Annotated in this window: 52 protein-coding genes and 1 tRNA gene (2 of these 53 running past the window's edge); 31 read left to right on the forward strand and 22 right to left on the reverse strand. The window is 32.5% G+C overall.

Annotated elements, in window-relative coordinates; all coding sequences use genetic code 11:
• On the forward strand, positions 1 to 618 hold the final stretch of the coding sequence (locus OZP09_RS17665) for a pyridoxal-phosphate dependent enzyme (protein WP_281309746.1). Its footprint begins 744 nt before the window's first position; 618 of the gene's 1,362 nt are visible here — the last part of the coding sequence; the start codon falls outside the window, past its left edge; the stop codon is at positions 616 to 618.
• Positions 619 to 672: 54 nt separating this feature from the next.
• Here OZP09_RS17665 and OZP09_RS17670 read toward each other — a convergent pair whose 3' ends face one another.
• The 7 genes from OZP09_RS17670 to OZP09_RS17700 all read right to left on the reverse strand — a co-directional run bounded on the left by OZP09_RS17670 (position 673) and on the right by OZP09_RS17700 (position 8,206).
• The gene (locus OZP09_RS17670) at positions 673 to 879 is read right to left on the reverse strand and encodes a hypothetical protein (protein WP_269234990.1); all 207 of its coding nucleotides are present in this window, start codon (positions 877 to 879) and stop codon (positions 673 to 675) included.
• 187 nt (positions 880 to 1,066) lie between these two features.
• Positions 1,067 to 2,287, reverse strand: a complete 1,221-nt coding sequence (locus tag OZP09_RS17675; RefSeq protein WP_281309747.1) for a DUF763 domain-containing protein — start codon at positions 2,285 to 2,287, stop codon at positions 1,067 to 1,069.
• Between the two features lie 81 nt (positions 2,288 to 2,368).
• Complete coding sequence (locus OZP09_RS17680; RefSeq protein WP_269234992.1) at positions 2,369 to 3,802, reverse strand: glycosyltransferase family 2 protein; 1,434 nt, start codon at positions 3,800 to 3,802, stop codon at positions 2,369 to 2,371.
• Positions 3,799 to 4,635 (reverse strand): hypothetical protein, encoded by an 837-nt coding sequence (locus tag OZP09_RS17685; RefSeq protein WP_269234993.1) that lies wholly within the window; start codon positions 4,633 to 4,635, stop codon positions 3,799 to 3,801. The genes OZP09_RS17680 and OZP09_RS17685 overlap by 4 nt, the downstream gene beginning before the upstream one ends.
• Before the next feature lie 10 nt (positions 4,636 to 4,645).
• Entirely contained in the window at positions 4,646 to 5,011 is a 366-nt protein-coding gene (locus OZP09_RS17690) for a response regulator transcription factor (protein ID WP_281309748.1), read from the reverse strand.
• A gap of 81 nt (positions 5,012 to 5,092) precedes the next feature.
• Positions 5,093 to 7,081 (reverse strand): GAF domain-containing hybrid sensor histidine kinase/response regulator, encoded by a 1,989-nt coding sequence (locus OZP09_RS17695; RefSeq protein WP_269234994.1) that lies wholly within the window; start codon positions 7,079 to 7,081, stop codon positions 5,093 to 5,095.
• Positions 7,082 to 7,843: 762 nt separating this feature from the next.
• A complete protein-coding gene (locus OZP09_RS17700) occupies positions 7,844 to 8,206 on the reverse strand; it encodes a winged helix-turn-helix transcriptional regulator (RefSeq protein WP_269234995.1) in 363 nt (120 codons plus the stop codon).
• Between the two features lie 126 nt (positions 8,207 to 8,332).
• Between OZP09_RS17700 and OZP09_RS17705 the strand changes: the two genes are divergently transcribed.
• The 3 genes from OZP09_RS17705 (at position 8,333) to OZP09_RS17715 (ending at position 11,026) form a co-directional block, all read left to right on the forward strand.
• Positions 8,333 to 8,782, forward strand: coding sequence for a nuclear transport factor 2 family protein (locus OZP09_RS17705; RefSeq protein WP_269234996.1), 450 nt, complete (start codon positions 8,333 to 8,335; stop codon positions 8,780 to 8,782).
• Positions 8,783 to 9,147: 365 nt separating this feature from the next.
• On the forward strand, positions 9,148 to 10,677 hold the full coding sequence (locus tag OZP09_RS17710) for a MauE/DoxX family redox-associated membrane protein (RefSeq protein WP_269234997.1): 1,530 nt from the start codon (positions 9,148 to 9,150) through the stop codon (positions 10,675 to 10,677).
• Positions 10,678 to 10,735: 58 nt separating this feature from the next.
• Complete coding sequence (locus tag OZP09_RS17715) at positions 10,736 to 11,026, forward strand: hypothetical protein (RefSeq protein WP_269234998.1); 291 nt, start codon at positions 10,736 to 10,738, stop codon at positions 11,024 to 11,026.
• Positions 11,027 to 11,088: 62 nt separating this feature from the next.
• On the opposite strand, the gene OZP09_RS17720 is transcribed toward OZP09_RS17715, so the two are convergent.
• From OZP09_RS17720 to OZP09_RS17745, 7 genes are read right to left on the reverse strand one after another with little or no spacing between them, the layout of a single operon-like run.
• The gene (locus OZP09_RS17720; RefSeq protein WP_281309749.1) at positions 11,089 to 13,713 is read right to left on the reverse strand and encodes a S9 family peptidase; all 2,625 of its coding nucleotides are present in this window, start codon (positions 13,711 to 13,713) and stop codon (positions 11,089 to 11,091) included.
• Between the two features lie 28 nt (positions 13,714 to 13,741).
• Positions 13,742 to 15,133 (reverse strand): RagB/SusD family nutrient uptake outer membrane protein, encoded by a 1,392-nt coding sequence (locus OZP09_RS17725; RefSeq protein WP_269235000.1) that lies wholly within the window; start codon positions 15,131 to 15,133, stop codon positions 13,742 to 13,744.
• A gap of 10 nt (positions 15,134 to 15,143) precedes the next feature.
• Complete coding sequence (locus OZP09_RS17730; RefSeq protein ID WP_281309750.1) at positions 15,144 to 17,060, reverse strand: TonB-dependent receptor domain-containing protein; 1,917 nt, start codon at positions 17,058 to 17,060, stop codon at positions 15,144 to 15,146.
• A gap of 24 nt (positions 17,061 to 17,084) precedes the next feature.
• The gene (locus OZP09_RS22690) at positions 17,085 to 17,300 is read right to left on the reverse strand and encodes an IS3 family transposase (protein WP_432419431.1); all 216 of its coding nucleotides are present in this window, start codon (positions 17,298 to 17,300) and stop codon (positions 17,085 to 17,087) included.
• Positions 17,261 to 17,917, reverse strand: coding sequence for an IS3 family transposase (locus OZP09_RS17735; protein WP_281309427.1), 657 nt, complete (start codon positions 17,915 to 17,917; stop codon positions 17,261 to 17,263). The genes OZP09_RS22690 and OZP09_RS17735 overlap by 40 nt, the downstream gene beginning before the upstream one ends.
• Positions 17,917 to 18,444, reverse strand: a complete 528-nt coding sequence (locus OZP09_RS17740) for a helix-turn-helix domain-containing protein (RefSeq protein WP_269235004.1) — start codon at positions 18,442 to 18,444, stop codon at positions 17,917 to 17,919. Before OZP09_RS17740 ends, OZP09_RS17735 begins: the two co-directional genes overlap by 1 nt.
• Positions 18,441 to 19,604: a TonB-dependent receptor plug domain-containing protein gene (locus OZP09_RS17745; RefSeq protein WP_349293608.1), complete on the reverse strand. Its 1,164-nt coding sequence runs from the start codon at positions 19,602 to 19,604 to the stop codon at positions 18,441 to 18,443. The genes OZP09_RS17740 and OZP09_RS17745 overlap by 4 nt, the downstream gene beginning before the upstream one ends.
• A 523-nt stretch (positions 19,605 to 20,127) precedes the next feature.
• On the opposite strand from OZP09_RS17745, the gene OZP09_RS17750 reads away from it, so the two are divergent.
• From OZP09_RS17750 to OZP09_RS17840, 19 genes are all read left to right on the forward strand, one after another.
• Positions 20,128 to 20,385 (forward strand): helix-turn-helix domain-containing protein, encoded by a 258-nt coding sequence (locus OZP09_RS17750; protein ID WP_269235005.1) that lies wholly within the window; start codon positions 20,128 to 20,130, stop codon positions 20,383 to 20,385.
• A 303-nt stretch (positions 20,386 to 20,688) separates the two neighbouring features.
• Positions 20,689 to 21,696: an AAA family ATPase gene (locus OZP09_RS17755; protein WP_269235006.1), complete on the forward strand. Its 1,008-nt coding sequence runs from the start codon at positions 20,689 to 20,691 to the stop codon at positions 21,694 to 21,696.
• A gap of 5 nt (positions 21,697 to 21,701) precedes the next feature.
• Complete coding sequence (locus OZP09_RS17760; RefSeq protein WP_269235007.1) at positions 21,702 to 22,931, forward strand: putative phage abortive infection protein; 1,230 nt, start codon at positions 21,702 to 21,704, stop codon at positions 22,929 to 22,931.
• 31 nt (positions 22,932 to 22,962) lie between these two features.
• On the forward strand, positions 22,963 to 23,751 hold the full coding sequence (locus tag OZP09_RS17765; protein ID WP_269235008.1) for a GIY-YIG nuclease family protein: 789 nt from the start codon (positions 22,963 to 22,965) through the stop codon (positions 23,749 to 23,751).
• Between the two features lie 118 nt (positions 23,752 to 23,869).
• Positions 23,870 to 25,003, forward strand: coding sequence for an HNH endonuclease signature motif containing protein (locus OZP09_RS17770; protein ID WP_281309751.1), 1,134 nt, complete (start codon positions 23,870 to 23,872; stop codon positions 25,001 to 25,003).
• A gap of 319 nt (positions 25,004 to 25,322) precedes the next feature.
• The gene (locus OZP09_RS17775) at positions 25,323 to 26,243 is read left to right on the forward strand and encodes a restriction endonuclease (protein ID WP_269235011.1); all 921 of its coding nucleotides are present in this window, start codon (positions 25,323 to 25,325) and stop codon (positions 26,241 to 26,243) included.
• A 229-nt stretch (positions 26,244 to 26,472) separates the two neighbouring features.
• Positions 26,473 to 27,240, forward strand: coding sequence for a hypothetical protein (locus OZP09_RS17780; protein WP_269235012.1), 768 nt, complete (start codon positions 26,473 to 26,475; stop codon positions 27,238 to 27,240).
• Between the two features lie 274 nt (positions 27,241 to 27,514).
• A complete protein-coding gene (locus OZP09_RS17785; protein ID WP_269235013.1) occupies positions 27,515 to 27,811 on the forward strand; it encodes a DUF6922 domain-containing protein in 297 nt (98 codons plus the stop codon).
• Positions 27,808 to 28,569: a nucleotidyl transferase AbiEii/AbiGii toxin family protein gene (locus OZP09_RS17790; RefSeq protein WP_269235014.1), complete on the forward strand. Its 762-nt coding sequence runs from the start codon at positions 27,808 to 27,810 to the stop codon at positions 28,567 to 28,569. Before OZP09_RS17785 ends, OZP09_RS17790 begins: the two co-directional genes overlap by 4 nt.
• A gap of 471 nt (positions 28,570 to 29,040) precedes the next feature.
• Complete coding sequence (locus tag OZP09_RS17795; protein ID WP_269235015.1) at positions 29,041 to 29,628, forward strand: hypothetical protein; 588 nt, start codon at positions 29,041 to 29,043, stop codon at positions 29,626 to 29,628.
• A 376-nt stretch (positions 29,629 to 30,004) separates the two neighbouring features.
• A complete protein-coding gene (locus OZP09_RS17800; RefSeq protein WP_170227628.1) occupies positions 30,005 to 30,151 on the forward strand; it encodes a hypothetical protein in 147 nt (48 codons plus the stop codon).
• Positions 30,135 to 30,629, forward strand: coding sequence for a DUF6169 family protein (locus OZP09_RS17805; RefSeq protein WP_269235016.1), 495 nt, complete (start codon positions 30,135 to 30,137; stop codon positions 30,627 to 30,629). Before OZP09_RS17800 ends, OZP09_RS17805 begins: the two co-directional genes overlap by 17 nt.
• Positions 30,630 to 31,608: 979 nt before the next feature.
• Complete coding sequence (locus OZP09_RS17810) at positions 31,609 to 32,661, forward strand: DUF6236 family protein (RefSeq protein WP_269235017.1); 1,053 nt, start codon at positions 31,609 to 31,611, stop codon at positions 32,659 to 32,661.
• Between the two features lie 349 nt (positions 32,662 to 33,010).
• Positions 33,011 to 35,683 carry a UvrD-helicase domain-containing protein gene (locus OZP09_RS17815; protein ID WP_281309752.1) on the forward strand — a complete coding sequence of 891 codons (2,673 nt, stop codon included), beginning with the start codon at positions 33,011 to 33,013 and terminating at the stop codon, positions 35,681 to 35,683.
• A gap of 267 nt (positions 35,684 to 35,950) precedes the next feature.
• Complete coding sequence (locus OZP09_RS17820) at positions 35,951 to 36,082, forward strand: hypothetical protein (protein WP_269235020.1); 132 nt, start codon at positions 35,951 to 35,953, stop codon at positions 36,080 to 36,082.
• A gap of 332 nt (positions 36,083 to 36,414) precedes the next feature.
• Complete coding sequence (locus OZP09_RS17825; protein ID WP_269235021.1) at positions 36,415 to 37,185, forward strand: trypsin-like serine peptidase; 771 nt, start codon at positions 36,415 to 36,417, stop codon at positions 37,183 to 37,185.
• A gap of 5 nt (positions 37,186 to 37,190) precedes the next feature.
• Positions 37,191 to 38,129 (forward strand): hypothetical protein, encoded by a 939-nt coding sequence (locus OZP09_RS17830; RefSeq protein ID WP_269235022.1) that lies wholly within the window; start codon positions 37,191 to 37,193, stop codon positions 38,127 to 38,129.
• 570 nt (positions 38,130 to 38,699) lie between these two features.
• Positions 38,700 to 39,635 (forward strand): hypothetical protein, encoded by a 936-nt coding sequence (locus OZP09_RS17835; protein WP_269235023.1) that lies wholly within the window; start codon positions 38,700 to 38,702, stop codon positions 39,633 to 39,635.
• A gap of 78 nt (positions 39,636 to 39,713) precedes the next feature.
• Positions 39,714 to 40,739 carry a PH domain-containing protein gene (locus tag OZP09_RS17840; RefSeq protein WP_269235024.1) on the forward strand — a complete coding sequence of 342 codons (1,026 nt, stop codon included), beginning with the start codon at positions 39,714 to 39,716 and terminating at the stop codon, positions 40,737 to 40,739.
• A 186-nt stretch (positions 40,740 to 40,925) separates the two neighbouring features.
• Here the strand turns inward: OZP09_RS17840 and OZP09_RS17845 are convergent, their stop codons facing one another.
• From OZP09_RS17845 to OZP09_RS17860, 4 genes are all read right to left on the reverse strand, one after another.
• Positions 40,926 to 41,774, reverse strand: coding sequence for a hypothetical protein (locus tag OZP09_RS17845; protein ID WP_281309753.1), 849 nt, complete (start codon positions 41,772 to 41,774; stop codon positions 40,926 to 40,928).
• A gap of 283 nt (positions 41,775 to 42,057) precedes the next feature.
• Positions 42,058 to 44,658, reverse strand: a complete 2,601-nt coding sequence (locus OZP09_RS17850) for a hypothetical protein (RefSeq protein WP_281309754.1) — start codon at positions 44,656 to 44,658, stop codon at positions 42,058 to 42,060.
• Between the two features lie 4 nt (positions 44,659 to 44,662).
• Entirely contained in the window at positions 44,663 to 45,430 is a 768-nt protein-coding gene (locus tag OZP09_RS17855; RefSeq protein WP_269235029.1) for a hypothetical protein, read from the reverse strand.
• A gap of 436 nt (positions 45,431 to 45,866) precedes the next feature.
• A complete protein-coding gene (locus OZP09_RS17860) occupies positions 45,867 to 46,868 on the reverse strand; it encodes a transposase (protein WP_269235030.1) in 1,002 nt (333 codons plus the stop codon).
• Between the two features lie 350 nt (positions 46,869 to 47,218).
• Here OZP09_RS17860 and OZP09_RS17865 point away from each other — a divergent pair, with 350 nt between their 5' ends.
• From OZP09_RS17865 to OZP09_RS17900, 8 genes are all read left to right on the forward strand, one after another.
• On the forward strand, positions 47,219 to 48,073 hold the full coding sequence (locus tag OZP09_RS17865) for a hypothetical protein (RefSeq protein WP_269235031.1): 855 nt from the start codon (positions 47,219 to 47,221) through the stop codon (positions 48,071 to 48,073).
• 460 nt (positions 48,074 to 48,533) lie between these two features.
• Positions 48,534 to 49,745 carry a hypothetical protein gene (locus tag OZP09_RS17870; RefSeq protein WP_269235032.1) on the forward strand — a complete coding sequence of 404 codons (1,212 nt, stop codon included), beginning with the start codon at positions 48,534 to 48,536 and terminating at the stop codon, positions 49,743 to 49,745.
• Between the two features lie 47 nt (positions 49,746 to 49,792).
• The gene (locus OZP09_RS17875; protein WP_281309755.1) at positions 49,793 to 50,152 is read left to right on the forward strand and encodes a PAAR-like protein; all 360 of its coding nucleotides are present in this window, start codon (positions 49,793 to 49,795) and stop codon (positions 50,150 to 50,152) included.
• Between the two features lie 47 nt (positions 50,153 to 50,199).
• On the forward strand, positions 50,200 to 50,667 hold the full coding sequence (locus tag OZP09_RS17880) for a DUF4280 domain-containing protein (protein ID WP_269235034.1): 468 nt from the start codon (positions 50,200 to 50,202) through the stop codon (positions 50,665 to 50,667).
• Positions 50,668 to 50,672: 5 nt separating this feature from the next.
• Positions 50,673 to 53,246, forward strand: a complete 2,574-nt coding sequence (locus tag OZP09_RS17885) for a hypothetical protein (RefSeq protein ID WP_281309756.1) — start codon at positions 50,673 to 50,675, stop codon at positions 53,244 to 53,246.
• A gap of 68 nt (positions 53,247 to 53,314) precedes the next feature.
• Complete coding sequence (locus OZP09_RS17890; protein WP_281309757.1) at positions 53,315 to 54,154, forward strand: hypothetical protein; 840 nt, start codon at positions 53,315 to 53,317, stop codon at positions 54,152 to 54,154.
• Between the two features lie 15 nt (positions 54,155 to 54,169).
• Entirely contained in the window at positions 54,170 to 54,724 is a 555-nt protein-coding gene (locus OZP09_RS17895; protein ID WP_281309758.1) for a hypothetical protein, read from the forward strand.
• A 369-nt stretch (positions 54,725 to 55,093) separates the two neighbouring features.
• Positions 55,094 to 55,267: an IS630 transposase-related protein gene (locus OZP09_RS17900; protein ID WP_269235038.1), complete on the forward strand. Its 174-nt coding sequence runs from the start codon at positions 55,094 to 55,096 to the stop codon at positions 55,265 to 55,267.
• A gap of 548 nt (positions 55,268 to 55,815) precedes the next feature.
• Here OZP09_RS17900 and OZP09_RS17910 read toward each other — a convergent pair.
• The 4 genes from OZP09_RS17910 to OZP09_RS17925 form a co-directional block, all read right to left on the reverse strand.
• Positions 55,816 to 55,900 (reverse strand) — tRNA-Ser (locus OZP09_RS17910).
• Positions 55,901 to 56,051: 151 nt separating this feature from the next.
• Positions 56,052 to 56,450: an acyl-CoA thioesterase gene (locus OZP09_RS17915; RefSeq protein WP_223683064.1), complete on the reverse strand. Its 399-nt coding sequence runs from the start codon at positions 56,448 to 56,450 to the stop codon at positions 56,052 to 56,054.
• Position 56,451: 1 nt separating this feature from the next.
• Positions 56,452 to 57,582 (reverse strand): 3,4-dihydroxy-2-butanone-4-phosphate synthase, encoded by a 1,131-nt coding sequence (gene ribB, locus OZP09_RS17920; protein ID WP_269235040.1) that lies wholly within the window; start codon positions 57,580 to 57,582, stop codon positions 56,452 to 56,454.
• Between the two features lie 2 nt (positions 57,583 to 57,584).
• Positions 57,585 to 57,671: the final stretch of an LptF/LptG family permease gene (locus OZP09_RS17925; protein WP_281309759.1), read on the reverse strand. It continues 1,368 nt past the right edge of the window; only the last 87 of its 1,455 coding nucleotides appear in the window; its start codon lies off the right edge, out of view — the gene reads right to left on this strand; its stop codon occupies positions 57,585 to 57,587.

The raw sequence follows: 57,671 nt of genomic DNA on the forward strand, positions 1-57,671 counted from the left end.
GATGGTTTTACAAAAGTAACAGATAAGGATGCAGCGGTTTATACCAGAAAACTTGCATTAGAAGAAGCGATATTTGTTGGAAATTCAGCAGGAGCCTGTATAAAAGGATTACTGCAGTTAAAAGAACATTTCAAACCTGATGATGTTGTAGTGGTATTATTTCACGACTCGGGAAGCCGTTATGTAGGTAAAATGTTTAATGATGACTGGATGCGGGAACGTGGTTTTCTGGATGAAAATGTAACAAAAGCAGAAGATGTGATCAAAGATCATATTGACAAAGAATTGATTGTTGTTCGTACAGAAGAATTGGTTTCGCACGCTATTGAGCGTATGCGTAAATATAAAATTTCACAAATTCCTGTAGTTGATATTAACGGATTCGTGGGTTCGGTTGATGAAACAGACCTGTTCAGAAGTTATGTTGCCGACAAAAATGTTGCCGAAAAACCGATTAAAGAAGTAATGGGGAAACCTTTTCCGATTGTGAAATTAGGTACTTCAATTGAAGAAGTTTCAAAGCTGTTTACAAAGGAAAATGATGCTGTTTTGGTAGATTTAGGAAATGGAAATCATCATATTATTACGAAATACGATATTATAGGGGCTATAAAATAAAACAGTCTTTCCGGAAATTATAAAGGCATACATTCAAAACATGTATGCCTTTTTTTAATTATTGCTTTTTTCTTCATAATAATCAGAAACGGTATGGTTCGAATTATCTTTTTTTGAAGTTCTGTTTGGACGATCGTTTATAAATTCTTCAACTGTTTGTATGTTTTTATTTTTCTCTGATTGCTTTTGTAAATAAAGATTTTCTATTGTGTCTTTTTCAGGACAATTATCATTATCCGGATCATAATTTTTTTCGACCATGACTTTTAATTTTAATTATTTTTGGCTGAATTCTTAAAAGCTTCTTTAGCCATTTAAGTTGAAACTATTCTGTTAATAATGTAAAATTAAATGGATCAGTAGGCTCTTTTTTTATAAGATTGAAATCTGTATTTATATAATTATGAGACTAATATTAAAATGGTTGTAAAAGTTTTTATCCTTGGGACTAAAATAATTCCAGTTGGTTATTTGGATTAACAGGTTTTTTTTTAGGAGGTTTAGCATCGCCGAAAACAGTTTTTCCGCCATATTTATATGATTCATTCCGCTCTTTTTGAAGCAGTGCATCAAAGTTAGAGTTGGGTGTAAAACTTTCCTCAGCCTTTCTGGAAATTTCTGATAATTTCTGTATGGCATTTATTTTATCGCTGTTTCCAATTTTAGCACGGTTTATTGCTTTTTGTAAAGTGTCAATTGTTTCGTCATAAATTTTGACAGGAACAGGAAAAGGATGACCATCTTTTCCACCGTGTGCAAATGAAAATCGGGCAGGGTCTTGAAATCTGGTCGGGGTTCCGTAAATTACTTCGCTTACTAATGCTAATGACTGAAGAGCTCTTGGCCCCATACCTTTTAAAAGTAAAAGTTCCTCAAAATCTTCCGGATGATTCTCATGGGTTGCCCATAACATTGCTCCGAGTCTTTTCATATTGACATTTTCCATTCTGACATCATGATGTGCGGGCATTTTAAGATGTTGCATTTCTTTCATGATTTTTGTCGGGGATTCTTTCGAAAGTTCTAAAATTCCTTCTCTTGATTTTTCAGCATTTTGTGCCGTAAGATTTAAAATCGATCCCTGATTTTCGCCATATATAAAAGTGTGCGGCTCATTGATAAAAGACTTCAGGTCTTGCGAATGCCAGTGATATCTTCTTGCAGTTTTAGAGTCAGGATTCATCCCTTGCTGAATAACAGCCCATTGTCCTTTATTGTCAACAATAAAATTATGCTGGTACAATTGAAATCCGTCCTGAATGGCCGTATTGTCAACTTTTGCGGTTAGTTTGCTGCAATTTGCCAGGTTATTGCCATCAAGCCCTGTTTTTTCACCTACAAATAAAAGTTCTTTGGGGGTGAGCATAGAATGTTTGCCTTTACCACCGCAGATATAAATGCCCAGTTCTTTTGAATGTGGATTTACAGATTTTTTTAAGGCGCCAAGTACAGAAGTTGTAATGCCGGATGAATGCCAGTCCATTCCCATAACAGCTCCAAAACTCTGGAACCAGAAAGGATTACTCAGCTTACTGATCACTTCTGATGTAGAAAATTCCATTGCAATAGTTTCAACTATTGCGAAGCCAAGTTTCGACATACGTTCGGCAAGCCATACGGGTACATGTCCATAATGCAATGGAAGATCTGCTGTTCCGGAACGTTTCATGAAAAGGGATTTTGTATGCTGTAAAAATACGAAAAAATGTTTTTAATGTACTAAAACAGCAATTGGGCTAATTTATATGAATTATTCTTTTTTTGTAAAACCTTTTCTTGTCATCTCACCCCAGCCCTTAGTTCCCCTAATTTTTTCTTTATAACCCACTAAGGCAGCATATACTGTAAGCGGATGGAAGTACAAAGGTTCTATGAAAGCGGCCAGCAGAAGCTTGAAAAAATCGGCTTGTTTTGGATATTTATGATAAGTGAACTCTTCACTAAACAGCGCTATAACTGAAAAGAACACAGCAAAGGTATAAACAAAAAGAACTAACAATAGGAAGAAATGCCAGTTAATAAAACCAAAGAATATAAATAATAAGGTTATAATTAGTCCTATAAACTCTATGGCAGGAGCCAGAAATTCGAAAAATGTCCAATACGGTATACTAACGATGCCCAGAAGTTTATATTTAGGGTTCAGGAACATTTTTTTGTGAATTGTAAGTGTCTCAATTGTTCCTCTCATCCATCGGCTGCGTTGTTTTTTGAAGATTTTGAAATCTTCTGGCGCTTCTGTCCAGCAAAGCGGGTCAGGTATGTAGCTAACAGAATAGGGTAGTTTATTTTCAACCATATATCTTCTCATTCTGACTACAAGTTCCATGTCTTCACCTACCGTTTTGGTGTCATAGCCTCCTGATAGTAATGCTATTTCTTTGTCAAACGCGCCAAACGCCCCACTGATAAGCAATAGTCCGTCAAGTCTGCCCCAGGCCATTCTCCCTAAAAGGAAAGCCCTAAGGTATTCTAAAACCTGTATTCTTGGTAAAATAGCATCTGGTATGTGTACTTCAACAAGGCGTCCATTCCGGATAACACACTGGTTCGCTATTCTTACAACGCCGCCGGTAGCAATAATACGTTTGCCATGAGATTCTAAAAAAGGTTTTGCTAATTTTAATAAAGAGTCTTTGTCCAGGATACAGTCAACATCGATGCAGACAACATAAGGATTTTGTGCAATATTAAGGCCTACGTTTAGAGCATCAGCCTTACCTCCATTTTCTTTATCGACAACAATCAGTTTTTTAAATGCAGAATTTCTGGAAGTATATATTCCTCTGACTTTTTTGGTTTCGATTTTTAAATCTACTTCAAATTCTGTCAGGACAAGGTCATAGGTACTAACCAGGATTTCCATAGAATTGTCCTTACTGCCGTCATTGACCACAATTACCTCATAATTATTGTAATTTAAAGAAAGTAATGATTTTACATTTTCTTCGATAGTAAACCCTTCATTATAGGCAGGGGCAATTAAGGAAAGTTTTGGTGCAAACTCACTGGTAAGCAATACTTCGTAATCTACAAAACTGTTCTTTTTAAGATAGCTCCTTAGCGCTTTTGTAGAAAGATAAGCTAATATGAGATAAGATGACATGATTAGGATGGCATATCCAAGTATCAGGAGTATATAAGCATCCAAAAACCATATAGTTTCACTAGTAAAAAAACTCATTCGTTTGCAAGATTTACGGTTAGCGCTTGTAATACACTTTGTGCTTCATATTGTATGAATGTGTTGGGAGCTTTTTCAGTCAATTGTTCTACATGATGTAGTTTTTGCGTAAGCTTAAGTTCTTTGATGAGTTTTAGCCCCAGCGCCACAACCGTTGAGTTTTTCGATTCAAGCAGATATTCTACACCCTGTACATCGCCAATATCGTGTTTTTTGAAAGCATTTATAATATTCAGCTGCGTCCAGTCATCAACAGGATAGGGGTGTTCAGTGAGATGTATGATTCCTTTTATTCCTTCTAACTTAATGGCAGCATTGATGGCTGTGATTTTTAAGGTTTTGTTTTTGGATTTGGAAATAGAAATGATAGTATCAAAGGCTTCTGTAATATTCATTTCGGCCAATTCTGTAATCCCTTTGCATTTTACTTCCCATTTATGGCTTTTAAGTTTTTTGAAAGAAGTATTTATTAATTCTGAATCTTTATAAAACTGCTCCAGTTTTAAGGCATAAACGCCATCATAATTTTTGTGAAGATTGATAACAGATTCGGCGAGTACTGTTCTGAAGTAAGTATTCTTCAAAAAAGGCGCATAATTTAAATCTTCTTTCACCAAAGAAAAAGGAGTATCCATAAAAACTACTGAATACATTAACTCTACAATGACTTGCTCGTAATCATTTCTGAGTTTTTCCTGTTTTATTTTTCTGTTTCGGCTTTCTGTAATTAATAAATAGAGGATAGCTGATAGGCCAACAAACAAGCAGATTGAACCCATTAGAAAAGGTTCTACCCAATGACTGTTTTTATAAAGCTCCCAGATATTCATCATGTTGACTTTCTTACAAACGGATATTCAGTAATTTCTTAATTCGTATTAAGAGTACAGCTGGGCTAATAGGTTTGCCCATAAATTCATTTGCGCCTATGTCAAAAGAGTCTAGTTCTGTTTGTTCAACGCCTGATGAAGTAAATATAATTATTGGAATGTCTGAATGGATATTTTGTCTGACATATTGTGTAATTTCCATTCCGCTTTTGCCTGGCATATTAATATCTGTCAGGATGAGATCATAAGTATTCTTTTCAATAGCATCTAGTGCCTCCTGACCATCAGAGAACTGGTCAACCGCAAATCCTTTAGAGGTTAAAAAAAAAGATAATGATTTGCGTAAGATTTCGTTATCTTCAGCTAAAACTATTTTCATTGGTTTGAATATTTATCTTTGAGCAGTTAATTTAATAAAAAAATAGGGCAATACGTAAAGCTATAGCATATTTTCCTTTTATCATAGCTCCTTTAAAATTTTAACTACCTCAATAATTCCACAATGTAAAATATTTATCTTATCTAAACTTTCAGAGGTAAATTTTCCCATAATTGCTTCCTGTTCAATAATGGATAAGAAATTAGACAGATCTTTTAGCATGAAAATATCCAGACTGGACCTCATATTATGAGTCAGTTTCTTTACATTCTCCATATCGTTAGTATTAAAAGCCTCTTCCAGCTGAGCCAGCTCATTAGGGATCTTTTGTATAAACAAATCTATCATATCCTGCTTAAAATTAGGATTGCCACAAGACATTTCATCTAAAAAAGACAAATCGATCTTTCTCTTAGGCGGATGTTTGGCATCTTTAGTCAGGACTGTTTTTATAGTCTCTAAAAGCATTGCCTGTTTAAAAGGCTTAGGGACATAAGCATCCATTCCTACATCATAACAACGTTCCTGTTCCCCTACAAGAGAATGCGCAGTCATAGCTATAATAGGAATACTCAGTTTCATTTCTTTCCTGATATATTCTGTTGTTTGGTATCCGTCTTTGATAGGCATCTGGAGATCCATTAATACTAAATCATAGTTGTTTTTTGACAACAAATTGATTCCTTCTTCGCCATTTTCGGCAATATCTAATTCAAATCCAAAATTTTCAATGACACTTTTTGCAAGTTTCTGATTCAGGACATTGTCTTCGCACAAAAGGATTTTCAGTTTGCCCAGATGTTCTTCCATTAATTTTTCAATTGGAGTTTCAACGTAATCAGCTTTTTTGTAAGTAAGGACAAAAGAGAATTCTGAACCACGGCCTTCTTTGCTTTTTACATGGATTTCAGAGTTTTGCAGTTCTACTAATTGTTTCACAATACTAAGGCCAAGTCCGGTCCCGCCAAATCTTCTGGTGGTGCTTTCTTCAGCCTGGGTAAAACGTTCAAATATAGTCTTGAGTTTTTCCTCTTGTATTCCTATTCCGGTATCTTTAACCGAAAACCGAAGCGAATAATCAGCATCAGTCTCGTTAACCTTTTTTACGGATACTGTCACTTCTCCTTCTTCAGTAAACTTAAGGGCGTTTCCGGTAAGATTAACCAATATTTGGTTTAATCGTCCCTGATCGCCTATTACCATTTCTGGCAATTCGGTATCTACGAATAAATTGAATTCTACAGCCGAAGATGCTTTGATTTTTAATAAATTATAGACATGTTTAAGTGTCTTTTTTAAATTGAATGGCTGAACCTCAATAGTCAGATTGCCTGATTCGATTTTAGAAAGATCAAGAATATCGTTAATAATCAGAAGCAGGTTCTCACCTGCAATTTGCACACTATCAATATAATCTCTTTGGGTAGTATCTAATTTTGTCTGCGCCAAAAGGTCTGTAAAACCAATTATAGCGTTTAAAGGTGTCCTGATTTCATGGCTCATATTAGCCAAAAAACTATCTTTTGCTAATACAGCACGTTCAGCAATTTTTTTCTGGGCATCCAGCTCAATGTTTTTCGTAGATAATTCTAACTGATTTATTACATGTTTTGCAATAATGGACAGCGCATTTCGCTGGTCTTCATTAAGTTCTTTAGAAACATGGTCTACAGCACATAAGGTTCCTATGTTATAACCGTCAGGTGTTGTAAGCGGAATACCAGCATAAAACCTTACTTTAAAACCTCCTGTAACGTTAGGGTCTTCTTTAAATCTTTCGTTTAAAAGTGTGTCAGGGATTTCAACCATTTTTGATTCCATAATGGTATACTGGCAAAAGCTAATTTCGCGAGGGACCTCTGTTACACCGATCCCAATTTCCGATTTAAACCACTGTCTGCTCTCGTCTATAAAGGAGATATGGGCGATAGGTACACCACAAATATAGGAAACAAGTTTTGTGGCATCATCAAAAGCATGATCAGGTAATGAATCAAGAATGTTATATCTTTTTAATGCTGCTAAGCGTTCTTTTTCGTTGTGAGGTATGGGAAGTTCTATATTTTTCATTTATCAAAGGTAAATGTATAAATATAATAATTTGATATAGACTTTCAATAAATTAGAAAATGAAATAATTAAGATATTACATTTCTTCTTCTGAGTTTGAAGGCTCAGGTATTTGTTTTTAAAACCAAAAGGTGTTTCATTGGTCTTTATGAAAAAAAGCCTGCTAAAATAAGCGGGATCCTCATATCCATGATCATTATGCTGCTGCGCCAATGCACCATCAAGATGTTGAAGTTTCTATAATCGTATTGACTTTATAAAGATTTGTTTAAGGTAGGTACGGATCATTTCCTCCTGCGAAGAATCCTTTAAAGTAAATTCGTTTGGCACAACTGTCATGGGTATATTATGAATATTATTAAAAAGTAACCCGTCGCATGCCACTTCTTCATCATGGATTTGAATACAATAGAAGTCCATGTTATAAAATATAAAATAGCCTGATTCTGCACTAGGTTCCATGATAGTTAAAACCTGATTAGGACTTAGAGTTAATTTATACGTTTAAGGTATTAAATATGACTTAAGCATTACTTTTTTAAAGCGGAAGAAATAATCTAATCCAGCAGCACCTGAGTCTGGCATATTGGGATCCTGATGATGTGGATTGAAAAACTCACAATCTTAAATTCGCATTTGTTCTCGTAAAAATAAATGTTCCGCTTCTCAAAATAAGGCGTATGGGTTTTCAGGACCTGGGGTTTAAACAGTCTTATAAGTTTTCAATTTTCTTTTTGGCCGATAAACAAATTTCTTTATAATTCATTTAGCATATAAATATTTGTGTCTTTTTCCCCATTCTTCCATTTGCTGGATTATCGGTTTTAGTTCATATCCAATTTCGGTTAGCTCATATTCAACTTTAGGAGGGACCTCAGCATATACCTTTCTGTTTATGATATGATCTTGTTCCAGTTTCCGCAGTTGTAGGGTTAGCATACGTTCGGTTATATTGGGGATAGACTTTTTTATTTCGCCAAAACGCATTTTGCCTTGCAATAGCCAGGAACAAATTACAAGTGACCATTGGCCGCCAATTATATTGGCAGCATATACCTCAGCACACTCATCTTCTAAGATTTTTTTATTTTCAAAATTTGTGCTTGTAACCTTAACTTTCGACATAACTTACATTTTTGATAGTACCTTACAATGGGTTGTATATACAGCCAGTATCACTTTTATGTTATAGCTTCGCAGGACTATTTCTGTTTAAATAATCTAAAATTCAAAGTTAAATCAAAAAACGGAATGATAAAAAAAGCGTCACAAATAGTAGTATTGATGACAGTACTAAATAGTTATTCTCAAAATGAAAATCTAAAATTAAAAAAGAAAATGGACATGAAAAACACAGCTATATTAGTTAAGGCAAACGAACATGTAAAAAGAGGAGAATACGAAGCATACTTATCCTATCTTACTGAAGATACCAAATGGGTCTTTGTGGGGGAGAGAACCCTTTTAGGAAAAGAAGCGGTAAGACAATATATAAAAGAATTCTATCTGGCACCACCCATATTTGATATGGAAAGGGCAATAGAGGAGGGCGACTTTGTAACCGCAACAGGTAATATTGCCTTAAAAAATAAAAATGAAGAATACGTTCACTATACCTATTGTGACATCTGGCGATTTAAAGATGGGAAAATGGCGGAGTTAAAAGCATTCGTAATTGAGAAAAAATCCGGAATTCAGTAATTATATTTTAATAGCGTTCGAAAATACTCGTTTGAAGCATATGGGTAGTTTAATTTGAAATTCTGCTATCGCGATATTTTTCATGCAATCTGTCTATTTGAGTCTGTTAAAGCCCATTCTCAAAAAGTGGTAACACAACGTAGTGATCCATTTCCTAAGGAATGAGGCTTTTGTATTTCCTTATTTATTAGGTTTAAAAAAATTACAGTAAAGAACAATTGTAAAAGTAAATTCCGGCTAAAAAAGCGCATGAATATTTTTCAGGGTTAAACAGTCCCGTTTTTCACAACTTTTGTCCTGTTTTTCACAATACTTTAAAAAAATCACCTGTCTAAATTTGTTTTGAGTTTAGAAACAAATAAGGTATGGAGTCAAAAGGAAGTCTTAAAAGTGTTGTGATAGAAATAATCTGTTATCTGTATATCCTGTTATTCGTCTACGCGGCAGTCAGCAAGCTATTAGATTTTGAAAACTTTCAGGTACAGTTGGGGCAGTCACCTTTATTGAGTGCATTTGCAGTATGGGTGGCATGGCTTGTACCTCTTATCGAATTAGTAATTGCAGCAGCGTTGATTATCCCAAAGTTTAGGAACGTTGGTCTTTTTGGGACATTGGCACTAATGACCATGTTCAGCTTTTATATATACATCATACTTCACTATAGTTCATTTATTCCGTGCTCATGCGGGGGAATATTAGAAAAAATGACATGGAATATACATCTTGTTTTTAATATAGTATTTGTCCTTTTGTCTGTTATGGCCATCATTTTGAACAGGCAGAAAGCCAAAACATCCAATCGATGTTACAATACAGCAAAACAGATTGCCGGCACGACACTGATTAGCATTTCAGTTGTGGTTATATTGTTTCTTTCATCAGAAAATATAATGCACCGTAAGAACCCTTTTATCCGGCGTTATCCACAGCATCCTATTACACTCGATAAGACGATAGATTTAAAATTCAATTCATTTTATTTCGCTGGTAATGAAAATAACAGAATATTTCTGGGCAATTACACAAATCCATTACAGGTGGTGTCATGGGATTCAGGTTTAAAAAATAAGAGAATCAGTAAAATAACTTTTAATCCAAAAAAGATTCCCTTTAAAATGGTGAAAATTGCGGTAAGAGGGCAATATTTCTACTTGAATGACGGACATGTCCCAGCTGTATTTATAGGGAATATAAAAGATTGGAAAATAAATAGCGAACTTAAAGGAAGTCCCAGATTTTCACTTGTAGAGCCAATTGATAGTACCACAATAATATTTAGATCGAATCATGGAAAAAATGCAGCGCATGTTTTGGGAAGATTTTCTACACAGCAATCACCTAAAATCAAATACAATAGTAACCTTTTACAAAAACAGGTTGATGGCATTTTTGATACAGATGGTATAATGCTGTATGATGAAAAATTAGGTAAAATTATATATCTCTATTATTACCGAAATCAATATATAGTAGTTAATAACAGATTGTTGCTTGATTATAGAGGTAATACAATTGATACAATTACAAAAGCAAAAATTAAAGTAGCGTACCTTACAGATAAAAATCAACGTACAATGTCTGCTCCTCCTTTAGTAGTCAATGCTCATGCAGCCACTTATGGAAATCTGCTTTTTGTACATTCAAAAGTAAAAGGTCGTTTTGAAAATGATAAGTTATGGGAGCAGGCATCTATTATTGATGTTTACGATATAAATAAAAAAAGTTATCTCTTAAGTTTTGCTTTATATGAAAGACCAGATAAAAAGTTGCAGTCATTCATTGTTACAGCAACACATTTATACGCTATAGTCGGAAATGATTTAATGTCATATAAATTAACCGCAAGGATAAAAAATGAAATGAAAACAGTTCAGGGAAAATTTCCGGACAGTTAAAAATATACCGGCCAGTATCAGGAATGAACATCGAATACCTGTATAAAAAAGTAGGTCAATGTTTAATTTAATATTTACTATTATGAAAACTGTATTTTTAAAAAATGTAACACCTTTTGCAGTAGTAGCATTAGGTATTTTTGGTGCTCTTGCAACCATGTCTATGCAAACTTCAGCAGCGGCTGACGAAATTGGATACACTCTTAATCCTGAGGGAGGGTTTAACAATGTTGAGATAGAATGTAGTACTGTACCAGCTCAGGTCTGCCGTGCAAATGGGGCTAGTGGCCCACAGGCTTTTGCTAAAGATGATCAGGGTGAGTGTACAGAATTAGTGTATCGTCCTTGATTTTATGAAATCTCAAAAGTGTAAATGCAGTTCCTTAAATGGAACTGCATTTTTTTATATAATTACCGTATTGCTTCTTCAATCCATGGGGCAGGTGATTCATCTTTTAGATAATAATCAAACCATTGCTGTACACGTACTGAAAAATCCTTCTGGTTCGAAGGTTTTAAGAGGCTGTGTCCTTCGTCAGTATAAAATAAGGTAACATTTATTTTACCCAGACGGCGTAATGCCATGTAATATTCAACACTTTGGTGCCAGTCCACATGCTGGTCTTTTTTACCTGTCCATAAAAGCAGAGGTGTAGTAATTTTATCAGCATTAAAAACAGGAGAATTAAGCTGATAAGCAATAGGATTTTCAAAAGGACTTTTGCCTATTCTCCATTGTTCTTTGTTCATCCGCCACAAATCAGCTTTTCCGCTATCCCATCCTACGGTAAGATAAAAACTGTTCAGGTCAGTTACTGCAGCTCCGGCAATCGCTGTGGCAAACAGCTTGGTTTGCGTAATGATAAACGCAGTCTCATAACCTCCGAACGAATGTCCTGTTAGCCCGATTTTATTCGGATTTACTAATCCTTTTTCAATAATTTGTTTAGTACCGGACACAACACAGTCCGACGCCGAAATGCCGGGATTTCCTTCTTCATGAATAATATCAGGCAAAAAAACAAAATATCCCTGTGTGGTAAGGTTCGTAGTATTAAAACCATCTTCCAGATAAACACTTGGGTTTCGGTACAAATGAAGTTCATTAGACTGATTTTCATAGATGTGTACTACCATAGGATATTTTTTAGCTGTATTGTATCGTGCAGGGTATAACAATACACCTTTTATATTTTGCTTTTTCGAATTTTTATAGTGCATAAGTTCTGCCTTGCCCCAATCATAATGATAATGTTGCAGGTTGCTTTCAAAAATTGGTTTTGCCTGTGAAGCAGCCGTTTTATACAGTAGTGTCGGAGGTACATCAAACTTTTGTTGGGTATAGAAAAAAGTATGTTTCTCTTTATTATAAAGCAGTTGCTCAGCATAAAAATCTCCATAAACAATAGTTTTAGGTTCAGGTTTTTTTCTCCATTTAAAATAGCCGGTCTTGCCATCTGCTCCCTCACCTCGAAGAATAATTCCGTTTTCTAAATCAACTATATCGTTTCTGAATCCTTCATACAAAAGATTAATTTTCTTCTTAAAAGGAATATCAGCTATTCGATATTGTATCGCTGATTCCCTTCCATGTGTTAATCGTCTAAACGAATTTCCATTAGGCTTGATAGCCCACAAATCATATTGGTCATAAATTAAAATTTCCGCATCATCAGGAGTCCATCCCGGATTACCGTAGGGCGATGATGTAACCAGTTTATAAACTTTTCCAGAAAAAGTCCCGTTAGTATTGCCAGTAACATTAATATGTGATTTAGTCTGAATATTATAAACCCACCAATTGTCATCTTTAAAATAAGATATGTATTTTCCGCTGGGAGACGGAATAGTGTATCGTGAAGAACCGGAATGGTTTTTTAATAATAATTCCTTTTCATTGGTCTTTAAATTTACAAGATAAAAATCCCTGTTCCCATCATATTCAAATTGGGGCTCATAAGCTTTCGGATTTGACAAAATAGCATAGTGTTGGTCGCCTGTTAGCATAAGTTTTGGTAGATCATTGGTAGTAACAGCATAAAAGGTATCCCTTAGCACAGACCAGACAAAAACTTTTGACTGTTCCTCAAACTTTCCTTGTTTCTGCTCATGAGGATAAATCCATTTGTCATTGGTATTCCAGATTTCTACAGGTGATATTTTCTTAACATCTTCAGGCTTGGTTCTCTTTTTAAGCGAAACAAACACCCTTTGCAGGTCGTCTGATATAGTCACTTTATAGGAGGGACCTAAAATAATGGAACGGTCTTCCGGAAATTCCGGCTGTGTAGAAACATTAAGGAAATGGAGATTTTTGTTTTTTAAAACATAGTAATACAGGGTATTATGGTAATCAACTTTTGTTTGTCCAAGAAAGGCAAAAGACTTTCCTTTCTTATGCCAGACAAAACCATCAAAATTAGAATCATTTTCTCTCAAAATCCAATCAATAACAGTACTGCTTTTAAGATTAATAATGCCAACTGAATATTTATTGTTAGAGAAAACAGAGAACGCTACAGTATTTCCGTCAGGACTTAACGAAAAATTCTTGACTTCTTTGATTTCTTCTGTTTTGCCTCCCGATGGATGCCTGAGTATTAAAGATTGCGTCTTATGTGCTGATGCTACTAAAAGCAATAACCTATTAGCTTCTTTAGAATACGCATATTGAGAAACATCAGCAATCCGCTCCTTACTTCCAGTGTTGAGGTTAGTAATTTCTAATTGATTTCCTGTAAGTGTAATAAACTCATTATGTATCGTAAAATCCGACTGATCGCAGGCAGGATAATGATAAGTGGCAGTAGTAAAAGTGTTTCGTACAAACAACGTATCAGTATTATTTGTATAATCCATCGTGTAACTGATCCATTTTGAATCACTGGATATTTTATCAGAACGAAGTTCTCCCCACAAATGATAATCATCAACAGTCAGTTGTTTTTTTTGCACCACCTGTCCCCATGAGGGACAGGTCACTAATGGCAAAATAAAAAATAAAACTGCGATTTGGGGTAAAAATTTGAAATCCATAAGTATGAGGATTAAATATAATTATTGATTAATAACCCGGATTTTGAATACCCAAAAAAGGATTAGCAATTAATTCAGTTTGCGGAATAGGAAATAAGGCATCAGTAGAATTCCACCCTGGTTTCAAGACCGACAATACAGCATCCAGTTGATTAGATCGTTTAAGGTCAAAAAAACGATGACCGTGTTCCGTAAAAAACTCCCATCTTCTTTCCTGTAGGATAGCGGTCAGGGTTTCCTCTTTGCTTACAGCAATTGTTTCTGGTAATCCTGCGCGTTTTCTCACAGCGTTCAGGTCTTCTTTGGCACCTATTAAATCACCCTGTTTTGCTCTCGCTTCAGCACGAATAAGATACTGTTCAGCAAGTCGAAAAACAATAGAATATTCTTTAGAGGCAGTGGTAACGGTTTGCTCTTTGTATTTATAAGCATGATACCAATTAGAGGAACCTTTGGTTACCATTTTGATCCAGTTGAGTTTACGCCCGTCTGCAGGATCAAAAGAATTGATTAGATTGCTATTCAGGGCTACAAGTTGCGGTGGTCCGGCAGTAAAAATAAATAAGGAACCTTCTTTCGTATTTTGTCCGGCTGTGGCCGACTGCAATTGCCAGATGGTTTCTTTAGAGTTGATTAAAAAAACGTCACTCAGTTTTGGGGTCAGCACGAATAAGGCAGTCTCATTAAGAACGGCAGAAGCTTCATTGGCAGCCTCAGCATACAATTGGTTATAGAGATAAACTCTCGCAAGTAAGGCTTTCGCTGCATATCGGTTCGGGATACTTCTGTCTGCCGGATTGTATTGTATCTTTAGTAAGCCGATAGCATGTTCCAGATCTGCAATTATTTTTTTATACACCTCACTAACAGGCATGCGGGTTACTTTGCTGTTGGTTCTGTAATCCGTAGTGGTAATATAAGGCACATCACCATAAAGGTTAGCAAGATAAAAATGAAGCAAAGCGCGGATAAATAGTGACTCACCTTGTAGTTGTTTTTTGTGCTCCTCACTAATATTCTCGTTTTTTTCTATCGCTTCAATAATAGAATAGGCAGCGTAAATATGATTATAACTCGTATTCCAGTAGGTAGCAATAAGAGTATTAGTAGGCAGAAGTACATTATTATAAAAATTAAAACTGGCATTTGAAGGAGTACCGTAAGCAGTAATTTCATCGCTGTAATTGCCTAGTTGGTTCGAAAGACCGGTATTATTTCCTGTAAGTATTCCTCTGTCTCTTATTTTTGCGTAGATATCCGTTAAGGCGGCATTCGCAGTAGCATAATCTTCAAAAACGGTTTCTTTTGTCAGTTGGGAATTGGGTAGTGGCACCTCGACAAACGAATCGCAGGAAACAAACAAAAAAGAGAGCATCCATAAGCGTATGATATAGAAGGTAATAATGTAAATAGCTTTCATGTTTTCTAAATTAAAAGGTTAATTGTAAGCCTGCGGTTATCACTTTTAGAGGAGGCAGGTATCCGGTAAAAGTAAATTCAGGATCACCGCCTTCATACGGGGTAAAAGTCAGCAGGTTCTGAGCCTGTAGTGAAACAGTACATTGCGTACTTTTAAGGCTTAGCGGAACTTTGTAAGAAACAGAAATGTTTTTCAAACGAACATAGGAAGCATCCGTTATACTGCCAGTACTTTTATTATATAAATTGTCTCCCTGCACCGCAGCACTGTTTACTCCTGTTGTATAAATCTGATAGGAAGCAGTATCTCCCGCATTGATCCAGCTGCTGCCTGCTGTAAGTGGTTGGTTGGTCATTTGCCCTGCAAAACCCATTGCATACTTGATGTTATCCTGCTTAACAAACTGAAAAAGAAAATCCAGTTTCCAGTTTCGATAGCGAAGCTGATTTTGAAGGCCTCCAAAAAACTCAGGATTCAGGTCAGCTATAGTTTGTTGGTCTTCAGGAGAAGTTATTCTTCCGTCCTTGTTCAAATCTTCAAATTCATACACGCCCGTTTGCGGGTTGACACCTTTAAAGTTATAAAGCAGCAGTATATTCAAAGGTGCTCCAATTCGATATTTTTGACTGTAGGTAGAGGTTGCAAGTCCGGGAAATGCAACAAGGCGGTTACGGGCAAAAGTCAGGTTAACGCTGGTAGTCCAGTCAAAATGGGGCGTATTAAAATTTACAGTACGCAAAGTAAATTCCCATCCTGAATTTTCTACTGTAGCAGCAAGATTAGATTGTAGTGAGGTAAAGCCTGTTGTACCCGGCAACGGAACGCCTACAAGCTGGTTAGAAGATCGGTTGCGGTACCATGCAGCGGTAGTAAAAATCCGGTCTTCCAAAAAGCCTAGTTCCAGTGCTGCCTCGAGTTTTTTATTGGTTTCCCATCCAAAATTAGCATTAAACAAACGGGTAGGTTGCATCCCTACAGTATTGTTGTAATTAGCACTGGCAGTGGTATACGTGTCCAAAAACATATAATCACCAATCTGGTCATTACCTGTAGTACCAAAACTGGCACGTACTTTACCAAAACTTACCCATGGTAATGCAGAAAATAAAGATTCCTTATAAAACAGCCATGCTGCCCCAACAGCTCCAAAAGCAGCAAATTGGTTCCCCGGACCAAATCGGCTGGAGACGTCACGACGGGCAGTCAGGTTCAGGATATAGCGCGAATCGAAACTGTAATTGAGTCGCCCAAAAAACGCCTGATACTTATATTGGGTGATTTCATCAAGCAGTATTTTAGGGAATTTAGCAGCTGCCAGATTATAGATTAGGCTGTTGGAGCTAAAACCACTTCCGGACTGATACAGCTTTTCTGTAGTCTGTTGCTGAAAAGTAGCGCCTAAAAGCACATCTAGCGAATGGCTTCCAAGCTGCTTTTTCCAGTTAATCTGTGGTTCGGCAATCCATGATGAGCGGTCGGTATCATTAACGTAAATAGCAGATTTGTCACTCGTAATATTAAAAGCAGGGTTATAGATTGTCGAAGGAGAAGTACGGGTTTCAGTTGTGCTCAGGGCAGTATAGCCAAAACTGCTTTTGAGTACAAGCTGTGGCAATAGCTCATACGATACTACTGTATTGGCTACAAGGTCGTTGGTTTTCGATTCAAATTTGGCGTTTAAATTTCGCAACGGATTATCCCATGTCCCGTTCTCCCAATTCAGATTGCCGTCTGCATCATACAAAGCTGGGGCATTAGGAGCAAGCGCACGTGCATCATAAGTAAGGTCAAAAGCAGGCAGGTCGTTGTTCTGCGCAGTATACCCGCCGGAAAAAGTGACCCTGAATTTGTTGTCTGCAGAGCGGTGGTTGATATTGATTTGCGCACCGCCTTTTTTATATAAAAAATCCCCAGGAATAGACTGCACCCAAAAGTTTAGACAAATTTATAATTAATTTTGATAATGATGAGCTCGATATTGTATCGGGCTCATTTTGTTTAAATTTGACTTGATTCTTTCTCTATTGTAATAGATAATATAATTTTCGATATCTTGTTTTAATTGACTTATAGAACTGTACTTTTTAAGGTAAAACAATTCGGATTTTAATATCCCGAAGAAGTTTTCTATAATCGCATTATCCAGACAATTCCCTTTTCTGGACATACTCTGTACGATTCCTTTTTTTTCAATAAATGCTGGTATTGTTTCATTTGGTATTGCCAGCCTTGATCAGAATGTAAGGTCAAATTAGTATTGTTTGGTATTTTCTTAAATGCTTTTTTTAACATCACGACCACTTGACTAAATACGGGTCGTTCCGCTAGCTCATAACTGATAATTTCTTGGTTGAATAAGTCTATAATAGGCGATAAATATAGTTTTTTTCCTGATACATTAAACTCGGTTATGTCGGTTGCCCATTTTTTATTTGGAGCTTCTGATTTAAAATTGCGTTCCAAAATATTAGGTGCGATTTTGCCCTGTTCCCCTTTATATGATTTATATTTCTTTATTCTAATAATGCTTTTTAGCCCTAATAGCTTCATCAATCTGAAAACTGTTTTATGATTGATAGTTATCCCTTTATTGTTCAATTCGTCGGTAATTCTTCTATAGCCATAACGACCTTTGTGCTTGTGATAAATGGATTTTATAAATTCTTTTATGATTTGATACTTATCCACAGATTTGTTTTGTTTTTCATAGTAGTAAAAACTGCTACGTGCCATATTAGTACGATTCAAAAGTAAATCTAAATCATATAAATGCCTTAATTCCATTATGGCTTGCGCTTTTTGGCTGCTTCTTCGGCTTGAATTAAGGCTTGTAGCTTTTTTAGCAAATCGTTCTCACAGCGCAGGGCTTCAATTTCCAAGAGAAGTTCTTCTTCCCTGGATAATGGCTTGTCTGATTTGCGTTTTTTACGTTTGAAATTGCTCATAGATTTGGGCCTGCCTTTGGGTTTTGGTTGTAATGCTTCAACTCCAAAGTTAGCAAAATCTTTTTGCCATTTTAACAGAATAGCTGCATCGGCAATATTAAACTTCACCGAGGTCTCGCGTAAGGAAAGTGATTCTTTTTTAATGGCTTTTAGAACCTTTAACTTAAAATCAACCGTATAATTATGATTCCTTCTAGGTAATAAGCCGTCTTTGCCGTATGCTTTATAAAAAGCTACCCATTTACGGATATTGGACTCGTCCAAACCCTTCAATCTTGAAACATACACGTTCGAATAATGTTTCTTTAAAACTAATTCTACACATTCTAACTTAAATGCATAATTGAATTTTACTTTTCTGTTCATAAAAAATGCCCCAAATAGTGTCTAACTTTTTGGGGCATGTTCAGAAACACCGTGGTTTCCTGATGATAATTGCCGCTCAGCAAAAACTGAGTGCGCTCTGACCCACCCGATAACGTACCCTGAATATCCTGTTGCAGTGATGTACCTCCCAGCAGTTCCTTTTGCCAGTCGGTATAGCGATTCTGGTCCCAGGTGCCGTTAATATCGTAATCGGTCGCGCCATAACTCAGCCCGTCGTTTACAAAAGCCTGTAGGCGCATCGCAAGATACTGTTCTGTATTCATGAGTTTCATAAATTTCGTTACAGTTCCTGCACCCGTTGCCGCATTAACCGTAAAAGTAGTTTTACCCGCCTTTCCTTTTTTGGTGGTAATCAGCACCACACCATTCGCACCACGCGAACCGTATATAGCCGTAGCATCGGCATCTTTCAGCACTTCGATGCTTTCAATGGCATCGGGATTGATGCTGTTGAGCGGACTGGTAACACTCGGGTAAGTAGACGCAGTCTGGTTATACCCAATGGGGTCAGACGCATACGGAACCCCGTCTATAATATACAAAGGCGCATTCCCATCAGTACGGATGCTGTTCTGTCCACGTATCTTGATGTCAAAACCGCCTCCGGGCACTCCGGTGGTCTGTGTAATGCTCACACCCGCCATACGCCCCTGCATCGTAGCCAGCACATTAGTCACAGGCTGGGTTTCAATGTCCTTAGCAGTAATGCGGGCAATGCTTCCGGTACGTTCGCTTTCTTTTACCGAATAGTATCCGGCATTCACCCGCACTTCCTGCAAGGTTGTGGTGTCAGGATGCAGTACAATAGCAATTGTAGTACGCCCCGCAACAGGAACGACAGCCGTTTTAAAACCGATAAAAGAAACTACCAAAGTATCCTGAGGCGAAGCAGAAAGACTGTATTGACCGCTATAATCTGTAATAGCAGTAGCATTGAGTTTGCCTTTTAGGGTAATCGTAACCCCGGGCAGGGGAGCAGTACCATCTGTGACAGTACCCTGAATGTGATGTTGTTGAAGAAAAGTGGATGATTTCCGGACTCCGTTTTTGGAGTAAACAGGGAAGAAAGACAATAATGAACCCATTAAAAATAGGCAATAAAGAGCCTTGCCACCCTTAATAAATGAAAATTTATTCATAATATTGGGTTGGTTAGTGAAACGTTGGTTTTGTTAGCTAAGGTCCTCTACGCTAGTTTGGCGACGAAGTAGAGGGCCATTTTTTTTGTCATGGCGAAAGGCGAAGCAATCGCACTAAAATATTATTCTCTCATAGGCAGCAAAAGGGTATAAGTTAGTTTTGGCTGCGAAACTTTAAAAAATAAATTAGAAGTATTGGCTAAGAATCTAAGTGGAGTAATAAGCATAAAAAAGGCGCGGAACTCAGCTTAAACGTCTCTGGCACTTGGCATGGCCACCACAAATAAGTGAGCCCACGCCAAAGACGTGAGCACCATACTTATCATCTCGTGGTATAAACTGCCAAGTTTTGAGCCGAGATTCAAAGCGAATGCTTCAAATATTTTTTATTAGAAGAATCGCAAAATTAATAAATGATATTTATTATTAAGAATAGATATCACAATCTTTCTCAAAGATAAAAAATATTATTTGTAATCCAAGTGGTTTACATGATATTATAGAAAAAAATCAAAATTGCAGTATGGCAGAATTGACAAAAGAAGATACTATACTACAAAAAAAGATAGCAGAAAGAATCCAGTTTTTACGTTTGAAAACTGGGCTTTCACAAACAGATTTTGCCCAAAAAAACCATATTGATAGGCAAGTAATTAATAGGTGGGAAAGCATTAAAAACAAAAGAGGCGTAACTATATATTCTATTCAAAAATTTTGCAAAATGTTAGATATAACGTTGAAAGATTTTTTTGATGATGAAGAATTTAAGAAAGATGCTTAGGCATCTTTTTTTATTTTAAAATTAAATTTAAAACGGGTAATTATACGTGGTTTCTTTATATTCCAAAAAACTAATTTGCGGCTTTAAAAAGCAATTATGGAAAACCGTAAAGTAAAGTTAAAACTGTTTTATATGTTTGTTATTGAAAATTAATCAGTTGATGTCTTAAAATATACAAGATAAAAATGCATTCTAATTATACATTTAAAATTGGGTAGATTGGCGAATGTTTCTTTCAGATATAAATAATTTAGGACTCATACTAAAATTATCGCATTTCAAAACGAAATTCACTCTTAGAAAATGATAACAAAAATAAACCTAAACAATGTAGCAAGCTATAAAAGTCCAACGGCTTTAGAAACTGATAAAAAAGTAAATCTAATTTATGGTTTAAATGGAACAGGTAAAAGTACTTTATCAAACTTTCTTAATAAACAAACTGAAGAAAAATTTAAAAATTGTTCTGTTGACGGATTAGATGAAAATAAAGAAATACTTGTTTACAATCAATCTTTCATTCAAGAAAACTTTTTTGAACCTGAAAATTTGAAAGGAATTTTTACACTTTCAAAGGAGAATAAAGAAGCAGAAACAAAAATAAGTAATGCTAAAAAAGAAATTGAAAAACTTGAAATTGAAAAAGAAACAAAAGATAAAGAATTTGTTATTGAGCAATCTTCAATAAATCAAAAAACTGAAAATGCGAAAAATACTGTTTGGAAAATCAAAACAGATTATAGCGGTGGTGACAGAGTTCTTGAATTTTGCCTAGAAGGATATAAAGGTTCAAAGGATAATTTATTCAGCTATATTATAGGATTACCCAAACCAGATCAAAAACCGACAAAAAGTATTGACGACCTAAAAAAAGATTTACAATCTATTTCAGGAAATAATGCAGAAAAATACCCTTATTTGCCTAAAATTAGCTTTCCTGCACAAATTGTAGAAAACGAGCCTATATTTACTAAACAAATTGTTGGTAATGAAAATAGTTCTGTATCACAACTAATAAAAGAACTTGGTAATTCTGATTGGATAAAAACCGGCTTACAATACTTACCTACAGAACCAATAAAAGAAAATGAAATTTGTCCATTTTGTCAAGAAAAAACCATTTCAAATACATTATTAGAAAGTATTAAGAATTATTTTGATGCTTCGTACGAAGCTGATATAAGTTTTTTGAAAGCTTTTTTAGCAGAATATTCACTAATAATAGAATCAATTCCAAGTAAAGCAATATTTGAAACAAATCCAAAGTTTGAAACAAACAAAAAGGATTTTGAAATTAAGCGATTAAAATAAAATATATGTTTGAAGACTTAAAAGAAATTTGGAGGAATATTGAGCCAAAGGAAAAAAGTTATTTGAAGACAGGTTTGTATATAATATTAATTATTGGCTTTGTATCAGTATTTCTTCTTCCTTGGCTACTAACGCGAGAAAGTATATCTTATGTCGACTATAATAAAACGGGAGCTATAGGGGATACTATAAACGGGATAGCTGGGCCATTTATAGCATTAGCTGGAGCAATTTTAACTTTCTTGGCATTTTATATTCAATATAAAGCCAATTTAGAACAAAGAAATCAATTTACTAAAACAATAAAAAACCAAGAAAAGGAAACTAGAGAACAACTTATCCAGTATAATAACAATTTAGAAAGACAGAATCAGGAAAAAAAGGAACAAGATAAAGTATGGAAAATTGAAAGATTTGAAAATCAATTTTATGAAATGATTAGACTTCATAAAGAAAATGTTAATGAAATTTCAATTAACTTAACTACTTCATATTGCATTGGAAAAGAACAATATATTAACGTTGTAAAATTAAATGGGAGAGAAGTTTTTAAACATTTACTCGAAGAAATAAATATAATTTATTATATAGCTAAAAGTAGCTATATTAAGAATACAAGTCCCAATTCTCTTATTAATTATGCATACGGATTATTTTTTCACGGCAATCGGTATGATAAAAAAATAACTATCACTAGTCCTGAAGAGGAAGAGTACATCAAATTTATAAATACCATAATTGATATTAATAACGACCATAAATCTACAGACTTAACTCAATTAAAAACTATTGTTGAAAATCATATAGGTTTTAAAAATGCTGTAAATTTAAACTTTATATTAGGGCAGGGGCATTCATCATATTTAGCACATTATTATAGGCATTTATATCAAACTGTCAAATTTGTGGCCGACCAAAATGAAGAATTTATAAGATATAATGAAAAAAGAAAATATCTAAGAATTCTGCGAGCACAACTCTCAAACCAAGAACAGGCAATGTTATTTTATAATTGGAAATCCAATTTCGGAAAAAATTGGGAAAATGATACAAATCATTATCTAACTGATTATAGAATGATACACAATATTTATAATGAACTTATAATCAAAGATTTTAATCTTATAAAAATCTTCAATCTAATGCAAGAAGAACCTACTTATAGAGTTGAGGAAGGAAGAGCAAAGGATATGTTATTTGAATTTGAAGATTGGGAAAAAGAAATTTTAGACTAAATAATTCTTTGTAATACTTTACAGTTAAATTATGGAAAACTTCGAAGAATTTCAGAATAGATTTGATGATATAACATTCTCTCTTTCAAGAGATGATATTATGGAGCTTAATAAGTTGGATAATGGACCTTTGAATAATGTAATTAGCCGAATCAATAAGCATTGTTATGGTGTTACCGTTGTTGATGGGAATAGTCAAATAAATATAGAAATGTTTTATGTGACTAATGACAATGAACTACAAGGTTATATTATTAATTTAATCTTAGATGAAAAGTATTATTTTCATCTTTTAATGCGCTTTGCAACCTTTCTTGCAGAACAATTTGAAGATGTAAATGCAATTTCTGCATTTAATACATTTCAAATAAAACTTCGAGGATTTTTAGAAAAGTTAGATTTTTTTACTACTACCTCATTAGAATTGAAGCCCTACTTAGGTCAAAATGCTGTTATGGTTTCTACTGGTTCAAGAGGAATTAAAAATATTATCTTAATTGAACACGCTGATTTTTATAGAGATTTCTTTAATAAAAATTACAAACTTGAAAGAATAAAGAATTCAGAATATGTATACTTGATGGTAAATAGTGATTCTGGCTATATCAAAATTGGTACAAGTATAAATCCGCATTATAGAGAAAAAACTCTTCACTCTCAGGAACCAAAAATATTTTTGATTGCTCAATGGAAGTGCAATAAACATGTTGAAAAACAACTTCACGAAAAATTTAAAGATAAAAGAATTCGAGGAGAATGGTTTAATTTACAATTGAAAGATTTAAAAAATATAGAAGAATTTATGTCTAATTACAACTAATCATGATTTAAAAAATGTTGTATTTTATAATCTCAATTTTATTTTTTGTAATGAAAGAAGTCAATGTATTTATTTGAACTCAGTTATACTCTAAAAATTAATTATAACCTTCTAGGGAATGAACCAAAAAGAATATTTCAAAATAAGTGAACAAAAAAAACTTCCTGCTAGATGCCCTATATTACAATATTGTACAAGAAGAGCTTACACGATATATTTTTTTAATGATTTATCAGGAGGAGAGACTAAAAGTATTGTAGAAATTCTTCAAAAAGAGGATTTACTAATCTCTGATTTTACAGATAAATCTATAAAAATAATAGGAGAAATGCCTTCATATATAAATGGAAGACATTATAAAGTCTACGAAAATTTTTGCCCAGAAATTAACTTATTCGATCCAATTGGATTCAGATATTCTAGAAAAACGGCTAGTTCAAGTGGAGAGTGGGATGATTTAAGAAAAGTTAAATTCAAAAATTTAGACTATAAACATTATAGCGAATGCTCAGAGTTTTCTAAAATTCAATTTGAGAGAAATATAAATAGAAGAAATATGGCAGATAAAAGGAAAAACCCAACTTATAGGCAAAAAGTTAGGCTTTTGCAAGAATCAAAGAATAAATGTGCTTTTTGTGCTTTTTCGGATGCAGGAAGAATCCAGTTTCATCATATTGATGAAAATTCAGCAAATACAATATTAGAAAATTTAATTTCAGTTTGCCCAAACTGTCATTCACTGATTGGAGAAAAAGCAATCACAGAAAAAGAGGTACTGATTAAAAAAGAAAATCTAAAGAATGATTATTTATTAAGCTTGAAGGAATATAAATCAAGTATTGAAATATCAAACAGTACATTAAATACGCCAATTTTAGGAAATAATAACGTAGTTAATTTGACTATAAAAAGTGCTCAAAAAAAAATAATCCAAAAATATCCAGAAGGATCTATTGGACAAAATGTTATTATGTATGGCTATTCTAAATATTTAGCAGATAGATATTCTGAATTTAAAAATTTTGAATTAAAATCTAAAGGACAAGTTTTTAACTATGCAAGTTTTTATGGAAAGGTAAAAAAGGATTTTAAATCGGGAGGATTTTTTCATATTCCTCAAACTCGTTTTTTAGAATTAACATCATATTTGCAAAGAAATATTGATAGAACTGTTTTAGCAAAAATAAATAAAAGTAAAGGTGTTACACGAAATTATATTTCATTAGAAGATTACCAATCAGAAAACAAATAATTAATTTGTAATTGAAAGTTATTTATTGACATAATCCAAACCTGCTCTCAGAAGTGTTCCTAATGAAACGCTGTGCAAAGTCGGAGACGTTTGCACAATTTTTTTAATGTTTTTGTAAATTCAAAACCTCTTAAAGGCTCCCGACTTTAAATAACTGTTTTGTGTAATTTGGTTTAATTGAAAGAGTAGAGGCAACCAATTATTCTTTTGATCGTTTGTAATCTTTTTTGGTTATTTTTGAGAAGATATAAAACGAAACCTAAGTAGATATGAGAATATTTGTTTCGCATATACAGGTTGGTGATATAAATATACTACAATGAATCATATAAGTTTAAAGGAGGCACATATCATTCAAAAAGTAAATCGTGTTTTATCGGATATTGGTTTTGACGTAAAAATAATTGAATATATTGGGTCTACACCAAGTCCAGATTTAGTTGCAGAAAAAATTGTAGACAATAAAATTTATAAAATTGCTATTGAAATAAAAGGCGATTCAGGTCAAAGAAAAGCATTAGCTAATGGAGTTGAAACACTTAATAGAATTCAATTACGAAATAAATATGATAAATTGCTATTAATCATTCCTAATCAAATTTCTTTTAAATCAAGTTATAAAAGATTAAAATATAAGAATTTAAAATACAATCCTGCGGGAATAGAAATTATTGATGTCGAAGGCCTGGACAAATGGGCCAATAGTCTTCCTACGAAAGAGGAAATTAATAATGTTATATTTTACATTAGACAATTAAATAGAAATTTGATTAAACTTATCTCTGAAAATGCAAATAACTTGAAAATGTTAGAATGGCGTGATTTAGAAAGAGTAATTGCTGAAATATTTGAAGGTTTAGGTTTTGAGGTGACTTTAACGCCTTCAAGCAAAGATGGAGGAAAAGATATCATTTTGGAGTGCAAAATAAATGCCATTTCTAAAACATTTATTGTAGAAATAAAACACTGGAGAAGTCAACAAAAAGTTGGTAAATTGGCGGTAAAAGAGTTTAGCCAAATAATAATTAACGAAAAAAGAGAAAAAGGACTTTTTTTATCTACCTATGGCTTTACTAATAATTACTTTGAAAGCTTAACTGAAAGAGAAAGAAAATTGGTTCATTTTGGTGATCAAGGTAAAATTGTTGAACTATGCAAAAAGTATGAAAGAGTAAAAGGTGGAATATTGAATCCAGTTGATACTTTTGAAGAAATGTTGTTTGAAAATACTTTACAATAATATCCTCTGGCTGGCGCGAGTGTCACACTCGTGCACACAATCAAAATCAATGAAACTTTCTATACTTTAAGAGTAAATATTTAAATATTCGGCTTTATTGTTTGTAATCTTTTTTGGTTATTTTTGAAAATATATAAACGTAATAAACATTCGTATAAATACCCAATTTCGGGTAGAGTTTCGCAACTTTAACTGCATATAAATAATTTAGGCACAAGCTATAAGGACTATGAATAAAAGAATTTCCAAAATATCGAATGATGTACAAGACAGAAATTCTGTTGCTTGGAAAAAACTATGTGAATACATTGATCAGGTTGCTGAAAACGGAACCGACGAGTTTGTTCCGAGAGAAGCTCTTGGAGACGAATTGTTTGCTAAAATTTTCACTCTTCCGGAGTCAATCATAAAACTTAAAAAAGTTAAGAAAATTGGACTTTATGGAAGTAATCTGAAGAGGATTCCGCCTGAAATTGGACAAATGGAATCGCTTGAGTTTTTCGACCCGTATACTTCTTATGACTTACATTGGTTTCCATTCGAGATTTATAAGTGTAAAAAACTAAAAGACAGTCGAATCAGCACGAGAGCACTTTATGGGAATTATAAAAACCGAATGGGATTTCCAAAACTTGACCACAATCCAGTTAGATATTATGGAGACAATTTAAAATGTAGTGTCTGCGAAAAGAAGCTAACATACGAAACAACCAACCAGATGTGGATTACTGCACACGTCGGCACTGATACAATACCAATGCTTGCTAATTTATGCTCAAAAGATTGTGAGCAGGAATTGCCTAAACCACCAAAAAATTATGTTAATTTTCCACATAAAGGCGGAGCTGATTTAAAACAGCCAGATATGGATGAGTTTGACTACATAAGGGCCAATTATCGAGCTGTAACTCTTGAAGAAATTGAGTCTGGTAAAAAAGAAACTAAGAATGGAAAACTGAAACTTTTGAAATTAATTAGAAAGATTTGGGAAAAATAAAGGAAAAACCAGTGCCTAACAGTGTCCCAATTGGCGCTCGTTTGCAACGAGTGCCACTTAAATTGTTATCCCAAAAGTAGCGTTTGCAACGCGGCCAAAAATAATATTTTGAGCTTACACTACTGTTAAAACATTTTACAGGTGAGCGGTATTTTGAAATTTAATTTATACATTTGTATTATAATTAGGTGCTAAAAGGCAGTTTTTCAGCATTCTACCTTAAACCTGAATTAAAGAAAGCAGTTTTTACCGGAAAGCTGCCATAAGTATTCTAATGGAAAAAAGTATTAATATAGCACAGGTTTTCCCAAAACATCTTTTCTGGGATATGGATCTTGATAAACTTGATTTTATCGAAGATAAGGCTATTATTATACCAAGGGCACTCTATGCCACCACTTCAGAGACATTTGAAGATGATATTTTAAAACTCGAACAGATTTATGATCGTTCTGAAATTGTTTCGAATCTTCAAAACACTAAACAGAACATCAGCAATATGGTATGCCGTAAGGTATCCGAAAGATATAATATTCCATCTTTCAGCAGATATAGTCTTGTTGGAATATGAGCGCAGTCTCTCCCGTCCTAAGAAAAACCATTCAGGAGTTATTTACACTTCCTTCCTTAGAGAAATTTGGTTTGGGAGGTGGAACCAATTTAGCTTTGCAGTATAATCATAGAATATCAGACGATATCGATTTATTCTGCCATGAAATAATAGGTTTAGCAGGTTATGAACAAATTATAAATGAGGTTAAAGGTTTATATGGCGAAAAAGTATTCGGCATAAGTTTTCCCTGCGATATAAACGACCAGTTTACATTTTTAAGGTTTTTTCTTAAGGCAGACGGACTGACCATCAAAGTCGAAGTAATACAGAACATGAAGCATCTGGATCCAATAGAAGTAACAGAAGGTATACGGGTGTTCTCTAAGAAAGATATTGGGCTTTATAAACTTTCGTGCGCTGTTAATCGCGGAAGCAAAAAAGATATTTACGATTTAGATTTCATTACCAATGATATCCCATTAATTAAACTCTATCAACTGCTCCAATCCAAAACCGAACGCTATTGCGAACCTGAAGATAAATCAATTTTTGATCTGGACGGTGTATGCGCAGTAAAACATCCCGAAAAACTTCTGGATTTTGACAATATTCCTACTTCTGCCAATATTCCGGCACATACACATGATAGCATTAACATCATAGAAGGAGGCAAAACTTTTGCTGTGGCCAAAATTGAATGGCGTAGTAAAATGAGAAGGCTTTATGAATATTTAGGCCTTCAGTTTCCTGGCCCAAAAGGCATTTCAATCAGATAGGAAATTCCTCGTTCCCCGCAGTGTTCCTAATGAAACGCTGGCATATGTCTTCGACTTTGCACAATTTTTTTAATGTTTTTATAAATTCAAAACCTCTTAAAGTCTCCCGACTTTAAATAACTGTTTTTGTAATTTGGTTTTATTGAGTAGAGTAGAGCTAAGCAATTATTCTCCTGCTCTCCGAAGGGCTCTTAAAAGTTACACAAACGTCTTTTTAGATTTTACGGATAAACAAGTCTATTTTAAAAACTTTTTAAAATTGCTAAAGTACTGAAAGTTGAAAATAGGTATTTACACTTGATTCATTTTTTAGTAAAGAACTATTTTGGCTTTCAAAATCTATTAAATGTGGAAAACCGTAAAATGGAATAAAAATAGTTTTGCATTTTTGATAAAAAGTTAGTTAAACTCTTTATTGACAAAAAAATAAAATCCATTTTCGAAAAATTCAACGAATATTCAAATTTATCAATGAGATACATTCCTAATTTAATCCCAGAAAAATCACAAGTATTAAAGGAATATTTTAAAGAAAATATTCATGCTAAAAAAACATCAAATTCATTTCAGCTATTTTCATCATGGCTTGGTGGTATATTTTTTTTACTTTTTGCATTGAGTACATTAAAACATCCATTATTGACACTAATTTTAGGGTTTATTGGTTTTGTTCTCATACCACCAGGTCACAATTATATTGAGAAAAAATTTAGATTTTGTTTTACTACAAAGATAAAATCCATTTTAACTTGCGGTCTTTTCTTGTTTTCTATTCCTATTCTGGAGCATTACAATGCCATCGACAAAAAAGAAGCGCAGCAATTAAAGCTTAAAAAAGAGAAGGAAGAAAAACTTAGGTTAATAGCCGAAAGAAAAGAGCAAATTAGAAATGATAGTTTGATTTTTTATATTAATGCAAGTTCAAAACTAGCAGATAATCATAAAACTAACGAAGCCTCAAAAAAACTCGAAAAAGCAAATTCTTTTGCAAAATTACCCTGCTGTCCGAAGTGTTCTATTCTAGTGCTGTGCATTCTTCGACTTTGCACATTTTTTTAATGTTCTTATAAATTCAAAACCTTTTGAAGTCTCCCGACTTTAAATAACTGTTTTGTACAATTTGGCTTTTTTAAGAAGAGTAGAGCAACCATTTATTCTTTTGATCGTTTATAATCTTTTTTGGTTATTTTTGAGAGAATATAAAACGAAATAGAATTGCGCCAATCTACCTTGAAATGGAGTGGATATGCGAATGTTTGTTTCGCATATAAACAAGTTAGCGGTGATTTTCTAGAACATCTGATTTAATTAGAACTATTGATTTTTATGAAGATAATAATAAACATCAAAACAATCATCTTTATAGAGAAACTACTAATGTTAAAATAAGTGGCTATCATATTGATTAAAATATAGAAAGTTATATATTTGCAGTATGAAAAAAATCATCACAAAAGAATCAATAATGAAATCTATAACCAAAATGGTTGCAGATAAAGCTACTGTTCGTTCTTTTTTGAAGGGAAACACTTCTATTGAAACAGTAACTCAAAAAGGTATTAAGTTTGCCAAACCTTTATAACTACACTTTTAACGAAGTTACAAGTACTTATAATTTTACTACTAAAAATAACATCGAATATAAAGTTGTATTTATAATTGATGAAACTCTTGATTCTGTATCTGAAGATACTATTGAAAATGTATATCAAGTAATTATTGAAAAAGTTAGTGACATTATTGAACCTTTTGATAGTGCCGTTGCGCGAACAATTGATGACATAATAAAATCTTTCTTTGAAAATGCTCAAAATTCTTTAATTTATATCTGTTCAGAAGATGAAGAAAAGGCAGAAATTAGATTCAATGTATTTGACAGATGGTATTTAAATAGCACTTTCAATGAATTTGTGACGAAAATTGACAATGTTATTAATTGTGAAGCCAATGGAGAAACATACTTACTTTATACTTCCTTATTGTACCATAATGACAATCCAAACGTAGATTATGTTCTTACTGCATATAATAGCATTGAGGAAGTTTTAAACTCAAAATAAAAACCCCGCTGTCCGAGGTGTTCTATTCTAGCGCTGTGCAAACGTCTTCGACTTTGCATAATTTTTTAAATGTTCTTATAAATTCAAAACCTCTTAAAGTCTCCCGACTTTAAATAACTATTTTGTGTAATTTGGTTTAATTGAAAGAGTAGAGGCAACCAATTATTCTTTTGATCGTTTGTAATCTTTTTTGGTTATTTTTGAGAATATATAAAACCAAATAGAATTGCGCCAATCTACCTTAAAATAGGTGGATATGCGAATGTTTGTTTCGCATATAAATAAGTTACCTCCTATATCACATAACCAAAATGAGAAAAACACTTCTAAAATTTCATCTAATTTCAGTTTCGTTCTTAATTGTAAATTTTTCATGTGGAATTTCTTTTGACATAAGCTTAAATTATAGAATAACATTACTTGTCAAAATATTATTTTATTTATCCGGAATAGTTTTGTTTTTCCTTAATCTTAAACCATTTAAAAAGATTGCCCCGCTCCCGCACGAATCCTTTCGTGTGGGCTTTCCGTTCAGTTCAAAATGCCACCTTCTCACCGGAGAAAATCATACTGAAAAACTATTTATAAGAATATAGATAAAATCATTTAATAAACTCCTAAAAACAAATTACCCAACTGGCGCTCGTTTGCAACGAGTGCCTACTTAAATTGTTATCCCAAAAGTAGCGTTTGCAACGCGGCTAAAAACAATACCCCTCTCCGAAGTGATTTATGAAAGCTAAACATCCTCTTTTGCTCTGGTCATAGTTGCATAAACAAACCGTATTTTTAAAACACGTAAATATACTCGACTGTTATATAGTCTTTTATGATTATTTTTGAGAAAATATAAAACGAAATAGAATTGCGTCAATCTACCTCAAAATGGGTGGATATGATAATGTTTGTTTCGCATATAAATAAGTTATCGGCTATTCTAACAGTCATCAATAATGTGGAACACTAAAAAATAAATAAAATGGAGCGTATATTACTTTATTACCCATCAATCAATATCCCTGATGGAAACTGGTTAAGAAACTCTTTGCTATACACAGACAAGGTTGCAAGCATTTTCCCTTTTGAAAATATTGAGGACGAACGAGTAAATGATGAAACAAAAGCTCTATATGATGAGGGGCTATATAAACCTATTTCAGCTTTTAAAGAATTTAAACCATCAGATAAAGAGTTAGAAACGTTCGAAACGAACTTTATAGATACTTTGAATTCAGAAGAATTTCAAAAATTACAAAATATCTATCAGAGATATAATCGACAAAAAAATCTAGGATTTGGTGATTATGCGATGTATGTTAACAAACTTACTGAAAACATATCTGATTATTTAAGACACACTAACCGTCTAAGATTCGACTATTATGAAGAGGTCAGAGTTGAAAAATTTTCAGCGATAATTTATATGTCAATGCTTGCTGACTATTTAGCTTGTGTAAATAAAGACTTGGTGATTCCATCAACCGACCAACAAGAATTTGAGAGACTTGCATTTCAATTGGCAGACAACAAGATACTAACTCACAGAATTCAACTTGACAATTGCTTACCTACTCCTTCACCTGCCACATCAATAAAAGATATAATTAAATTTAAAAAGAAAAGAAAGTTCGAATTACTCCAATTCAGAGAGGTTCTAGACAAAGTTGAGTCAGAGATTAATTCTACGGATAATTTAGCTGATAGGAAATTGAAACTGATACAATTCCATGAAAAAATTCAAAAAGAATTAATAGAGATAAAAAAATTATTAGGTGACTCCAAATTAGATTTTGCTCTAAATTGTTTCAGTTCTCTTCTGGACTTTAAACAGAAAGAAGTTGCTGGAACTGCCACAGGCTTAGGGCTTGCAAGTGCTGGACTTGCTGCCAGTATGCCATTTGTTGGATTAGGTGCTGGTGCATTAATTCTCTCCGGGACACTCGTTTCATCATACAAAAAAATCAATAGACAGGTTGAATCAAACAGCTCAAGCTATCTTTATTTCGCACAACAAGCTGGAATATTATCATGATGAGAAGAACAGCCGATAACAAGGTATTGCCAAAAGCGGAGGTGACGAGCTTCTATGACATTTTTGTGCTTAACAGAACTTTAGTTTTTCAAATCAACATTAGTGCTGAATTCCCAACTGGCGCTCGTTTGCAACGAGTGCCTACTTAAATTGTTATCCCAAAAGTAGCGTTTGCAACGCGGCTAAAAACAATACCCCTCTCCAAAGTGACTTATGAAAGCTAAACATCTTTTTGCTCTGGTCATAGCTACATAAAACAAACCCTGTTTTTAAACAGGTAAATATACTCGATTGTTATATAATCTTTTATGGCTATTTTTGAGAAGATATTCAAAACACAAGCTAAAATATGATATTGACTATTAGTATTGTTTCTGTCGTAATAATTAGTGCTCTATTGGTTTACCGACAGCTAATAGAAAAGAAAAAATATCAGGATACTACTTACCTGTCTAATTTACAGCAAATTATTTTGTTTTTCGATACCATACAAAATTTTGACGACTATGTTACCTGGGTACAACGAGACGAGATAAAAACAAGGTTCTCTGCTGTTGGAAAATACTTTAAAAACAAAACTTCTTTTTACAGAAAAGAAGAAAGTATTAAAAAATTCAATGACGTTTTCCAAGACTTTGACAATTACATAATGGAGTACAATAAAAACTACGTTCTGTCTCAAAAAGAAAAACTAAATCAATACTTCGATAACATTGAAGGCAAAAAATTAGACGATCAACAACGATCGGCATTAATAACAGACGAATATTCAAACTTGATTATCGCTGGCGCAGGTTCGGGGAAAACCTTAACTATTCTGGGTAAGGTAAAATATTTAATAGAGCAGAAAAAAGTAAAACCTGAAAACATTTTACTTTTATCATTTACTAAAAAAACGGTCGATGAATTAAACGAAAGGCTAAAAAACATCGGCCTGGACGCACGGGCAACTACTTTCCATAAACTGGGTTACGATACCATAAAGAAATACCACGCAATTGTTCCTGCTGTAACAAATGCAAACACATTAAGCAATGTTGTAAAAGCATACTTAGAGAAAGATATTTTTAATAATGCAGAAGCGCTGGAAGCCTACATCGTGTATGTTGCGTGTTATATGAATATTCCGGAAGAACACGAAAGTTACAATTCGCTTGGCGAGAAATTAGATACCGAAAAAGGGGTCGATTTTCAGACTTTAAAAGCGAAATGCGAACCGGAACCGTTAAACAAAGTGGCAAAATCAGTCCTGGACACGATGCAGGGCGAAAAAGTAAAAAGTGTTGAAGAACTTACCATCGCAAATTTTTTGTATTTGAATGGCATTGAGTACGAATATGAAAAACCATATCCTTTCGGCAATACAATGTATCGCCCCGATTTTTATCTGAAAGAGTACGATATTTATTTAGAACATTTTGGCGTTGACGAAAATAATAGGGCAAAATGGCTTACACCCTTTAATGAAAAAAAATATCTCGAGGATATGGAGTTAAAAAGAGAAACTCACAAGACGCACAACACCAAACTTTTAGAAACATATTCCTATTACAATCGCAACAAGATTTTGCTTGACAAATTAAGAGAAATGTTGAACAACGAAAATGTAGCTTTTAAGCCAAGAGACGTAAAAAGGATCTACACAAAAGTGGCAGATAAAGACAAAAATTTTGGCAAAGAAATTACAAAACTAATTGAAACATTTATCAACCTCAGCAAATCAAGACAATTAAACTACGATTCGATCACCTCTTTATTTTCAGACAAGAATAAAATGCATAACCAGTTTATGCTTGAAAGACAGGGAATTTTTTTAAAGTTTGCGCTCCAGATTCTCAAAAAATACGACAATGTGCTTAAAGAGATAAGCGAAATTGATTTTAATGATATGATAAATCAGGCAACTGACCTTATAAAAGAAAACAAACCGCAATACAGCTATCAGCATATTATCATAGACGAATATCAGGACATTTCATATTCACGTTTTAATTTAATCGAAAAAATTCGGGAGTTATCAGGAGCAAGATTAATTTGTGTTGGAGACGATTGGCAGTCCATTTATCGGTTCGCGGGTAGCGACATTTCGTTGTTTAGTAATTTTGAAAAATATGTTGGTAAATACGAGCAGTTGTTTATCGAACAAACGTATCGCAATTCACAATCGCTTATTGACATAACTTCTAAATACATTCAAAAGAACAAAAAACAAATTCAAAAAAATCCAAAATCTAAAAAAGAACCTTTAGAAAACCCAATTAAGTTTGTTTATTATTCACAAGACAACGCCGAAGATGTTTTCATAAATGAAATCCAGGCGCTAATAGACAAAAATGGTAACACACCAGTTTTGGTTTTAGGACGTCATAGTTTTGACATAAATGAATTTATTAAGCTCACGCCAAACAGTAAAATAAAATATGACGAACGCAGCGACAAATTAGAAATAAAAGGCTTTGAAGACATTGACATTAAATTCATAACGGTTCACAAATCAAAAGGTTTAGAAGCAGACAATGTAATGGTGTTAAACCTGAAAAATCACTTACTTGGCTTTCCGAACAAAATGACAGACGATCCGATGTTGTCGTTGTTGCTTAGCGATGATGAAGAATACCGTTTTGCAGAAGAACGAAGATTGTTTTATGTAGCACTAACAAGAACGAAAAACGAAGTCGTACTGCTTATCCCGACTGATGTTTCTCTGTTCGCTGAAGAATTAATAGCAGACAACGATTTTTTATTTACTGCAAACAATGAAAAACGAAGCAAAACAAATTGTCCATATTGTCAAACCGGTCATCTCGTAATTAGACATAACTCCATTAAAAACAATCAATTTTTAGGTTGTTCCCATTATCCCGTTTGTAATCAAACTTTTAGCAATATCGAAATTTTAGAAGACAAGATACTTTGTCCGGGTTGCGAAAGTGGGTTTATGACAAAAAGAAACGGAAAATACGGAGATTTTCTTGGATGTACTAATTATCCTAAATGCACAAACACGATAAATTTACAATGACAATTCCTGAAAAGTGAATAACAGTTTGGTGCAATAATTAATTCCTTTTCTTCTGATCTTCGAAGTACTAATTAAACGCTTGTAGATATCTCGTTACGCATGCATTTGTTTCCCATGATTTAATATTGAATTTAATTCCAATATATAAAACGTTTAATTCTTCAAAAGGAGACAGGCTGCCATCAATCCAAAGGCATTTTGATAAGTTTTTAATCTCCAAAAACAGCTTACGAAATAGTAAAAAAACATGATGCCAAAAACAAATACTTGGAAGAATTCCTAACCATCTTTCTCGATTTAGAGAACACAACCGGATTTGATTACTTAAAATTTAGGGAAACTATTCAGCCTTTGATAACGATTGCCAGTAATAATGGGTTCTTGTTTATGAGAGAATAATTAAGATTTAGGCATTACCTACTATGCTTTAAATTATTTTAGATAAAAATGTAATTATTTTAAAAACAAGTGTATATACTTGTTTTAGGGTGTTTTTTTATGTTTATTTTTGAAAAGATAATGAATATGCATATTGGCTTAATAGGTGGGATATGCATTAAATCAAAATTACTAGATATTTCTTTTGGTATAGCTGATTGTAGAGATGACGGGGTTGAAAATTTACTACGGAAAGGACTTATAAAATCGAGAAGGATTAATGTTACGGAAAATCCGAATGCAAAACCGGAAAACTTCATTTGTAGATGATAAAATCTTAAACTTTAGAAATTATGAAAACGAGAATTTCTTTAGCAATAGTGTTGCTATTGGTTGCTGTGGCTAGTTGGGGGCAATGCAATTGTGCTCCCGATTCATTAAAAAATAAAAGAAACGATATTTCGGGAAATGAATTAGGCGTACAACCATACAATGCCGTTACACATCTTTTTGTAAAACGAATGTATAGCGATTTTCATCCGTCAACAGCATCATTTATTCGAAAAGACGTATTGATTACGGCTAATCATTGCTTGATAAGAAGTCCTTTTATCTCAAAAATAAAAATGAGTATAAGCGGAGTTGTTGTCGAGTTAAAGAAAAGAGATTTTAAAATATATCATTATCATCGGTCATTATTTCATAAAAAGTCAAAGGATATTGCAATACTGGTTTTAACTTCACAAGGAGTCGAGAAAATTGAAAGTTTAAAATATTCATTTTTTGATGCTTATGCATTTAATAATTCAACTCAGGAAAATCTAAAAATACATCTTACTGGGTTCCCTTGCGATAGACAAGATAAATTGGTTGACAAATTTTGTTCATTTAGAGAACTAAAATCAAGCAACAACGCTGTTACTGTTGGTTATCCCAATCTATTCACTTGTAAAGGAGATAGTGGAGCACCGTTATGGTATGAGGATAATGGATATTTTAAATTGATTTCAATTCATCACGGAGGTAATGATTTCGGTGCATTTGGAACGGATGCAGTAAATATCGGAACGAAAATTACTGATGATGTAATCACTTGGATAAACAGTAAGATTTCAAACAATTAAAAATTATGGCATATTATAGCTTGCTTCCCGCAGATGTACAATCATTACTTTTAGAAAGGCACAATATACGACGTCAACTTTTGCTTTTTGATAAGATATTTCTATTTCACGATTTTGAAGTTTATAAGAATATTGAAAAAGAGGTATTAATGATAGCAGAACAGGCCGGATTAGTAGCCTATGAATATATGAAAAGTTTTTATCGTGATATTGAAGAATTATGGAAAATTGGCAAAGCGGAACAAATCAATATAAATATTATCGGTTTAGAAACAGATGCTGATGCGATAAAATCAAAGGAAGAATATTTATATCATAAACAAAAAAGCGAATTTGCTATCAATCGCCTTGATTCAGGTGAAATTATTTCAGAAGATGAGTTTTTAGAATCAGCAACGCACGGATTGTTGAAGAGTAGTCTGGAAAATAGAATTGCGGCAGCATATTATAACAAACATAATTTCAAAGGCGGAAAAATAATTCCCTTAATAAGTAAAATTGAGAATCAAAAAATTGAGAATATGTCTGAAATGCTATTAGTAACATTGAATAAACTGCCAATCATAAATGAGGCGGTTCCAATAACTGAAATAGTGCAATATAAGAGTGAAAAAAATCTTGACTATGCAAAGCTGTTAAATTGGTTAAACACTCTTAATACAGAAAATTTTAACTTTAATGAATTTAACGACAAAATAAATTTTTTAAAATTAGAATATGAAGAAAATTTAAAACTACATAGACTAAAATATTCTTATTCAACTTTTCAGACAATCATTTCGTGTACAGCAAATGTTATAGAAAACTCATTAAAGCTAAAAATAGGAGATGCTGTTAATACTATTTTTGATATTAAAAAGCAAAAAATAGAATTGTTACAACAAGAGAAAACATTGCCCGGTTCGGAACTGTCTTATGTTGTAGCTGCAAACACAAAATTTTAGACTTCTCTGGCTTCCCCGCTGTCCGAAGTGTTCTAGCCTAACGCTAAGTAAATGTCTTTGACTTTGCGTAATTTTTTTATGTTCTTGTAAAATCAAAACCCCGCCCCGGATCCCCGCAGTGTTCCTAATGAAACGCTGGCATATGTCTTCTACTTAGCGCAATTTTTTTAATGTACTTGTAAATTCAAAATCTCTTAAAGTCTCCCTACAGTAAATAACTGTTTTATGCAATTTGGTTTTATTGTATAGAGTAGAGCTAAGCAATTATTCTCCTGCTCTCCCAAGGGCTCTTAAAAGTTACACAAACGTCTTTTTAGATTTTACGGATAAACAAGTCTATTTTAAAAACTTTTTAAAATTGCTAAAGTACTGAAAGTTGAAAATAGGTATTTACACTTGATTCATTTTTTAGTAAAGAACTATTTTGGCTTTCAAAATCTATTAAATGTGGAAAACCGTAAAATGGAATAAAAATAGTTTTGCATTTTTGATAAAAAGTTAGTTAAACTCTTTATTGACAAAAAAATAAAATCCATTTTCGAAAAATTCAACGAATATTCAAATTTATCAATGAGATACATTCCTAATTTAATCCCAGAAAAATCACAAGTGTTAAAGGAATATTTTAAAGAAAATATTCATGCTAAAAAAACATCAAATTCATTTCAGCTATTTTCATCATGGCTTGGCGGTATATTTTTTTTACTTTTTGCATTGAGTACATTAAAACATCCATTATTGACACTAATTTTAGGGTTTATTGGTTTTGTTTTCATACCACCAGGTCACAATTATATTGAGAAAAAATTTAGATTTTGTTTTACTACAAAGATAAAATCCATTTTAACTTGCGGTCTTTTCTTGTTTTCTATTCCTATTCTGGAGCATTACAATGCCATCGACAAAAAAGAAGCGCAGCAATTAAAGCTTAAAAAAGAGAAGGAAGAAAGGCTTCGGTTAATAGCCGAAAGAAAAGAGCAAATTAGAAATGATAGTTTGATTTTTTATATTAATGCAAGTTCAAAATTAGCAGATAATCATAAAACTAACGAAGCCTCAAAAAAACTCGAAAAAGCAAATTCTTTTGCAAAACTACCCGTTGACCATGAAAAAATTATAGTTGAGAAAAATAAAATTTCCTCAATAAAAACTTTTGATCTTGTTGATTCAAAAAAATACAACTTGGCTATACCATTATTAAGTGAACTAATTTTAAAAGATAGTAGTAATTCAAAACTATTTTACAACAGGGCAATTTGCTACAGTAAAACAGGTCAGATTAAAGATGCGGTTAATGATTGCAAAACAGCAATGAGATTAGGGGATAAACCAGCTGAAAAATTATATGATAAAATAAATCCAATAAAAAAGCGGATAGCTTATTATGTTACCCGCTGTTGTGATGGTTCTACATCTAATGCAACAGGAAGAGGGGCTTGTTCGCATCATGGCGGTGTTTGTAATTGGAGTGAACCAGTTTATGAAGAATATAGAAAATACGAATAAGATATGAGCCAGACTATTTTTCAGAATGTACCTCTTGTAAATACAAGTTTTTTTCAAAAACTATTTAAACAATTACCAATGGAAAATGGAGTAATTGAATTGAACAATTTATTAGCAGCATACCCGATAAAAGAAATTTCTAAAGAACATATTTCTGAGATAGAAGAACGCTATCAAATTAGTCTGGTACATGAATTCAGACTTAATTTAGAAGAATTTTATGCGGTGTATTTAAATTTTTGTTTGTCAAATAAATCTCTTAATGACGATGATATTGCAAGTCTTTCTCACTTAAAATTTCTACTCTCCCTAAATGACGAGACAGTAGAAAAATTAAATCATAAAATCGGCGAGATTGTTTATAAAAAGTGCTTTGAAAAAGTTATCCATATAGCCCATGGTATACTAACGAAAGAAGAAGAAGCTTTTTTAGAAAAAATGGAGAAAGATTTAAAATTGCCAAAAACATTAGTGGAACGTTTTACTTCTGAAATAAGTAGTAACTATATTCAAAAATACGCTGAAAAACGAATCAACAATTTAATTCTGTCTCCAGATGATGAGAAAGAAATAAAAAGTATTGGCAAAAATTTAAATATAGATATAGAAAAATCATTTAGCGATCAAATAAAGAAGCAGTTAAATCAGCTTAAATCCTATTGGGCTATAGAGAATTTACCATTTACTGCCTTTGAGCCAAATATAGTCATTCAAAAATCAGAACAGTGCTATTTTAAAATTCGCTCGGTAAACTGGTATGAATTAAGAAGTATTAGACAGAAGCCATCGTTTTACAATTCAAATGCCAGGGTATTAAAGGAATTTTATTTAAAACCAACATCTCACAAATCTATGAATCATAGTAATGACTATCTAAAGTATATTGATAGAGGAGACCTGTACTTGACCAATAAAAGAATTATTTTTATAGGGACTGTAAAAAACATAAACATAAGGTTTGAGAAAATATTGAAATTAACGCCAAAAGCTGACGGAATAGAAATAGACAAGGAAATAGGAAAAGCAGTTGTAATTCAGCTTCCGTATAATGCTGATGAATTTGCATTGATTCTTGAAAGATTGATTAGAGAACGTAGTATTTAATTCTAACTGGAGGTCGTTTGCAACGAGTGCTACTTAAATTGTTTTCCCTAAAGGAGTGTTTGCAACGAGGCTGAAAATAATATTGTTCTAGTTCTAGTTAGAGTGAACGTAATGTTTGTAAACACCCACGCCTATTTGAAGTGTTTTTATCAAATAGGTTTTTTAGAATTCGTAAATGATAAATGCCTATTTCTTTTTAATTTCTGAAAGTACTTCTAAAATTTTATCAGTAAATTTTTTAGTTTCAAAATTTTGAGGATCATCATGACTGTCGTTTAATTTTTGATCAATGTTAGCATGGAAAGCCGGTACAAGCCATTCGTTTTTTCGAAAACTGGAACAGATATATAGCAGTGCAAGCCTTTCATACTGAGCATCGGTAAATCCTGGTTTTGGTGCTACAGGAGCATTTTTTTCATTCCCGGGAGGATAGACCCTTGGTTGCACTAATTCAATATGAATATATAAACCACGCGATTGTGTCCCTAATGTTTTCAGTTCAAATTTTGTAGCCCTTAATCCTTCTGAGAAATCTGCAGCGGTTTTAGATTTTCCGGTTCTGGTAAGATAGACATGAGTTACTTTTTTAGTCCATTGGCTGACATTATTAAAACTCCAGGACTCATCGTTAATATTCGATGGAAAATCAGTTTTATAAACCGGAGAGCTAACATCGTGGATAACAAAATATTTCGCAAAAACCTTTTTACCACTAACAATGATATGAGAAACAGGAGAATTAAGGTCTCCGCCAATTTCATTACTGGTGATATTTTTAGAGGATAGATAGTTTTGAAGCTGCTCCTTGGTTACACCAATTTTAATACTCAATAGGTTTAAAAAAGCAGTGTCCAGTTTAGCTTCCTTTTCAGTTATTTTGCCCCAAATTTCAATATGCCTCATCAACATCTTGGCTTGTGCTGATTTGGTACCTTTATATTCCATTTTTGCTTTGTCAAATTCTTCTGAAGGAATTTGTGCTTGTATAGTTGTTATCTTAAAAGATACTAATAGGATAAGAAATAGATTTTTCATAATATATTGTTTTACTGAAATTTAGCAAAGAATAAAACACCCGCTCCCGCACGAATCCTTTCGTGTGGGCTTTTGAATTTAGATTTTCCACACCCTCGCGCCTTAGCAGTCTTGAGCTTCTTTACGGCGTCAAGTTCTTTCGGAGCTTTACTGCATCTCCTGATATTCGCTATATCTTTTTATCTTTTTCTGGTCTCGTTTTTTAACGAGACCAGAAAAAGAATACCGTTCTGTCAAGGCTAGCGGTTGTGATTTAATAGACGTTTTTACTCTATCTCTGACATTAAAACTTAAGATATACTAAATAACCCACTTGAAACTCACCATATCCATTGTTTTCCCAATCAGATGTATTTGTATAACGATACCTAAAGAAAAACTTATTATCCCCTTTTGGCGATGGTGCATAGTAAGTACCCAATTCAAAACGATGCAACCAATTTGATGTAAGCTTTTGGTTTTCTACAAATTGTTTTTCTGAACTTACAGTATAAAACTCTTCATTATTAGGCACAATGGTATTAAAAGGTCTGTATCTCAAATAAGCACCAAAACGTTCTTCGGGTCTAATTCTTAAAATAAAATCTGGATATGCTCTTATTATATTAACGTTTTTATCAAATCGTCTGGTTACATCGGTTGCCAATGTATCTACTACATTTACTCTTCCATAATGTATACCAGCATTCAACTCAATACGTGCTTTAAGTAACGGGAAATCGAAGGAAGCTATATTCAAGTCAGCGCCTACGGAAGTGTTTTCATACTTAATCATGTCTAAAAAAGTGACATATCTATCTGGACGGTACTCATTATTCACATAGCGATCTGCATATTTGACCTGTAACTGCTTGTTTTCATCACCTATTTTAGCCCAGGTTAGATTAAAATTGATATAATTAACGAGACCAAAATTAGAGCTTCTTCCTGTCCCCAATACCATTCTTTTTGTCCAAAGTGGAATATTTTTTTCAACTTCAAATTGCAGCAATCCGTTCGGATTTCCTTCCTTCAGACCTAAAAAATCACTATAGATATTAACGTTTAATATTTTTGCCGAGGTTTCTTTTTTCAACTCAACAGCATTGCTTTTCGCGAAATCGTCAGATGGTAAACTCACCACTTGATCTTTTGGACTAAAGTCTAAACGGTCGTTTTGATGTCGTTGAACATATAGTGTTATGACATTCGTTACAGGCAAAGAGAATATTTTTTCAGCCCCTTCAAAAGCGTATAAGGTATATTTATGTAAATCGGCAAAATCTGACTTTGAGCTAAAACCTATTGGAAATTCGTTTTCAAATTTTAATTCTTTACCCATAACGTTGTTAAAAATTTCCTTCACGATACGTTCATTATAGAAATTTTCGAGAATTTTTTTTATATCGTCGTAATCAATCTTTTTTTCGTTGAAAAATCTAATCAGATTTTCATCAATAAATGGAAGTTTTACTCTTCCCACTGCTGTTATGTGTTCTATAAAACCATCGTTGATATCTATCTCAATAGTTTCTACATCAAAATTCCATAACGGTATTTTCTTGATTTTTAATCTATGTTCTGCTATTAAATTATCTATGTTATTATGAATATTTTTTATCTCAGCTTCATTTGATTTAATTGTGTCCTTTGATTTAATTATTTCCTTATTAAGACTATCTTTTTCAATTTTTGCATTTGACGGATCAACTGGAATAAGTTTATTATAATTATCAATTTTTCGATGATAATATTTAATCGAATCATTCATCACATTGATTAAGTTCTCTAGTGTTCCACTTTGATTCTTTAATTCAATTGTTGGGTTTAATTTATTAGATATATCTATTGCTTTTTTTTGATTTTTTAATTCAATTTCTCTATTTTTTGCTTTATTGTAATCCTCCAATATGATCTTACGTTCAAACAGAAGAATATTATAAGGTTTGATTTTTGAATCCATTTCCTTATCTATAGTTTTAATTTTTTTTGTAATTGTATCAATTAATGACTTTTTTTCTGTGTTCATCTTTTCCAGTGACCAAATTCTCTTTTTATAATCAATATAATTCAATAAAAAGCCTTCTTTACAATATCCTTGAATTTCATATACATTATAAAGCTCTTTTAATTTTTTTTCTGCATAATGTTTAAATTGTACTTGGGCTTTATAGGTTCCTGAACCTTTGGTGTTTTTATAAAAATCAGAGAATAATTTCGTCTTGTTTTCAAAATCATCTACAAATTCCATGAAAGTAAACTCATTATGTTTAGTCGTTTTTTCTCCTTTTTTTAGTAAGATATTCTTTGCTACTTTATTCTTTTTTTCTCTTTCAAAAATAGTATCTCTCAAATCTTTTGCACGTCTAGTAAAATAAACATCCGCATCAATGCCTTCTATATTCTTTTTTGTAATTGTAGTATTTAAAGAATATTTTAAAACACCAGCGACTGGCTCAGTATCATAGGCAAAAGCTGTAATGACTAATGCATTAAAAAATTGATGAATATTTCTGATATCCTGAACTGCAATTTGCTGTTTTTGAGTAGTGGGGCTATCTTTTAAATTCGTGACACGCTCTTTTATAATGCCATAGGTCTTTTCACCATCATTATCTTTTATGCTGTTAATTGCATCAGTAAGATGTTTTCCAAAAGAAACTTCGGTAAAAGGGAATACCTGGAAACTTATTTCCTTACCGTCGTCGTTAATCAAGACCTCATCTTTAGCGCTTTTTAAAGTAAATGTTAAATTATTTACTGAACTGGCAGCGGCATAAATCATAATTGTTTCTGTTTTATCCTTATCTGGATCTGAAACAGAATAATTATAAGGCTGTATTTGTTTTTGGGCATGCAAACCAAATACTATAAACAGAAAAAGAAGGTGTAGTTTTAGTTTCATAAAATCAGTTTTGGTGAGTTAGATTAAATTGTAGTATGCGCTCATTACTTTCTTCTGCAATTGACACTTTACCAGATAAGTTCGTTCCATTTAAATTTAAAAGGTCACTGGTAATATTTACTATTGGGGATAAATTGGTGCCATCTCTTTTCAGAATTTTACCCGATATCATATTTCCTGTGTTAATATTTCCTTGTAAAACCACTATATTATCCTCATCATCTTCTTCAGCAAAAAACTTGAATTTCCCTTGATAATCTATATATCCTGTACAGGTAAGGCTTTTTACAAATTCATTGTCATCAGTGTAAACATTGAGTTCCCCTTTATAAAATCCGTTTAGTTTGTGGTCAGAAACAGCATCATTAAAATTTAAAATCGATGCGACAACATTTTCGTCTGAAAACAGCAGACTTGTTTGTTCCATTTGAAAGGCCTGACTTTCTTTTTTTCTTAAACTTAAAATATCACCTCTCTCAATAAACGAGAGATTATTATAGTTTTTTTCATTGCTATCAAATGCTAGTACAATAAATTCTCCTGAAATATTCGAATCACCTATATTTTTTAAAACCAAACTATTACTATAAGGAATAACAGAGCTGCTGTTTTCTGATTGTTGTGAAAAATCAAAGCTAATTTTGTTAGGAATGATGTAAGAATATTTTTTGGGGGTTACTTCAGGCTCTAAATAACTATCATTTTGACAAGAACTAAAAAAAACACAAAATGATAGAAAAAACATAATAACATACAGACGAATTTTACGCATAATTTGATTGATTAAGATTAGTTATATCATTGCCAATATTGAAAATTATAAACAAACTATCATTTATTATAGTTAATGTTAATTCAGAATAAACTTAATAAAAAAAATAACAGTTTTAACATATATCTTAAAAAAAAACATAAAAATCTTACTATTTTTAAGTGTTTCCCCAATTTATGCTCGTTCGCAAAGATTAATTGCTTATATTATAGGGAGTAAATAGAGTGTTTAAAACGAAGCTGCGATCTGATAGTTTGCAATTGGAAATCCCTTCTCGCACGATAATAAAAACATTATCTCAAAAAACAAAAAACCTCGATCCTAAAAAATCGAGGTTTTTCCATTTTATTAACTCTAATCCTCACCCCGCTCTACGAAGTCTTCTTTATGAAATGCTGTGCATTCTATGATAAAAAACAAATAAAATTATTAAAAATTAAGATGCAAATTTATAGGTATTGATATAAGGAGTTTCTCTGTTAATAACTGCGAAAACTCTACTTATAAGTTTGCATCTAATGTTGTTTAATACCAGCATTGAATTTTTACCTTCCACTTTTTTCTTATTGTAATATTCCTTTAATTGAGAATCGTATTTTAATGTTGTCATAGCGCACATTTGCAATAATGACTTCATTTTTTTATCTGCCATATGATTTACTCTTGTCCTTCCTTTTACACTGGAGCCTGAACTATGTTCAAAGGGCGCAACACCTGAATAACACGCAAATTGTCTCCAAGTTTTAAAAGCGGTAAATCCTTTTGTAGCAATAATCAAATACACACTGGTTTGTTCTCCCAATCCAGGAATTGATCTGATAAGTTGAGATTGTTTATTTAATTGATCGTTTGCTTTAATGACTTCTTTAATTTTTGATTCAATTTTGTGTATTGAAATTTTAATAGATTTTACAAGAGTTTGGTTAATTTGTGATACTTCCTTAAAAACTATTTTTTTTGTGAATTCCTTACTTTCCTTTGTCGCTTGTATAAGCATTAAAGCCTTTACCATTTTTTCTCTTTCAGTATAAAGCATTTTTAGTTTTTGAATATCTAGGCTCGCAAAGGTGTAAAGTTTTAATTTATCGATGTTTCTATAGCTGTAGTAAGAAATATCTTTAGCATCAGTTTTATCATTTTTTCCTCTTGAAATTCCTTTTGATTTTTTTATTTCAATAGCAGGAACAATCCATAAATCTAAATTAATTTTCACTAAAACACTTGATAAATGATTAGTGTAAACACCAGTATTCTCGCAACAAAAAAGAGTACATTTTTTATCAACTTTAGTATCCAGTTTTTTAATAAAAATCGAAATACTTTCAATATTGTTTTCTATGATAAAATGCTCTGATTTAAGAGTTAAAGAATCAAGGATGTTAATATCCAATTTTGCTTTCGATACATCGATCCCTACATAAAATAAATACTTTTTCATAACTTTGAATTTAGGATAAACAAAAATGTTGAACTTCTTTAGGGCCTTTATTAGACCTGCATGTCTATCATTCTATTTGAAGCAATTCAACGGGATTCAAGGAGAAGGCAGAGGACTAATGCACAGCATGGTTCATAACTACAAATGTCTAAAGTTCACCTCTGCTTTCCTTTGAATAAAATTAAAGTTTTTTATCTAATCCAAAGTAAAGGCGAATGTCTCTGACTTCGCACTTTTTTATTCTTAATATTTTGTTTTCTCATTATAACCTTTTGATTATTTTTGATAGATATATAGCAAAAAAGGGCTCTTCTGAGAAAAGCTTTATTTATGATTAATTGTAGATATTTATGAAAAAAATTACTTGCGTAGTATTAGTTCTATTTTTGATAAATTGTACTAAAAATAATTCTGAGATTCACAATAGTGGTTTTCCCAAACTCGTAGATACATTAGCAACTGCAACATTGTATTTTTCGCCAAATTCTATACAATTGGGGGGTAGTTATATTAATAAAGTTCAAAAATTTGGTGAAGTGGTTGACTTGCGTGACACAATAGTGCCGTATCAATATTTCATTGATTACCATTCTATGTCAGATACCATTAATAAAAATGTTACAAAACGTGACGGTCTTGAAGTAATAATTGATACCACTTCAGAAATTACAATCAAACAATTCGAATCAGATTTTGATCTTTTTAGTAAATACATGTTGAAGGAAAAGAGTTCTAAAAAAGAAAAATTTATCGATTCAGTATCCTATCAGGCAGTTCAAAAGTTTATAAATAAAAATCCAAAGTTATTTAAAGGAATGTCTGTTTTTGTTACAAATCCGGGCACAGAATCCGTAAGGGTCGAAGTACAGGATTGGCAGCTGATGATGATTCAGGAAGCAATGGATAAATCAGGAAAATGGAAACCTATAGAATATTGGGAATTTTCCGGATGTGGTAATAGCTATGGAGGTATTGCATTAAAACCAAACCATTTAATTGCAACTAAAATTATCAAATATTCGGGAAACTTTAAAACCAAATTGAGATTGAAATTCTTAAATGATTCAATAGTGTACTATTCAAAACCATTTACAGGTAGTATTAATTCAAGTCAGTTTGATACAATACCAGTCGATCATCAACTCGATAAAAGAAATTTTTTGGAGCCGCGAAAACCTCGTAAAAAACTTAGAAAAATACAGTAGAAATTTGGTGGAAATTGATTCTATTAATATTGCGTTGTAAATTAATTTGCTTTGTATGGTTACAAGAATAAAACTGAACATAAATATTTGGAATCAGTGTTGAATCTCCGAAAATTGTGCTTCGGTCATCCTCAGAAGTGCTTTTCAATATTGAAGGCAGACCTATTGAGTACGCAGATTTCTATATCAGGGAAAACAGAATGAACTTTTTTAGTATTTAAATCATATAATTTTTTAAATGATGTTAAAATTTTATTTTTTTTACTTGTTTGGTGGATGTTATAAAATAGAATAGTATATTATAAATTATGAAAAGAGACGGGTTTGGTTTATATAAATTCTATCTCTTTCTTGTTTTAATACAGTTTTAAATTTTATTTTTTATAAGAAATACGCTGTCAATTTTATTTTTATTTAATAATGAATTATTTACATTTGCCTTTCAGCTATTTATAATAAAATGAATAATTTTAGAAAGTATAAAGTTCAAAAAGGTGAAACAATAGAAATAATTGCAGCAAAAATAGGAATTCCAGCTGTTGAATTAAGAGCCTATCACAATCGATATTGTGAATTATCAGATTTAGTAGAATTAGGATTACCTATAAAATGGGCAGAATATATATTATTACCATCTTTAGAAACTGTTGAGAATACTAAATTATCTGAAAATAGCCCTAAAAAAGTAAAATTAGGTGACAATAATAATTTGCGTTTACTTACAGAAAATGGTTTTAAGCAAGAGTACGGAACTATAATACTATATAAACAGAATAATCAATTAATAAATAAAGTCCATTTTATATCACAAATTGAGTTTTTAAAAAAATATAATGATTTTTCTATTGTAAAATATCAGATTAATCAGGTGTATATAAACAACAAAGAGCCAGAAATGGTTATTGAACAATTAGCAGATAAAACTTCAAAAATACTCTATCCAATAGTGATGAGTATGAATAAGAATGGCGAAATACACGAAATACTTAATATTGAAGAGATCCAAAAAAGATGGAAAATACTGAAACCTTCTATTCTTGAATATTATAAAGGTGGCGAGATTATAACCAAGTTACTCTCTTCGTTTGAAAGAAGTATTCAATCAGCATCACGATTGAAAAGAAATTTGGCAGAACATCCTTTTTACACTATCTATTTTGCACCAATATATCAAAATTACTCGCCTGATTTGTCATTTACAAATAATGATTCTGAATTAGAAACATTCCAAAGTATTGATGAATTTCAGAGTGTAACATCAAAAATACTTGTTAGGCGTAAGGGAATTGTAAGATCGAAAGTGAATTTTGACGAAAATTTGCAATTACAAAATAAACTACATAGTGATACTTCCCAAAATACAGAAATCAATTTACAAAAAGAAGAATTTCAAATTGGAAAGTTAGAAGAAAAAATTCATAATAATATGGATTTTCAATACAAACTAAACCATACTAATAACAGTATCTTCTCTATTGTTGGTTTTATAAATACAAGAAAAAATAGCAAAACAATATCTACTATTGAGTTTGAAACATACGAAAGAGAAAAGAAAGAAGAAAAAAAGGAGGCACAAATCCGGATATCAAAAGAAATAGATTGGAACGCCGAAATCATCAATGAAAAGATGATAACGAAACGAGGATTTTGGGACAGATTTTGGGGTAATTAACAGATGTAATAAAGTAAAGCAAATCAACTTTTAAATTTTCACATAATATGGAAGATTATATAGTCGTAGAAAGTGCTACAATACAATGCAAATATGGAAGTGTAGATTCAAGTTTTCTAAATTCAGAAGATCATGGATTTAAGATTGAGGATAAAAATCCTATACTTGATAGCAATGTAAATATTTGCGATTTTATTTTCTGCAGTCTTCATAAAAAGGCATGTGAATTTGAGACATTAGAAAAAAAATGGCTAAATAACGCAAATAGTGGAACCACAGAAGGAAAATACATTACGACAAAATCAGTATTGATTTGCAAACAAGGTGGGCTTATATCAATTGTCAATGCCGGACAAGACTGTTTAATCGAACAGGCTGGAATGTTGAAAATTGTAGATCCTGAATAGTTTAATTTTTGCATAAAATAAATTTATTAATCATCAAAACTTTAATAATGAGTGAAGTACATTTAGTTTGTCAAGGAGCAATTTGCAAGTGCCAATTTGGTACCGCACCAGATACTTTGAAAGTCAAAACACAAAAAAAACATTATATAAATGATTGGGAAGCAAAATCAAAATTAACAGCAACCAATAAAGATATAGGACAAACTTTTGAAAAAAACACTTTTGGAAGTTGTTCGAAAACCAACAACAGTCCTTGTTCTCCAGCAATTACTAAATGGGAAGGTTTTTATGATAAAGTTACTTTGAGCAATAGTGGCAAGCCTTTATTAGAAGATAGTAAAGCAACTTGTGCTGTAGCAGGAAGTGCATGTATTGAAATCATAAATAATGGACAAATATGTGAAGTTACCAAGCAAAACATTAAAAATTCTGATCCTGAAGTTATTAAGGTAATTAATCCGGCAATGAGTTTAAGTATTGATGAAGTTGGAGAACTGCAAATACCAAATCTGTAAAGAAAATGAACGATAACAAATTAAATCTAATTCCAGTATTGGAAAAAGGGCAGACTTATAATGCCTCAACCGGAACCCTTATTTTAAATAATGAAGGTTCTGTTTTCGTCACTATCAAGCAGTATCAGGAGGATGAAAAAAAAATAAAAGAATTAGAAAAAAAGAAAAAAAGTTCACTTGAATTTGCCAGACAAAAATGGGAACAACATGCCAAAGAAGGATGGAGTAAAAGAAAATTAGACGAAAATTACGACGCTAACATGCAGGATTGGGAAAAATTGAATAAAGAATCCCAAGCTATTATTGAGAAATATGAAAATATAAATTGGTGCTGGCAGTTGGTTGGTAATAAATTAGACTACAACAATTTGTCTCACAATCAATCCTTTAGTAAAGGTATTTCTCAAATACAAAGTTTAGGTAAACAAAAGGTTTCTTTCCCAGCTCTTTTAGTTGGGGGCGGAATGGCATGGCTTGAGGCGTTTCATGAAAAAGAAGGCCCCATGGGGAAAATACCAAACGGAATTTTCGTAAAAGCAAAAGGGACACCAAAAATTTTGCGAACAGAATGGACAGATTTTAACTATCAGCCAATAAAGGAGAGTATTGGTTTTATGTCTAAAGTAATATTACATATCTATACCTCTGGAATGTATGGACAAGAAGTAGAAATAAAATTAATAGACCGTGATTTGTTTACTGGTAATGATGAGTTGAATTTCTCAGGTCAGTCAATTTTTGTTAGAGAAGTAAATGTATTAAAAGTAAAGAAAAATGATATTGGCAAGGCAGGGGTTTCTGATTTGTTAAAAAGTAAAGATAATACGACTGACAATATCCAATATACTCAAAAAATAGAAGTAGAAGTATTAGTTGAAGCAATTTGGGAGAAGGAAGGCGGAAAAGAATTGAAAATATTTCCTATTATAAAATCAATTCAAGATGATATTTATTTTGAAAATTTTGAGCGAAGTTATTTAAGTATTGCTAAAAATGGTTTAATTCTTACAGCTCCTAATGAAGTAAGTAATAAAGTTGCTGTAGTTGGAGCAGTAGAAACAAATGAAAGTGCTTTTCATCCTTGTAAGTATACAGCAATTGAGCTTAAAATAATTCCTGAAACCGAGAAAGAGAAAAACAGAATTATTTTCAAAGAAAATAATATGGTTAGCCCTCTTACATACAACATACCTATTATTTGTGCAGATACCGATCACTTTAAAGATTATGAAATAGAATTAAACGATCTTGAAACAAAAGAATGTCAATTTGATGGCAAATCTAATAATCACAAAAAAAACTCTATAAGTATATTAAAAACTCCTGAGAACTATAAAATCACCAAAAATGATGGCAAAACATTAAATTTTAAAGCAGCCTTTAATTATCATCCGAGTAATGATAATCTTGTCGAGATGACCTCTCTTAAAATGTTTGAATATATTTGGCCAGTTAGTTTGCGTGATGATAATAAGCATGCTTTAGAGTTAAGGGCTTTAACTTGTAGGCATGACAAAAGAATAAATATTATTGCCTATCCTGATGTAAAATGGGCTTTGGATTTTAGGTTTGGAATGAAAGGGCCTGAACAGTATACACATACAAATCTACCAAACTACCCAAGAAACAGTGATGAAGAGAAGGCTGAAAAAAAACCTCAATCAAGGCATAGTGATTCTTTTGAAAAAGCTAAAAAAGCAGGACGAATTAATACTTATGGAATGGAGAAAAGAGCTAATGGAATGGAGTTAGAGTTTCAATTAGTTCTTAAAGCAGAGTATAATAAGGGAGAAGAAATAGAACTCGCAGAAAAATATGCTCAAAAAATAAAAAAATTCTTGGAGTTGCTTTTGTCATTGAAAGAAGGTTTAGACACATTAACCAATATTGATAAAGTAAATTCTGGACATAAGAGCGCTGTAAAGGGGCTTGGCAAATTTTTAAAATCACCAATTATTGGTACAATTGATTATCCTGCAATTAGCGTTGGAGCGAAGTGGCAAGCTGCAATAAAAGATGAAACAAATGAAGTTTATACTGATGGGAAAATTTTTCTAAGATTTAATCCTTTATTAAAAGGAGATATTTCATTAGATATTATAGCAGCAGCTTCTTATGTTCCTGCCTTTGGGCAGGCTGTAAAAGCAATTGAAATAGCATTAAATACGGCTGGAGCTGAATTAAACTTTTTGTTTACAATATTTGGACAAGTAAATGTAGAATTTGAATATGCACTTGCTGAAAAAGGTGGCTCTAATTTAAATTTGAATGGTGAACTTGGACTAAAATTAGCTTTGTCTGGGAAAGTTAAAGTGAATTTTAATGCTATTATTTTTAGTGTGGATGGTGAGATCCAAGCCGAAGCATATGCTGTTTCATCCATAAAGCCTAAAGCTAGCATAGGGCATGATAAGAACGGAACTTTTATAGAAGCTAAATGTGATTTTATGGGAATTAATATTGTTTGTATTATAACTGCAAAAGGTAAAAACAATCAAATACAATATAAAGACACTTATAATGTTTTTGATAGAAAAGATGATTTTGTAAAAGGTAAAACCTATTTAATAGGATCATGAAATATATAATATTCTTTTTAGCACTATTTACACACTTTGAAATTTATTCCCAAACTAATAAAACCAACATGGAACTGACAAAAAAAGAAATTTTAGATAACGCAAAAACATACAAGATAAGACCATATTATACAATAAAATTACAAATTCAAGCTTGTGATTTTGAGTTACTGCTTAACGATATTCCAGTATTTAATTATAGTGTTAAAGGTGGTATGACAAATGAAATACCTTTAAACTGTTATATTTTAAAAAGTGGAGAACAAAATTTAAAAATTAAATTAACACCAATTAGTAATCAGCTACAGCTTAGCCAGCAAATTGATTTATCTTTTGATGTTGGTTATAACAATATTGTTGGTGAAAAAAGTCTTGACCAATATATTCAATCAGCAAAATTTCAGTTACCTCAAGAAATAAAAGATAAAAAACTTCCTTATTTTGAAATAAAAATCCCTTTTAATGCTGATGTTCCTTGGAATTATAACTATATTCTAGAAGATGCTCAAGATTTATCTAAACAATCTGATTTATTAAACCAAACAGTAAATAATTTTTACCATATCTTAGAAACTAAAGATTCAAAAAAATATTTTGAATTAATGAAAGAAAGCCTTAAGCTCCAATCTGATGTTGAATTTATGTCAAGGAAAGAAACTGAAAAATTATTAAATGATCTGGATCTTTCTCAAATTAAAAAATTGTATCCTTTAGAGAATTACGAAATAAAATTTTATGCTAATAACAAATTAGTGAGATTTGTAAGTAAAACCAAAGATAAGGATGGAAATCAATATCTTTATAAATACACTGTCCCTCCGCTTATAGAAGGAAAACTTGATGGGGAAGGATCTTTTAATTATCTATTCTATCTTCCAAAAGATAAACGAGAATTAGAAGTGTTTTAATTAGATATTAAAAAAATGCTAAAAGAGAAAATTAAATTCGAAGAAGTTGATTTTGTAAAAAAAACATTTAATAAAAGTTTATGGAAATCATTGTTTATAATGCCTTTTATTCTCACTTTTCTGTTGCTGCCAATTTATTTTTTAATCTTCTTTATTGACTTATCACTATTTGACAATCATCTGGACAATTTATTAACCATATATTTTATTTCTGTTTTAGGATTAGTAATTTTAAATTTTTTATATGGAAGATTTATTGTCAATAAAAGAATTACTAATCATGAAATCTATAAAATAACAGAAGATTTTATTATTCAAAGAAAAGATAATTATACTTATACTTCAGATTCCGTTTCAGATAGTCATTATTTTAGGTTATACCTTATAAATGAAAATAATCAAAAAAAAGGAATTTATATAAATGAGGAAGATTACAAAAAAGTAAAAGAGAAACAAGTTATAACAATTACTTATTTTGAGATAGTAAATATTATTATAAAAGCTGTTTGTAATGATCACGTGTTGGAATATTCAAGTTTTTTCTCAAGAAGAAATTGGAAATTGTGGTAAATGTTACGTGTGATCACTGTGAAATAAATAATTGCGAAAATCGAAAGCTGAACTAGATTTTTTTAAGGTGAAAACAATAAAAATTACAGAAGATGAGATGCTTTTTTTTTTGTTAAGAATACCTGTTTTCTTTTTTTCTTTTAATTATAATTTTACAAATTATCTAAATACCCAATAACACTACTCTTTTAAGCATCCAGTAAGTTTGGTTAGTTAATATATGAATTTGTTATCCCAATACCTCTTTAATATGAATTGTATTGAGGAACGGTTTAATTAATGATAATATTAATTGCTGACTTATGTTAATTGTTTATTAATTTACGAAATTGTCTTGTCCTGAAATAGCTATACACAATTCAATAGTGTATGGGACACAAAGAACAGGAAGTTTATGCTATCCGTGAGGGTAAGCAAAGTCATTATGACCAAAGGTTGATTTTAAAAGTGGTCAAGGAAGTTGAAGCGGGTCTTCCCCGCAAGGAAGCTAACCGTATTTACGGATTAGGTAAAAGTTGCCTTTATAATTGGATGCGTAAATAAGGACGGGTCAAAGTCATGGATAAAGCATAGATAAAGCATAGATAGTGCATGGATAATGCATGAAAATAAATATAAAAATAAGTACACGTAAAAATTGATACCAAAAGGCACAAGGGTATGTATATACCCAAAAGACGTGCAATGCATACTGGGAAAAGAGTACCCGCAGGCGAGATTATATTTGCAGAAAATCAAAAAGCATTTCAACAAAGAAGCACACCAGCTGATCTCAATCGAAGAATTTTGCGAATATTCAGGACTCAGGATAGAACATGTAGTGCGTTGCATACTGTAATATAAGAACAGCAGAAGGTCTGGTAAGTTTTTGGAGGTAATTTTAGCAGGTTCAATTATTAGTATGATAGCTTGTCAGGTTTTTATAGAATAGACATAATTATAAATACGGTCATAAATTCCTAAGGAAAACGATCTAAGTAAGATGGAATAATATATATGAAGTTGTAAATAATACAAGTAGTAGAAAAAATAGAAGAAATTACCAACAACAAAAAAGCCCCTATTGAATAGGGGCTTTTAAAAGACTTGTGCGGAGGAAGAGGGATTCGAACCCCCGGACCTGTTACAGTCAACAGTTTTCAAGACTGCCGCATTCGACCGCTCTGCCATTCCTCCAGTATGTTGCTCTCATTTGCTGATTGCGAGTGCAAATATAAGACGCTTTTTCGGTTATCAAAACTTTTTTTGAAGTTTTTTTAAAACTTTTTTGGATCGATTTTCAAGTGTCTAATTATCAGTATTTATGAAAGTGTGAATTTTTTAAAGATTATTCTAAATCGTCTAAAATCGGTGTTGGTTTTTTGTTTTCATCAACCGCAACAAACGAAAAAGTTCCTGAAACTACAGTCTCGCGAAGTTCAGAATACATCTGCTCCATGAAAATATCAACATGAATTTTACAGCTTGTTCTTCCTACACTGATTACTTTTGCAACTAATTCGATTAAAGTTCCGGCCGGTATTGCTTTTTTAAAATCAATTTGACCGGTTGAAATGGTTACAACTTTTTTTCTGCTGAATCTTGTAGCGCAAATAAAAGCAACTTCATCCATGAGATGAAGTGCCGTTCCTCCAAATAAGGTATCATAATGGTTGGTCGTACTCGGAAAAACAGCTTTAAAAATACGGGTTTCAGATTTTATAATTCTTTCTTCTAAAGTTCCCATATTAATAGTTTACATATTCTGTAATTTCTAATCCGTAACCAATCATGCCAACACGTTTGGTTTGCTGGGTATTAGAAACTAATCTGATTTTTGAAATATCGAGATCGTGCAGAATTTGGGCTCCTATTCCGTAATCTTTTGTGTCAATAACTACTTTTGGCGCTTTCATGGTGCCTTCTGCCTGTAAAGCTTTTAATTCCGAAATACGATTTAAAAGATTGACAGCAGTCATATCCTGATTGATAAAAACAACAGCCCCTTTTCCGTCTTCATTGATGATCTTAAACATATCGTCTAATTGCTGATCGACATTGTTGGTCAAAGTACCAAGCAAGTCATTATTGACCTGAGAGGAATGAATGCGTGTTAAGATGGATTCTCCTAAATTCCATGTTCCTTTAGTCAAAGCAATATGTATTTGCTTATTGGTCGTCTGCTCGTAAGCTCTCAGTCTGAAGGTTCCAAAACGGGTCTCTATATCAAAATCTTCTTTTTTAACGATCAGGCTGTCGTGCTGCATTCTGTAAGCGACCAGATCTTCAATAGAAACTAATTTTAAATCGAATTTTTTAGCCACTTCAACCAACTGTGGCAAACGTGCCATTGTTCCGTCTTCGTTTAGGATTTCACAAATAACACCAGCAGATTTAAAACCGGCTAATCTTGCAAAATCTATAGCTGCTTCAGTATGGCCTGTTCTTCTTAGAACGCCTCCTTGCTTGGCAACTAAAGGGAAGATATGCCCTGGGCGTGCTAATTCATGAGGTTTCGTATTGGGATCTACTAACGATAAAACTGTTTTTGCCCTGTCTGATGCCGAAATTCCTGTAGTAACACCATTTCCTTTTAAATCAATTGAAACTGTAAAAGCAGTTTCCATATGATCCGTATTGTTAGTCACCATTGGTCGTAAATCTAGTTCTTTACAACGGCTTTCGGTAAGAGGGGTGCAAATTAAGCCACGTCCGTGAGTAGCCATAAAGTTGATCATTTCCGGAGTTGTTTTTTCGGCTGCAGCCAAAAAATCACCTTCGTTTTCACGATCTTCATCATCGACAACAATGATGACTTTACCCTGGCGAATATCCTCTATAGCTTCCTCAATGGTATTTAATTGTATTTTTGTTGACATAGTTATTTGTTGTTTTGAGCGGGGAAAAAACGCTCGGAAATTTTCTGAAATAGTTGTTGGACAGGTGTCGTAATCGCATCAAAGTTGAC

Origin of the sequence: Flavobacterium flavigenum (assembly GCF_027111255.2) — a bacterium.
Taxonomy (GTDB): domain Bacteria; phylum Bacteroidota; class Bacteroidia; order Flavobacteriales; family Flavobacteriaceae; genus Flavobacterium; species Flavobacterium flavigenum.

Excerpts from the sequence above, each read along its gene's own strand:
- OZP09_RS17885 (WP_281309756.1), top strand. The coding sequence starts at position 50,673 with ATGAACGATAACAAATTAAATCTAATTCCAGTATTGGAAAAAGGGCAG.
- OZP09_RS17855 (WP_269235029.1), bottom strand. The coding sequence starts at position 45,430 with ATGCGTAAAATTCGTCTGTATGTTATTATGTTTTTTCTATCATTTTGT.
- OZP09_RS17765 (WP_269235008.1), top strand. The coding sequence starts at position 22,963 with ATGGAAAACTTCGAAGAATTTCAGAATAGATTTGATGATATAACATTC.
- OZP09_RS22690 (WP_432419431.1), bottom strand. The coding sequence starts at position 17,300 with ATGTCCAGAAAAGGGAATTGTCTGGATAATGCGATTATAGAAAACTTC.
- OZP09_RS17670 (WP_269234990.1), bottom strand. The coding sequence starts at position 879 with ATGGTCGAAAAAAATTATGATCCGGATAATGATAATTGTCCTGAAAAA.
- OZP09_RS17870 (WP_269235032.1), top strand. The coding sequence starts at position 48,534 with ATGAATAATTTTAGAAAGTATAAAGTTCAAAAAGGTGAAACAATAGAA.
- OZP09_RS17695 (WP_269234994.1), bottom strand. The coding sequence starts at position 7,081 with ATGAAAAATATAGAACTTCCCATACCTCACAACGAAAAAGAACGCTTA.
- OZP09_RS17705 (WP_269234996.1), top strand. The coding sequence starts at position 8,333 with ATGATAAAAAAAGCGTCACAAATAGTAGTATTGATGACAGTACTAAAT.
- OZP09_RS17690 (WP_281309748.1), bottom strand. The coding sequence starts at position 5,011 with ATGAAAATAGTTTTAGCTGAAGATAACGAAATCTTACGCAAATCATTA.
- ribB (WP_269235040.1), bottom strand. The coding sequence starts at position 57,582 with ATGTCAACAAAAATACAATTAAATACCATTGAGGAAGCTATAGAGGAT.
- OZP09_RS17755 (WP_269235006.1), top strand. The coding sequence starts at position 20,689 with ATGATAACAAAAATAAACCTAAACAATGTAGCAAGCTATAAAAGTCCA.
- OZP09_RS17750 (WP_269235005.1), top strand. The coding sequence starts at position 20,128 with ATGGCAGAATTGACAAAAGAAGATACTATACTACAAAAAAAGATAGCA.
- OZP09_RS17800 (WP_170227628.1), top strand. The coding sequence starts at position 30,005 with ATGAAAAAAATCATCACAAAAGAATCAATAATGAAATCTATAACCAAA.
- OZP09_RS17810 (WP_269235017.1), top strand. The coding sequence starts at position 31,609 with ATGGAGCGTATATTACTTTATTACCCATCAATCAATATCCCTGATGGA.
- OZP09_RS17775 (WP_269235011.1), top strand. The coding sequence starts at position 25,323 with ATGAATCATATAAGTTTAAAGGAGGCACATATCATTCAAAAAGTAAAT.
- OZP09_RS17710 (WP_269234997.1), top strand. The coding sequence starts at position 9,148 with ATGGAGTCAAAAGGAAGTCTTAAAAGTGTTGTGATAGAAATAATCTGT.
- OZP09_RS17915 (WP_223683064.1), bottom strand. The coding sequence starts at position 56,450 with ATGGGAACTTTAGAAGAAAGAATTATAAAATCTGAAACCCGTATTTTT.
- OZP09_RS17680 (WP_269234992.1), bottom strand. The coding sequence starts at position 3,802 with ATGAGTTTTTTTACTAGTGAAACTATATGGTTTTTGGATGCTTATATA.
- OZP09_RS17875 (WP_281309755.1), top strand. The coding sequence starts at position 49,793 with ATGGAAGATTATATAGTCGTAGAAAGTGCTACAATACAATGCAAATAT.
- OZP09_RS17700 (WP_269234995.1), bottom strand. The coding sequence starts at position 8,206 with ATGTCGAAAGTTAAGGTTACAAGCACAAATTTTGAAAATAAAAAAATC.
- OZP09_RS17900 (WP_269235038.1), top strand. The coding sequence starts at position 55,094 with ATGGGACACAAAGAACAGGAAGTTTATGCTATCCGTGAGGGTAAGCAA.
- OZP09_RS17815 (WP_281309752.1), top strand. The coding sequence starts at position 33,011 with ATGATATTGACTATTAGTATTGTTTCTGTCGTAATAATTAGTGCTCTA.
- OZP09_RS17835 (WP_269235023.1), top strand. The coding sequence starts at position 38,700 with ATGAGATACATTCCTAATTTAATCCCAGAAAAATCACAAGTGTTAAAG.
- OZP09_RS17785 (WP_269235013.1), top strand. The coding sequence starts at position 27,515 with ATGGAAAAAAGTATTAATATAGCACAGGTTTTCCCAAAACATCTTTTC.
- OZP09_RS17840 (WP_269235024.1), top strand. The coding sequence starts at position 39,714 with ATGGAAAATGGAGTAATTGAATTGAACAATTTATTAGCAGCATACCCG.
- OZP09_RS17725 (WP_269235000.1), bottom strand. The coding sequence starts at position 15,133 with ATGAAAGCTATTTACATTATTACCTTCTATATCATACGCTTATGGATG.
- OZP09_RS17890 (WP_281309757.1), top strand. The coding sequence starts at position 53,315 with ATGGAACTGACAAAAAAAGAAATTTTAGATAACGCAAAAACATACAAG.
- OZP09_RS17790 (WP_269235014.1), top strand. The coding sequence starts at position 27,808 with ATGAGCGCAGTCTCTCCCGTCCTAAGAAAAACCATTCAGGAGTTATTT.
- OZP09_RS17865 (WP_269235031.1), top strand. The coding sequence starts at position 47,219 with ATGAAAAAAATTACTTGCGTAGTATTAGTTCTATTTTTGATAAATTGT.
- OZP09_RS17825 (WP_269235021.1), top strand. The coding sequence starts at position 36,415 with ATGAAAACGAGAATTTCTTTAGCAATAGTGTTGCTATTGGTTGCTGTG.
- OZP09_RS17740 (WP_269235004.1), bottom strand. The coding sequence starts at position 18,444 with ATGAACAGAAAAGTAAAATTCAATTATGCATTTAAGTTAGAATGTGTA.
- OZP09_RS17850 (WP_281309754.1), bottom strand. The coding sequence starts at position 44,658 with ATGAAACTAAAACTACACCTTCTTTTTCTGTTTATAGTATTTGGTTTG.
- OZP09_RS17760 (WP_269235007.1), top strand. The coding sequence starts at position 21,702 with ATGTTTGAAGACTTAAAAGAAATTTGGAGGAATATTGAGCCAAAGGAA.
- OZP09_RS17880 (WP_269235034.1), top strand. The coding sequence starts at position 50,200 with ATGAGTGAAGTACATTTAGTTTGTCAAGGAGCAATTTGCAAGTGCCAA.
- OZP09_RS17770 (WP_281309751.1), top strand. The coding sequence starts at position 23,870 with ATGAACCAAAAAGAATATTTCAAAATAAGTGAACAAAAAAAACTTCCT.
- OZP09_RS17830 (WP_269235022.1), top strand. The coding sequence starts at position 37,191 with ATGGCATATTATAGCTTGCTTCCCGCAGATGTACAATCATTACTTTTA.
- OZP09_RS17720 (WP_281309749.1), bottom strand. The coding sequence starts at position 13,713 with ATGGATTTCAAATTTTTACCCCAAATCGCAGTTTTATTTTTTATTTTG.
- OZP09_RS17795 (WP_269235015.1), top strand. The coding sequence starts at position 29,041 with ATGAGATACATTCCTAATTTAATCCCAGAAAAATCACAAGTATTAAAG.
- OZP09_RS17745 (WP_349293608.1), bottom strand. The coding sequence starts at position 19,604 with ATGAATAAATTTTCATTTATTAAGGGTGGCAAGGCTCTTTATTGCCTA.
- OZP09_RS17735 (WP_281309427.1), bottom strand. The coding sequence starts at position 17,917 with ATGGAATTAAGGCATTTATATGATTTAGATTTACTTTTGAATCGTACT.
- OZP09_RS17780 (WP_269235012.1), top strand. The coding sequence starts at position 26,473 with ATGAATAAAAGAATTTCCAAAATATCGAATGATGTACAAGACAGAAAT.
- OZP09_RS17685 (WP_269234993.1), bottom strand. The coding sequence starts at position 4,635 with ATGATGAATATCTGGGAGCTTTATAAAAACAGTCATTGGGTAGAACCT.
- OZP09_RS17675 (WP_281309747.1), bottom strand. The coding sequence starts at position 2,287 with ATGAAACGTTCCGGAACAGCAGATCTTCCATTGCATTATGGACATGTA.
- OZP09_RS17860 (WP_269235030.1), bottom strand. The coding sequence starts at position 46,868 with ATGAAAAAGTATTTATTTTATGTAGGGATCGATGTATCGAAAGCAAAA.
- OZP09_RS17715 (WP_269234998.1), top strand. The coding sequence starts at position 10,736 with ATGTTTAATTTAATATTTACTATTATGAAAACTGTATTTTTAAAAAAT.
- OZP09_RS17895 (WP_281309758.1), top strand. The coding sequence starts at position 54,170 with ATGCTAAAAGAGAAAATTAAATTCGAAGAAGTTGATTTTGTAAAAAAA.
- OZP09_RS17845 (WP_281309753.1), bottom strand. The coding sequence starts at position 41,774 with ATGAAAAATCTATTTCTTATCCTATTAGTATCTTTTAAGATAACAACT.